29 protein-coding genes and 4 pseudogenes are annotated in these 46,184 nt (G+C 59.2%); 13 read left to right on the top strand and 20 right to left on the bottom strand.

The features are described from left to right. Positions 1–246: pseudogene (locus IVB50_RS08140) on the top strand (transposase); the annotation flags it as partial. Positions 247–951: 705 nt separating this feature from the next. Here IVB50_RS08140 and IVB50_RS08135 read toward each other — a convergent pair. Beyond that, the gene (locus IVB50_RS08135) at positions 952–1,353 is read right to left on the bottom strand and encodes a hypothetical protein (RefSeq protein WP_247295317.1); all 402 of its coding nucleotides are present in this window, start codon (positions 1,351–1,353) and stop codon (positions 952–954) included. 173 nt (positions 1,354–1,526) lie between these two features. On the opposite strand from IVB50_RS08135, the pseudogene IVB50_RS08130 reads away from it, so the two are divergent. Then, positions 1,527–1,656 (top strand): annotated as a pseudogene (locus IVB50_RS08130) (IS256 family transposase); the annotation flags it as partial. A 457-nt stretch (positions 1,657–2,113) separates the two neighbouring features. Here IVB50_RS08130 and IVB50_RS08125 read toward each other — a convergent pair. Beyond that, positions 2,114–2,533, bottom strand: a complete 420-nt coding sequence (locus tag IVB50_RS08125; protein WP_247295315.1) for a hypothetical protein — start codon at positions 2,531–2,533, stop codon at positions 2,114–2,116. Between the two features lie 1,797 nt (positions 2,534–4,330). Between IVB50_RS08125 and IVB50_RS08120 the strand changes: the two genes are divergently transcribed. Both IVB50_RS08120 and IVB50_RS08115 read left to right on the top strand, forming a co-directional pair. Next, positions 4,331–5,695 (top strand): MFS transporter, encoded by a 1,365-nt coding sequence (locus IVB50_RS08120; RefSeq protein ID WP_247295313.1) that lies wholly within the window; start codon positions 4,331–4,333, stop codon positions 5,693–5,695. A gap of 859 nt (positions 5,696–6,554) precedes the next feature. Beyond that, a complete protein-coding gene (locus IVB50_RS08115) occupies positions 6,555–6,710 on the top strand; it encodes a hypothetical protein (protein WP_247295310.1) in 156 nt (51 codons plus the stop codon). Between the two features lie 828 nt (positions 6,711–7,538). On the opposite strand, the gene IVB50_RS08110 is transcribed toward IVB50_RS08115, so the two are convergent. The 5 genes from IVB50_RS08110 to IVB50_RS42145 form a co-directional block, all read right to left on the bottom strand. After that, a complete protein-coding gene (locus IVB50_RS08110; protein WP_247295307.1) occupies positions 7,539–7,910 on the bottom strand; it encodes a hypothetical protein in 372 nt (123 codons plus the stop codon). Between the two features lie 1,329 nt (positions 7,911–9,239). After that, positions 9,240–9,785 carry a carboxymuconolactone decarboxylase family protein gene (locus IVB50_RS08105; RefSeq protein ID WP_247295304.1) on the bottom strand — a complete coding sequence of 182 codons (546 nt, stop codon included), beginning with the start codon at positions 9,783–9,785 and terminating at the stop codon, positions 9,240–9,242. A gap of 34 nt (positions 9,786–9,819) precedes the next feature. Further along, the gene (locus IVB50_RS08100; protein WP_094183747.1) at positions 9,820–10,437 is read right to left on the bottom strand and encodes a nitroreductase family protein; all 618 of its coding nucleotides are present in this window, start codon (positions 10,435–10,437) and stop codon (positions 9,820–9,822) included. A gap of 185 nt (positions 10,438–10,622) precedes the next feature. Further along, the gene (locus IVB50_RS08095) at positions 10,623–11,540 is read right to left on the bottom strand and encodes an NADP-dependent oxidoreductase (RefSeq protein WP_247295302.1); all 918 of its coding nucleotides are present in this window, start codon (positions 11,538–11,540) and stop codon (positions 10,623–10,625) included. 240 nt (positions 11,541–11,780) lie between these two features. Next, positions 11,781–12,272 carry an OsmC family protein gene (locus IVB50_RS42145; protein ID WP_247295300.1) on the bottom strand — a complete coding sequence of 164 codons (492 nt, stop codon included), beginning with the start codon at positions 12,270–12,272 and terminating at the stop codon, positions 11,781–11,783. 749 nt (positions 12,273–13,021) lie between these two features. On the opposite strand from IVB50_RS42145, the gene IVB50_RS08085 reads away from it, so the two are divergent. From IVB50_RS08085 to IVB50_RS08070, 4 genes are all read left to right on the top strand, one after another. Next, on the top strand, positions 13,022–14,263 hold the full coding sequence (locus tag IVB50_RS08085; protein WP_247295297.1) for an efflux RND transporter periplasmic adaptor subunit: 1,242 nt from the start codon (positions 13,022–13,024) through the stop codon (positions 14,261–14,263). Continuing rightward, positions 14,260–17,433 (top strand): multidrug efflux RND transporter permease subunit, encoded by a 3,174-nt coding sequence (locus IVB50_RS08080; protein ID WP_247295295.1) that lies wholly within the window; start codon positions 14,260–14,262, stop codon positions 17,431–17,433. The genes IVB50_RS08085 and IVB50_RS08080 overlap by 4 nt, the downstream gene beginning before the upstream one ends. A 296-nt stretch (positions 17,434–17,729) precedes the next feature. Further along, positions 17,730–18,131: a hypothetical protein gene (locus tag IVB50_RS08075; RefSeq protein ID WP_247295293.1), complete on the top strand. Its 402-nt coding sequence runs from the start codon at positions 17,730–17,732 to the stop codon at positions 18,129–18,131. 235 nt (positions 18,132–18,366) lie between these two features. Further along, the gene (locus IVB50_RS08070; RefSeq protein ID WP_247295291.1) at positions 18,367–19,389 is read left to right on the top strand and encodes a hypothetical protein; all 1,023 of its coding nucleotides are present in this window, start codon (positions 18,367–18,369) and stop codon (positions 19,387–19,389) included. Between the two features lie 244 nt (positions 19,390–19,633). On the opposite strand, the gene IVB50_RS08065 is transcribed toward IVB50_RS08070, so the two are convergent. The 3 genes from IVB50_RS08065 to IVB50_RS08055 all read right to left on the bottom strand — a co-directional run bounded on the left by IVB50_RS08065 (position 19,634) and on the right by IVB50_RS08055 (position 23,411). Then, positions 19,634–21,796, bottom strand: a complete 2,163-nt coding sequence (locus IVB50_RS08065; RefSeq protein WP_247295289.1) for a xanthine dehydrogenase family protein molybdopterin-binding subunit — start codon at positions 21,794–21,796, stop codon at positions 19,634–19,636. Between the two features lie 48 nt (positions 21,797–21,844). Next, complete coding sequence (locus IVB50_RS08060) at positions 21,845–22,300, bottom strand: (2Fe-2S)-binding protein (protein WP_247295286.1); 456 nt, start codon at positions 22,298–22,300, stop codon at positions 21,845–21,847. A 655-nt stretch (positions 22,301–22,955) separates the two neighbouring features. Further along, positions 22,956–23,411, bottom strand: a complete 456-nt coding sequence (locus tag IVB50_RS08055; protein WP_247295283.1) for a DUF3788 domain-containing protein — start codon at positions 23,409–23,411, stop codon at positions 22,956–22,958. A gap of 1,286 nt (positions 23,412–24,697) precedes the next feature. On the opposite strand from IVB50_RS08055, the gene IVB50_RS08050 reads away from it, so the two are divergent. Continuing rightward, positions 24,698–25,753 (top strand): class I SAM-dependent methyltransferase, encoded by a 1,056-nt coding sequence (locus tag IVB50_RS08050; RefSeq protein ID WP_247295281.1) that lies wholly within the window; start codon positions 24,698–24,700, stop codon positions 25,751–25,753. Positions 25,754–25,783: 30 nt separating this feature from the next. Here the strand turns inward: IVB50_RS08050 and IVB50_RS08045 are convergent. The 6 genes and pseudogenes from IVB50_RS08045 to IVB50_RS08020 all read right to left on the bottom strand — a co-directional run. Further along, positions 25,784–26,206 (bottom strand): annotated as a pseudogene (locus IVB50_RS08045) (NADP-dependent oxidoreductase); the annotation flags it as partial. A 34-nt stretch (positions 26,207–26,240) separates the two neighbouring features. Further along, a complete protein-coding gene (locus IVB50_RS08040; protein WP_247295320.1) occupies positions 26,241–27,158 on the bottom strand; it encodes an NADP-dependent oxidoreductase in 918 nt (305 codons plus the stop codon). A gap of 318 nt (positions 27,159–27,476) precedes the next feature. Then, positions 27,477–27,841 (bottom strand): annotated as a pseudogene (locus tag IVB50_RS08035) (HAD family hydrolase); the annotation flags it as partial. Further along, positions 27,832–28,719: an oxygen-dependent coproporphyrinogen oxidase gene (hemF, locus tag IVB50_RS08030; protein ID WP_247295278.1), complete on the bottom strand. Its 888-nt coding sequence runs from the start codon at positions 28,717–28,719 to the stop codon at positions 27,832–27,834. The gene hemF and the pseudogene IVB50_RS08035, both read right to left, overlap by 10 nt. 452 nt (positions 28,720–29,171) lie before the next feature. Then, on the bottom strand, positions 29,172–30,104 hold the full coding sequence (locus IVB50_RS08025) for a LysR family transcriptional regulator (RefSeq protein WP_247295276.1): 933 nt from the start codon (positions 30,102–30,104) through the stop codon (positions 29,172–29,174). A gap of 1,656 nt (positions 30,105–31,760) precedes the next feature. Then, positions 31,761–36,446, bottom strand: a complete 4,686-nt coding sequence (locus tag IVB50_RS08020; protein ID WP_247295274.1) for an AAA family ATPase — start codon at positions 36,444–36,446, stop codon at positions 31,761–31,763. A 773-nt stretch (positions 36,447–37,219) separates the two neighbouring features. Between IVB50_RS08020 and IVB50_RS08015 the strand changes: the two genes are divergently transcribed. After that, entirely contained in the window at positions 37,220–37,771 is a 552-nt protein-coding gene (locus IVB50_RS08015; RefSeq protein ID WP_247295272.1) for a PAS domain-containing protein, read from the top strand. 176 nt (positions 37,772–37,947) lie between these two features. Beyond that, a complete protein-coding gene (locus tag IVB50_RS08010; RefSeq protein WP_085385807.1) occupies positions 37,948–38,550 on the top strand; it encodes a sulfite oxidase-like oxidoreductase in 603 nt (200 codons plus the stop codon). 53 nt (positions 38,551–38,603) lie between these two features. Here the strand turns inward: IVB50_RS08010 and IVB50_RS08005 are convergent, their stop codons facing one another. The 3 genes from IVB50_RS08005 to IVB50_RS07995 all read right to left on the bottom strand — a co-directional run bounded on the left by IVB50_RS08005 (position 38,604) and on the right by IVB50_RS07995 (position 41,410). Next, positions 38,604–38,978, bottom strand: a complete 375-nt coding sequence (locus IVB50_RS08005; protein ID WP_247295270.1) for a response regulator — start codon at positions 38,976–38,978, stop codon at positions 38,604–38,606. 356 nt (positions 38,979–39,334) lie between these two features. Continuing rightward, positions 39,335–39,991, bottom strand: coding sequence for a response regulator transcription factor (locus IVB50_RS08000; RefSeq protein ID WP_247295268.1), 657 nt, complete (start codon positions 39,989–39,991; stop codon positions 39,335–39,337). Between the two features lie 432 nt (positions 39,992–40,423). Beyond that, positions 40,424–41,410, bottom strand: a complete 987-nt coding sequence (locus tag IVB50_RS07995; protein ID WP_247295266.1) for an AraC family transcriptional regulator — start codon at positions 41,408–41,410, stop codon at positions 40,424–40,426. A gap of 1,051 nt (positions 41,411–42,461) precedes the next feature. Between IVB50_RS07995 and IVB50_RS07990 the strand changes: the two genes are divergently transcribed. Then, positions 42,462–43,136, top strand: a complete 675-nt coding sequence (locus IVB50_RS07990) for a redoxin domain-containing protein (RefSeq protein ID WP_247295264.1) — start codon at positions 42,462–42,464, stop codon at positions 43,134–43,136. A gap of 116 nt (positions 43,137–43,252) precedes the next feature. Here the strand turns inward: IVB50_RS07990 and IVB50_RS07985 are convergent, their stop codons facing one another. Continuing rightward, positions 43,253–44,293, bottom strand: a complete 1,041-nt coding sequence (locus tag IVB50_RS07985; protein WP_247295262.1) for a LysR family transcriptional regulator — start codon at positions 44,291–44,293, stop codon at positions 43,253–43,255. A 489-nt stretch (positions 44,294–44,782) separates the two neighbouring features. On the opposite strand from IVB50_RS07985, the gene IVB50_RS07980 reads away from it, so the two are divergent. Then, positions 44,783–45,739, top strand: coding sequence for an AraC family transcriptional regulator (locus IVB50_RS07980; protein ID WP_247295259.1), 957 nt, complete (start codon positions 44,783–44,785; stop codon positions 45,737–45,739). The last annotated feature ends 445 nt before the right edge of the window (positions 45,740–46,184 follow it).

Below are 46,184 nucleotides of genomic sequence, written 5' to 3'. Positions count from 1 at the left end.
GATGGCGACGGCTTTCGCGCCGAAATCGTCAATCGCGGCGCGAAACCCGTCATTCCAAACAAATCCAACCGGGTAACCCTCCACAGCTTCAGCAAGCGCGCCTCTATAAAGGGCGCAATGTTATCGAGCGCTGTTTCTGCCGGCTCAAGGATTTCAGGCGTGTTGCTACTCGCTACGACAAAACTTGCCAGAAACTTCTTGGCCGCCGTCCACCTCGCCGCTCTCGTCGCTTATTGGATCAATTGAGTCTGAACCCTAAATCGGCTTCGAATTGTAAGGGCAGGGCTGTTGTCTAGGGTCCTGGACGCTCGGTCAGAGCTCAGCGCTGGCGCGCATAACAGGCCGTCGTCCAGGCGCTTCGATCGGGTACGGCACATTTTTTGAGCCAGACCCGACAGCAGAGTCAACGTGATCTTCAATCGCGATCTGGTGATCGAACCCTAGCAGTGACGGAGAGCAAAATGAACATCGGCGCCGAAGAGAGCTGAGCCGGTGACAATGAGGGTAAAACGCTTCGGCTGCCGTTTACTGTCGTCTAGAAAAAGTGCCGAACTGCCAAAGTGCGAGGGCCCTCATACCTTGATCTGAAACTCGCTCGTTGCTCCGATGCCGGCCCGATTTACGGCGGTTCATCGGTCGCTTTGACGAGCGCGAAGGCAGACTCGAAACGGAGACGCATAGCCTCCGACGTGAGGAAAATTCACAAAGAGCCGCAATCTGAACTCCTGGAACATCTACTGGGCGGGACGGCCGCGACCCACCACGACGATCGGCCACGCTTGAGCCGGCCGCCTTTGCGGAGGAGGCGCTCGGGCGACGGGGTTGTGGTCGATGCATGCCTTCGCGTGGCTGAATAGCTCGACGCTTAGCAAGCCGGCGCTGATGCAGCATCCCGGGACTTGCATTCAAACGCGGCGCAAGGTTTGCTATACGGCGCGGGGGGCCTCATGCCTAACCCGCTGTGCGCGTGTGCAATCCTGGACGCCTCACGACCGGCTCTTCAGGCGCGTCAAAGATTGACGTCGTGAGCAGGACAGCGGCAGCGAGGATCCAGTAATACGACGCGTCGAGCCAACCGAATTTGAGGGCAAAGGGTAGGATCACAAACACCACCCCAAGGGCGCGGTCGAGCCGAAGGTGCAGCCAGTAGGGGATGATACGGACGAGACCGGTGGGATGGTCGGTTGCAGCGGCCAAGAGCAGCGCGGCAACACCTACGACAACGGAAAGCCACATCGCGAGTGGTTCGGTCTGGCCCAGGTTCAGCACGAATGGCGCTGCGATCAGGACGATCGCGGCGGGATAGTCGATCAGGTAAGCGTGGACAGATTTGGTTATGAAGCGGAACGACATCAGTGACTCCTACGTGCTTTGCTGCTCGTGCCGCCGTATGCCAGCAAGCACTCTGCACAATTGTCAAGGGTCAGCCCGTTAGACACACAGGAACCCTATGATGGTACGCCAAGCATTAGTAGTGCCTGGTCGTTATGGTTTCCATTCCACTCGCTCGGGGCACGCCGTCGTTTCGCCTCATGGGCGCGATCCTGCTCGAACAAAACGAAGAATGGGCGGTTCACTGTGCCCGTTATGACAATGGAAGCAGTCGCGCCGTTGCGCGATGATTCGAGCGTCAGCCTCACGGCTCTCGCCAGCTGACCTGCCCGGCTCTCGACGGAAACGCGGTGATCCGCCGCCAGCTAAACACACCACGGGACGCAATGGGCACATTGCGGTGCGCGGCATCGTAGCGGATCGTATTTCCACTTCGAAGGGCTCGCGTGCTCAATCGGGATGCCGGGACCGAACCAATCGATTTGCAGCATGGGTTTCGATCAACATTAAAGAAGTGTGTGGGCCCCCAACGGGGGTTATTTGCTTCCAATCTGCTGCGCATCGCCGAATAACCTCTCAAATAGCGGCCACAGTGCCGGATGTTGAGCAGCGAATCATTGACCTCGAACGCAAGCATCTACGGCACCACAGCGACACTCTTGCTATCTTGAGCGCCTGCTGGTGTAGCCCGCGTGACAGGCTGTCATCCCGCCGATCGCGGCAGTTCTGAGCTCCGGAAGTAGCTTGCCCCCCAGCACAGAACATCGAGCATCGTCGGTCATTACCCGCTAAGACGAACCGATCCCCGCCTGCGGGTCCGCATGTTGAGGTTCGCTCTCCGGGCGGCGCTCACCTCGGGCGCGTTGAGAGCTGAGGTCGTCAGCAAGACTGCTGCGGCGAAAAGCCAGGAATAGCCGGCGTCTGGCCCAGTGACATGAAAAGCGGAGGGGGCAGTGATGGAGATCACACCCAATGCGCGGTCCACCCATTGTAGCGAGGCACGGATGAATCCGACGAGCGCCGTCGAGTGGTCCGTGAATGCCGACAGCAGCAGTGAGACGCGGGTCACCACCGAAAGCCACAGCGCGACGGGACTGCTTTTGCCTAGCTTGAGCAGGAATGGCGCAACAATTAAAACGACGGCGACAGGACGGTCGATTAGGTACGTGCGGATAGATTTTGTGACGAAGCGGAATGACATGGCGGAACTCCTGCATGCTTGGGCTGCTAGATCGAGTTGTCGGGACATCGAAAATAGGGGCTTGTGATCTGGGCGACCCGTGCTGCCACCAAATATCGATAAGGCGTATAAAGAACCTATTCCCGTCCACGCGAGGTTAGAAATGTCGGATCGTTATCGTTTTCATTATCTCCAGCCGCTCGGTCTAAAGCTTTCAGACGCCAAGGCCCCCCGCGCGGGCGGTTAGACCAGCGCTCGAGTAGAAATCTCTTCCACTCGAACGCTCCCGGTTTGCCACGCTAAGTCGTGCGAACCTAGCACCGGCGGGGCAAGGGCCATCCCATCGATTTTGAGCAAATCTCGTTCTGAACGCGTGTTCACAGTTGATCCAAAGTCGCACTCTTTTTGTCACCGGCCAACTCCGGGCGCCGCCATGGTCGATCTGAAAATGCCGCGTGAACTGCAACTTGCTCGAGGCAACCAGCAGGTCAGCCGCATGCCACACGGGCCACCGCGGGCGCAACGCCGCTAGCGACAGCCGTGGCGCCGGACCAGATGCTTACCGCACGGACTCTCTTGTCAGTGGGCAATCGCTTCTCGTGCACCGAAAGGCCGTCAGGCAGGACCAAGCCTTCGCCCAAACTTTGCAGTGACCGGCCGACGATGAGCCGGCGCGGAGCCAACCACGGTGGCGCCGAGGCATGGACATCGGCCCCGCAAGGAAGGTCCGCAGTTCGGCGTTCATCAGCCAGTGCAGTTGGAACGGCGACAGGGCCATGTCCGCCAATCGCCGCGAGGGGACCATGATGACGGCGCTGCTGAGGAACATAAGATAGTTGCCCACGCTGCATACGGAGAGCACGTTTGTGCTGTGCCCGACGGCCTAGGCTTTTTGAGCCGCGGGCGGTGGTCGGCCGGCATCAGGGACGCGCTGCTCACGACGTAATCCTTCAGGCTTAAGTCGAGCGCTTCGCGGGCGCGAGTTCATTGGCCAATAGCTTGAAGCCGGGCCGCCGCATCCGTTGACAAATCACTCTCTCGGCATCAATGCAACCTCAAGCTGACTCTTCCTAAGCCGCTATCGCTTGCGGCCCGCGCTGCAATGCTAACGAACGAACATTGCCAATTGCAGATGCGTATAGCATGGAAACTGGGAATGGCACGGTGCCGTTCCTCAATCCCTTCTAGGTCGAGGCGAGTTGCGCAGTCCGCTACTGCAGCACGCTGCCCTCAGAACCGCAATAACCATGGTCTATCAACTCTATGCCGCGAGATGATTTCCATCACCGCTGGGCGACTGCCATCGTGTGAGACCGCATTTGTGGCAGAGGCGGTGGAGGATCATCCGGCGCATTGATCGCCAGATACCGGAGTGAGGGAGTGCAATATTGAGGCTGCAGACCAGCGACGTCTCTCATGGTCTTGCATGCGCCTGTGGCGGCGGAATCCATTCCTTAGCGGTCAGGCGGGCGGGTCGGCGCCATCCTGTGTAACCGCCTGCAGCTTTTTGCGACGGTGGACAATGCGGCCGAGGGTAAATCGAAGCAGTATCGGTAAATCGCCAATGACGATCCGTCTATCTCCAGGCAACCAGCTTTGTTCTCAATCCCCAGAGCCGGATCGTGACTCCGTCTATTCGGCCGTCTGGGTCTGGCCCGCGACCTCAACCCGTTGGCAAAACTAGTGAGGAGCAGTGGCAAACTATGGGGAAGGCGGATGAATGGCGCAAAAAATGTAGAGTGCCGCAGCTGCGGCGTTATCGATCCAGACCCCTGCCCTCGAGAGCTCGGGCGGAAAGCGCCGGCTCGGTGCCGACTCATGGTGCTCACGGCCTGTGTGCTCGCATCGTCGATGGCGTTCATCGATGGGACAGCGCTGCCCGTCGTCCTGCCGATATTGCGCGCCGATTTCGGTGCTGACCTCGCCTCGGTCCAATGGGTTCTCAACGGGTATATGCTGGCGCTCGCCTCCCTGATATTGATCGGCGGAGCGCTCGCTGATGTTTATGGCAAGGCGCGCATGCTCGTCGTCGGTTGCGTCCTGTTCGGTCTGGCGTCCGCGGCTTGCGCGTTGGCGCCTTCGCCCGCCTGGCTCATCACTGCCCGGGTGGTGCAGGGAGCGGCCGCAGCGATTGTTACACCTGCAAGTCTCGCCCTGGTTGGGGCAACCTATCCGCGCGCGGAGCGGAACCGGGCGATCGGCGTCTGGGCAGCGGCATCTGCTCTCACCACCGCCGGGGGCCCTGTCCTGGGCGGCTGGCTGACCGAGACTTTTGGCTGGCCATCCGTGTTCTGGATCAACCCGCCGCTCGCGCTCGTAGCAGTGGGAGTTCTGCTGGTCTTTGCAGGCAGAGATGACCTCATCCAGCGCCGGTTCGACGGGATTGGCGCCGCGATCCTTGCTTTAGCGCTCGGGACGCTCACCTGGGCGCTGAGCCAGATCGGACCGAGTCAAACTCGGGCCGCTGCGAACGCACCAGCCCAATCGGTGACGGAGCTCACGATGGTCGCCGGGTTCGGCATTCTCGGGTTCGCCGCCTACGCCTTCTGGGAGCGCAGAAGCGAACATCCGATGATGCCACCCCGCCTGGTGGAGAACCGCACCTTTCTCGGGCTGAACGTTGCGACCCTGATGATCTATACGGGCATTTCGATCGTGTTCTTCCTTCTACCTTTTGACCTCGTCGACCGCCGCGCCCTTTCGTCGACCGATGCCGGGTTGGCATTCCTGCCTTTCACGCTCGGCGTGGGGCTCTTGTCGAGTGTCTTCGGCGGGTTGGCCGACAAGATTGGCACGCGGACCATGCTTATCGCAGGACCGGCAGGTGCCGCGCTCGCCTATGTCTGGTTGGCGCTCGGTCATAAAGAATCTTTGACGCTCGGCGTGATCGTACCCATGACGCTGCTTGGCCTTTCCTTCGCGGTGCTCGTGACACCGCTCACCGCATCCGTCATGTCGAGCGTTGACCAGACGGATGAAGGGCTCGCCTCCGGCATCAACAATGCCGCAAGCCGGGTTGCGCAGCTTGCCGGTGCAGCACTAGCCGCCGGTGCCGCGTCTTTCGAGTCCGGCTACGAGGTCGGTCTCGCCGTAGCCGCCGCGACCTCGATCTGCGGAGCTTTTACAGCCGCAATAATCGCCATGCCGGCCGACATGAAAGCGGGCGGCTCGGGAGGCGTCTAGACCCATGGAATTCAACTCGATTCGATATTGGCTTGCCAGATGCGCTCAAGTTCACCGAAGCAGCCATTCGGAGCGGAGTGTCTCGATCCAGGCTCAGACGCACCAGGCGCTGGAACACAAGTTGCCCGGAAGCTGGACTATCGCGATGTTCGCGACGCGCGAGCCTCTCACGCTGGCGCTGTGAACGCCATCCTCGGACCTGATTACCGGATTCGTTAGCCGCAGGCCTCGGCCGGAAGGTCTTGCTGATTTCATGAAGATCGGTCCGCTGACGGGCGGATGCACTCACGCCATCGCATCCTCAGGGGGAATGCTGAACGATAATAGAGGGGTGGTAGTCGCCTTCTTAGTTAGTCATCTGGAACGCAACGCCGTACATTATGGCGCGCGTTGTTTGCTGCGCTCGATAATCACCGCAGAGTTCGTTACCGCATGCCGCCAACGCACCTGGCAGTCGAGTTCTTGGAGTTATTGAAAGCGATTGATGCTCACGTGAAGGTCTCGCCCATATCATTATGGACAACTAAGCCACTCACCCGGCTAACCAACAAACCCGGCTCATCCGCCGACCCGTCATCATGTCCACTCTACGCAAGCGCCGATCGGCAGTAGCGATTAAAGCGATCAGCACCAAGACGACCAGAACTCAAGGAACAGAATGAAGCAGGGAGATGAGCCGACTGGAAGTGCTTGATGCGCGTAGCCGCGACACGCTGAACGGATCAACAGCTATAGCCGGTGCCCGTTCGATGGCCACCCGTGGACGCGGATGGTGTCATCGGTTACAAGGTCCAGGCCACGGTGGAAACCGCACAGCTTCAGCTTGCTCGATGTCGAGCAGCCAAAGAAGGTACTCGAAATGGACAAACTCGAGGCGGTCGCCGACCGTGGCTACTTCGACGGGAGAGATATTAGCCCGGAAGGGGCTGGCGTTGCAGTCACCTCGCCCAAGCCCATGACGTCGAACGGAACGCGGAGGCCCGTCGGCAAACAGGACTTTGCCTACCTGCCCTGATGAGGACTTCTACCGCAGCCCATCCCGCCAGCAGCTGCCTATCACTACGTAGTTCGAGCACGAGACGACGCTGCACCGGTACTGGCCGGCAGCAGCGTGCTAAGGTTGCGCAATCAAGGGACAAGATACTTCGTCAAAGGAGCGCCTCATCACGCGCTGAAAGCAAGAGCATGTGGTCGAGCTGATCCAGACGTAGCTCGATCCCAATCCCGACGCCATGCGGACATGACGCGAGGGGTGGAGCATCCCTTCGGCACTGTCAAAGATTGTATGGGTGCGACCCAATTCCTGACGAAGGGCCTTGAAGGTCGCCGCTGAGATGGGGTTGGATGTCCTCGCCTATAACTTCGCAGGGGTGATTGAACATCCTCGGCACCTGAGGCTGATTGAAGCCAGATCCGCGCCGCTCAAAGCCGGAAGTGCGTCAAAAGCGCAATCTCGCGTCACCCAGATTTGTTGATAGATGATCTCACGCGAGAGCATCGGTTGGCCCGGAAGAATTGACGACCCCGGCCGCGCGTCGACTGACCGGTTTGACACCACCAACATCCAGAAGTGCCGTACGCATCACCGAGGGACGCTAAACTCTTTCAAATACATGTTGGCCAGCGGCGGCGTGAGGAGCCGCACGCCGCCAAGCTTTGGGTCACGTCGAGCGTGGCCAGCCGGACCCTAAGAGAAGCTCGGACAATAATCGTCGGATAGCTCCAATATCATCGTCAATCCTTGGGGTGTCATCGACGGCGGTGATCTGATCGTGGATCGTCCGGAGGTCGGCGCCGACTTCCTACATGCAGGCGCAAACCCTCGGGAGCGCAGAGGACTTTGTCAATACGGCGGACAGGTGGGCAAGTTGGCCCAGGGGGCTGTCGCAAAGGCGCCGACGCGCGGTCCGGGCGCACAACCTGACCTGTAATATCCGTAGCCGTAGGCTCGATAGTATGAGTTATAGATCGGATCGCCCCAATACGAACTATAGGCGGGATAACCCCAGTTGGTATCATCGGTGGGATAGCTCGAGTACGAAGGATCAGGATGACCCCGCCGCGCCTGATAGCGCACGTCCATCGTCAGGGCCGGTCCCGCCGCTCCAATCGACGTACCATTAATCGGCGCAGCAGACGACTGGGCGGTGGCTGTCACTGCAAGAGGTACAGCAATCGCGAGGGCAATCGCGAGGCTGCGGACTTGAATCTTCATGAGTAGCTCCTGTTCGTTCTACCCCCCAGCAAGAATGACGTTGCTAGGCCGGCGAGGGAAATCACCTCTGGCCATAGAGTCGATAGACGATCATTATTGCCGCCGCGCCGCATGATGCCCGAACGAGGACTCTCAACGACTGCGTCTGCAAATACTTCCATTGCCGCGATCGGGCCCCCATTTTAACTCTGCACATTGCGGTGACGCGGTTAACAATGAAGCTGTTCTTTCATACCCAAGTCTAGCGGTAGCACGGAGCTAAGTCCCCGACCCACCACTCGATCCGAGCAGACCCGGACGTTGCGTCGCACTCGGCCCTTCGGCCATCTCCAGCGTTTTCCGCTTTTGTGCCGCTGTTGAGGGTTACGCCGAAGGCTTGGCATTTCGCTACGACGAGGCGGCCGTCGTAACGGGGTAGGTTACAGGAACTGCCGGGATGAGGATTGTGGAGCGGCCCGAGCCGCAGGCATAGGGCCCGCGCCGCGGACTGGTCGGAACCGCTGGGCGCTGCCCGTTCGATCAGCCGGAACGCGGCAAGACACACTCGGCAACGCTGCTGTCACCGTCCTTGATACCCATCGCGAGCTCGCTGACGACGTTCGTCAAACAAGCTCCTCGCTGCGCCAACCAAGACTCTAGTGGGATGACAGGGGCCGCAAGTTTATCACGACCTCCGTAGGCCTTCTCACCGAAAGCGACAAACAGGCTTCGCGCCAAACAAGAGCATCAACCCTGTCGAAACGGGCGCTCGCCCGAGACGTTGTCGCCGAGCTATCCGGTGATGTGAAGAGATTGCCGAGCCCTTGGTTACACGCGGAGCGTAGATTTGCTGTATTTGAGGAAGGACAGTGAGTGCTATCTGCTGCGAGGCGAAACGTTGTCATCGAGGACTACCGACTAGTACGTTGCTCCATGGGTCGGCTAGTCATCTTGCTCGGCCTAAGATACTGCCTATGAGGGAGGCGGACGCGACGTACTGTTTCACATCAACGGTCTTCTCCGATTCCGCTATCGTTGCTCAGCTTCATGTCGCGAGTGCCAGTTTGCCGTTTTGCTATGACTTCGCGCTGATAACAATTCCGTTCCTATGAGCGAGCCCGGCCTCTTCTCGGCATCGCGCCGATCCTGTGTTCCTTCGCACTTGCCAAGCTGTCCCTCACAGTGACAATCGCCGTTCTGGGTTTTCGTAAACTCCTCGTCGGCACGTACCAAAACGCCCGGAGGCGCTCCCACCATTTTTTCCTGGGCGCATCCGGGCAGTGGTGTTGCGCTCGCATCACATGAACGCTCCGAGCACTCGCGGAGGTGTTCGATACGATCGGATGGAGTTTAGACCGAGCCAGCCGGCGCAACGGTGGGAAAGTCCTTCTCGGGATCGAACACATTGTTGAAAAAGTTCGTCAGGGAGTACATGGCCACGAGCGCGACGATCTCAATGACATTCGCATCCGTGTAGCCGGCAGTGCGGACGGTCTTTAGATCGGCGTCGCTGATCTTGCCGCGGGTCTCGGCGACTTTGCGCGCGAACTGGATCCCGGCGTCCCGCTTCGGGTCGCTGGCGTGGCCCATCCGAGCGAGAATTATTTCATTGGCCGGCAGCTTGGCCATATGATCGGCCGTAAAACTATGAACCGTCAGGCAATAGTCGCACCCATTCACTTCGGAGACAGCGAGACCGATGCTATCACGCGTCTTCACGTCGAGCGACTTGCTCAAGGAGCCGAGCAGGGCGGCCCATGCGTTGAACGCGATCGGGCTTGCCGCGAAAGTCGCCATCATGTTCGGCGTAAACCCGATGTTCTTGGTGAACATGTCGAGGGTCGCTTTCGATTCGGGTGGCACTTGTTCCGGCTTTAGAGCTGCAATCCTGGGCATCATGTTCTCTGTATTTTGATGGCTTCACTAATAATCAGACCAGATTCAACACTTCAGCCACCGGCCGCCGCGGCTTCTGTGGCCAGTTTCCCGGACGCTCGGCCCCTACGGACAACAGCATAACCGGTACTTCATCCTTCGTAAGCGCGAACTCGCGGTGCACTGCTTCAGCATCGAAACCGATCATCGGGGTCGAACCCAGGCCTAGCGAGCGGGCCGCATAAATCATCGCCGCCGCGCCGAAGGTGCCGGTGCGTACGGCCTCGTCGCGCTGGCGCTGCGGGTATTCCATGTACAGGTCCCGTGCGGGGATCTCCCATTCCGGCACCATCTTTGCCGGCATGATACCCTCTTTTACCAGTGGTGCCAGACGGTCGGGTACCACGCTAGAGTCGGCCAACTGGCCGCAGATGATGAAAGTAACAGCCGCCTCGGTGATCGCGGGCTGGCTCCAAGCGATCGGACTGAGGCGAGCCTTGGCTTCCGGCGTGCGCACCGCGATGAAGCGCCAGTTCTGCAAGTGGAAGGATGTCGGCGCGGTGGTCCCGATTCGAACCAACTCGCGGATTTGGTCGTCGCTCAACGTGGCGGCGGGGTCGTAGTACTTCGTGGCCCGGCGGCTCAGGATGCATTCGATGACCTCATTGGTCATAGTTCTTCTGCTGGTCATAGTGATTCCGTTGGTCAAGTTGTTGTTCTGCGTGAGGGAATAGGCTGCGAAATGAGGGCTTTTGCTCCTTTTACTGGAAATGCTAACGAGCCCGCTCGGTAGTTTCCCACGTTGCTCCGGCTCTTCCGATAGGACGCGCCCGGCCACGTGCATCGAAGGCGCGTCGTTCAGGGACGAGTGCGGATGATCGTCTTCCCGTCGATGCGCTCGGTCGGATTGAAAGCGGCGACGGCGTCACCGAGGATCGAGACGGTGCCGATGTTCGTCCGCAGCCGCCCGTCCCGCACCCGCTGGACGATTTCAGTCAATTGGGCACGATCGGATTCGACGACGAAGTCGACCGCTAAGGCGTCGGCAGCGCGCGCCTCGCTCGGCCCGACGATGGACACCAGCGTTCCTCCGGCTCGGATGAGGCGGGCGGAACGCTTCCCGATGTCGCCGCCGATTACGTCGAACACCAGATCGACTCCGCCGACGTCTTCCAGGACGTCGTTGTCAAGGCTAACGAACTCGTTCGCGCCGAAGTCGAGCGCCTTCTGACGATGAGCGCCACGCCCGGTGCCTATGACGTAAGCGCCGGCCTCTCGTGCGAGCTGTGTCACGATTGATCCGACTGCGCCGGCCGCGCCGTGCACGAGAACGCTCTGCCCTGCCTGAAGGCGGCCGTGCACAAATAGCCCCTGCCAGGCCGTGAGGCCCGAAATTGGCAGACTCGCGCCCACTATGAAGTCGACGTCACCCGGGAGCGGGGCGAGGTTGCGCGCCTCCATTGCTACATACTCCGCCAGGGTGCCGTCGCGATACCAGTCGGCGAGGCCGAACACCCGCTGCCCAACCGACAACCCCGTTGTGCCATAGCCGAGGGCGGCGACCACTCCGGCCAACTCGTGTCCGGGAATCGACGGTGTTCGGTCACGATCGAGGCGGTCGGTCCATGTAGAGGGCCACTCCAGCTCAGTCGAGACGAATCCCGACGCATGAACTTGAACGACGACGTCGTTGATCGCCGCTTGCGGCTGGGGCCGATCCACGAGCCTCATACCCGCAGTTCCCGCCGCCTGGTCCGTTACGACAATTGCCTTCATCATCGGCCTCCCTGTGTGTGGTGTGTCGTTTCAAGTTCCCTTGCAGACGAGCAAAAATACGGTCGTGAAAATTGATGGTCTAATGACGGGTGGCTATGTAATCGATGCCAGGGACGCGAAAGCACAGAGCGCGTCGGCCGAGCGAATACCCCGCCGGGCATCGCGCGTCGCGAATTGAAGACCCTGCGGCTATGATAGACTGCGATGCCCCGGTGCTGTGATCGACGGCACGACAGACGGTCAATCCGGAGTAATATTCGGAATGGGGAGCAGAGCCAGGTCATCCTCGTAGCTGGCCTGAGGGCTTTCTTGGTGGCCGGAGGTTGTAACGTCCAGACGTGTGGTGATATCCGCACCAGTACCGAGAATTTGGCCTACGGGACACAGGTTTGCGGCTTCCATCAAGAATGTGCGCTGCTGGGCGTCGAGGTCTCCTTCAAGCACCACGGTGCGCTCGAACGAATCCTTTTCGCCTCGGGAGCCGTGATGGAAGCTGACGCCCACTTTCACGCGCTCCAGCGGTAGTTTCTGGCGCTGAGCCTGGAAACGAACGCTCATAGCACTGCATGCGGCAAGAGACGCGCTGAGAAGGTCGTAAGGATTGGGTCCAGAAGAATTGTGGCCGATGCCATCTGGGCCGCCGACAGCAAACCGAGATTCGCCGACATGGCAAATCAGCGCGCCATGATTGGTGGGGTCGGTTGCGACAACAACTTCGCGAATCTTGGTCACGATTAGGTCCCGATCCTTCGAATGATTGATCCATCGACTTCGACGAGCTTGTCCGCCAGTGACAGCAGGAAATAGATGTTAGCAGTGGCGGGAGATCCCAGCCTTGCGTCCACGCAAGCGAGCACGTTCAGCAGGTAAGTCCAAAGGCCCTTCAGGTAAAGTTATCATTTCCATAATCGCCAGGAATGCTCCGTAGAGCGTATCGTCGTCCGGGTGAACAACTCCATCAATGCGTGTGGCGGGCCTACGGTCCGTCCCGTCACGAAGAATGCATTAAGATCCAGTCAGCCGAAGTCCCAGAGCGTGGACGAGCACACCGCTTTCCACACTCGGTCCTCAACCGGTGCGTGACCTTCTTCAGTGATCGTTGCGCCAGTTAAGTCCCAGGAGGACGCAACGAAGCCCGTCGTACGAGCTTTGCTCGGAGCCCTTGACGCGACTTCGCGGCGGCATCGATAGCCGGTGACTGCACGCGGCCTAGAAGCCTCTGCAGAGTAACGCGGCGCCCTCGAGTGCGGTGCGGCTTCTGAGGTCCCTCCCTAGGCGTCGTGCTCGCGGGTCGAACGGCGATAACGACCGTTTATCGACTCCATAGCAAGAGGTGATTTCAGTCACAGACACTGCAAGGTCACTCTCCAAAGTATCGTCGAGGGATATTTGCGGTTTCGCGGTCGGCACGCGGACCAACATGGGACTCTTTGAGAGTGGATGGACATGCTAAACAACGATGTATTCGAAATCCTCGCTCCATGGGCGCGCTGACACTGCGACCTCCGTCCTTAGGGGCGGCGGAACCTCCCGCGTGTAGTTCGTTTCGTCGCCTTCGGTGCAGCGGCGCGCCGATCGTTCTGCTGCTTGCGTTGGCGCTCGTTGGCTGCCAAGACAAGGCGCAATCGCAGGCGGCCGCGCCTCCGCCACCGTCGGTGACAGTTGCGCAACCGGTGAAACGAACAGTCACCGACTGGGATGAGTTCACCGGCCGGTTCGAGGCGATCGAGGAGGTTCAGGTCCGCGCTCGCGTCGGCGGCTTCATCGACAGGGTCGCGTTCACGGATGGTGCGATCGTTCATGCAGGCGATCTGCTTTACATCATCGATCCACGCCCGTTTGAGGCGGTCGCGTTGCAAGCCCAGGGTCAACTCGACGACGCGCGGGCCAAGGAAGAGCTTGCGAAGCGTGAACTCGACCGTGGCCTGACCCTGGTTCAAACTAGCGCGGTCTCGCAGCAGGTCGTCGACCAGCGTCGTCAGGCGTTGCAGGCGGCTCATGCGGCTGAGACGCAGGCCGAGGGTACATTGAAGGCCGCCCAGCTCAACGTCGAATTCACCCATGTGCTGGCGCCGATCACCGGCCGCGTCAGCCGTCATCTAGTGACCCCGGGCAATCTGGTGCAGGGGAGCGAAAGCGGCGCGACCCTGCTGACCTCGATCGTGTCGCTCGATCCGATCTACATCTATTTCGATGTCGACGAGCCGACCTATCAACGCAACAGCAAGCTCTGGTTTCAAGGCAGGCGGCCGAGTTCGCGCGACACCGCGAACCCGGTGCAGGTGTCGTTGACCGGCGAAACGAAACCCTCACATGAGGGCAAGATGGACTTCCTGGACAACCGGCTCGACGTCTCCACCGCAACGCTGCGCAGCCGCGCCATCATCCCCAACAAAGATCTCTCGATCCTACCCGGCCAGTTCGGCCGCGTTCGCCTGATCGGCAGCGCGCCCTATGAGGCGCTGCTGATTCCGGACGTCGCGGTCGCAACCGACCAGTCGCGGAAGATCGTGTTCGTGGTCAAGGACGACAATAGGGTGGAGGCAAGGCCGGTGGTGCTCGGGCCTCTAGATGACGGCCTGCGGGTGATTCGCGAGGGCCTGAACCCGGAGGACCACGTCATCATCAACGGCATTCAGCGCGCCCGCGTCGCGGCCAAGGTGACGCCAATCATGTCGCAACCGCTGGGGGTCGACAAGACTCCGCCAGGTGCCACGCCATGAATCTCGGAAGACTTTCCATCAATCAGCCTGTCCTCGCGATGGTGCTGTCGATCGTGCTTCTGATCGTCGGCACGATCGCCTATCAGACGCTGCCGGTGTCGGAATATCCGCAAGCAGTGCCACCGACCGTCACTGTGACCACGCAATATCCTGGCGCCTCGGCGCAGACCGTTTCCGGCACCGTTGCTGCTCCAATCGAGCAGGAGATCAACGGGGTCGAGGACATGCTCTATCTCTACAGCCAGGCGACCTCCAATGGTCAGCTCACGATTACCGTCACTTTCAAGCTCGGCACCGATCTCGACAAGGCCCAGGTGCTGGTGCAGAACCGGGTCGCAATCGCGCAGCCCCGTTTGCCCGAGGAAGTCCAGCGCAACGGCGTCGTCACCCGCAAGAACTCGCCCGACATCCTGATGGTCGTGTTCATGCTGTCCCCCGACGAGAGTTTCGACCAACTCTACATCTCGAATTACACGCTGCTGCAGGTCCGCGACCAGCTGTTGCGGCTCGACGGCGTCGGTGACATTCAGATGTTCGGTGCACGCGACTACTCGATGCGGCTGTGGCTCGACTCGGAGAGGATCGCCAATCTCGGCCTGACCTCGACCGAAGTAATGGCGGCGATTCGGGCGCAGAACCTGCAGATCGCTGGCGGCCAGATCGCGGAGCCGCCGATCGCCGATCGCGCGTTCCAGCCGAATCTCGTCTTCACCGGCCGCCTCAAGGACATCAGGCAGTTCGACGAGATCGTGGTGAAGGCCGGGTCGGACGGCCGCACGGTGCGGCTGCGCGACGTTGCCCGCGTCGAACTCGGTGCGCTCTCCTATGCCACCAGCAGCCGCATCCTGCGCAAGCCGGCGGTTGCAATGGTAGTGACCCAACGGCCCGGATCGAACGCGCTTGCCACAGCGAAGGCAATCTCTACGACTATGGTAAAGCTGAAGGACAGATTCCCGAAGGGGCTCGACTACAATATCGGCTACAACCCCACCGAATTCATCGCCCAGTCGGTCCACGAGCTGATCAAGACGGTCTACGAGGCGATGGCGCTCGTCGTCATCGTGGTGCTGGTGTTCCTGCAGGGCTGGCGACCTGCGATCATCCCGATCATCGCGATCCCGGTGTCGCTGGTAGGTACCTTCGCGGTAATGGCCGCGCTCGGATTCTCAATCAACAATCTGACGCTGTTCGGGCTTGTACTCGCCGTTGGCATCGTGGTCGATGACGCGATCGTGGTGGTCGAGAATGTCGAGCGACATCTCCGGAATGGTATGAGCCGGCGCGAGGCCGCACTTAAGACCATGGGGGAGGTCGGCGGCGCACTGGTTTCGATCGCACTGGTGCTCTGCGCGGTGTTCGTGCCGACAGCTTTCCTCGGTGGCATCTCCGGGCAGTTCTTCCAGCAGTTCGCTGTCACCATCGCGGTCGCAACCGCGATCTCCTGCTTCTGCTCCCTGACGCTCTCACCCGCGCTAGCCTCGCAGATCCTGCTCCCGCATGAGGAGAAGCGGCCGGCTGCGCGTTGGAACCTAATCGCGCGCGGCTGGTCGGCCTTCACTGGTGTCTTCAACCGTGTGTTCGATTGGCTGTCAAATGGCTATGCGGCTGTGGCATTCCTGGGGATCCGGCATTCCGCGCCGATGCTGTTGCTCTATGTCGGGTTGATCGGCAGCGCCGGCTGGCTGCTCGCGACCACCTCTCAGGGCTTTATCCCTGCGCAGGATCGCGGTTACCTCATCATCTCGGTGCAGCTGCCGGGCGCCGCGTCGCTTGCGCGAACCGCTGCGATCGTGCGCGAGATCGAGCGGATTGCACTGGATACGCCGGGTGTCGTCCGGGTCGCGGCGTTCAGCGGCTTTTCCGGCGCAACTCGCACGCAGGCCGGCAACGCCGCGGCGTTGTTCCCGGTGTTCGACGAGCCGGAGGCACGGCAGAAGAAGGGGTTGACGGCGATTGCAATCACGGCCGATCTGCGCAAGCGGCTGTCGACGCTCCAGGGCGCTTTCATCATCGTCATTCCACCGCCCGCGGTGCCGGGCATTGGCACCGGCGGCGGCTTCGCTATCCGCATCCAGGATCGACAAGGGCGCGGTCCCGAACTGCTCGCGGCTGCGACCAACGAACTCGTCAGAGCCGCGCAGAAGTCCCCAAAGCTGACCTCCGTGTTCTCGCCTTATTCGGCGAACACACCGCAGCTGTTCGTCGATGTCGATCGCGTAAAGGCGCAGAAGCTCGGCGTGCCCATCGCCAGCATCACCGACACGATTGAAACGTACTTTGGCTCGACCTATGTCAACGACTTTAACCTGTTCGGGCGGACCTACCACGTCACGGCGCAGGCCGACCTGCCGTTCCGGAAGGAGACCAGCGATCTTGCGCGGCTGCGCACCCGCAACGCTGTCGGCGACATGGTGATGCTCGGTAGTATCGTGGACTTCAAGGACATTTCCGGGCCCGACCGTGTCGCGCGGTACAATCTATACTCAGCGTCCGAGGTACAAGGTGAGCCCGCGCCAGGTGTGAGCTCGACGACCGCGCTCGACACCATCCAGAAGGTCGCCGACGAAACCTTGCCGAGCGGTTTTTCCCTCGAATGGACCGATCTATCCTATCAACAGGTGACGGGCGGCAATGCCGGTCTCTATGTGTTCCCGATCTGCGTGCTGTTCGTCTATCTCGTGCTCGCCGCACAATATGGCAGCTGGACGTTGCCGTTTGCGGTGATCCTGATCGTGCCGATGTGCCTGTTTGCCGCGACGATCGGTGTGCGTATCCTGGGCCAGGACGTCAACATCCTGACACAGATCGGCTTTGTGGTGCTGGTGGGCCTGGCCGCCAAGAACGCGATCCTGATCGTCGAGTTCGCGCGTGATATCGAGCTCGAGGGCAGGTCGCGGCTGGAGGCAGTGATCGAGGCCTGCCGGCTCCGCCTGCGGCCGATCCTGATGACCTCGTTCGCCTTCATCCTAGGCGTGCTGCCGCTCGTGGTGTCATCCGGTTCCGGCTCGGAGATGCGCCAGGCGGTCGGGGTTGCGGTCTTTTTCGGCATGCTAGGTGTTACGCTGTTCGGCCTGATCTTCACACCCATCTTCTATGTGGTGGTCCGCAACCTCGCGGAAGGAAAGAACGAAGGCAAGCCGACTCAGATGACCGCGGCTGGGGCAGGGTGACAGGCAGTGGCGCCAATCCGCGACGAAGCTGCAACTTTTCAGCGCATGCGAGGAGCGGATGCGTTCACTTCTGCCGACTAACCCGCTTCTATTGCACCAGGCGAGTGGAATGAAAACGATAACGACCCGACATTTCTAATGGTTGGCGTGCTGGCTTACCGTTCCTCAGCTGAGCTGTCCCGTGACTGTTTTAGCCAGCGCTCACCAGCTTAGGACCGCCGAGTCGTCCGCTTGGGTCGATGCACTCTCCGCGTCGCAAGGACCCACTCTAGCAACGAAACACGTTGGAGACACCGATGTCATTCCGCTTCATCACCAAGTCTATCCACGCCTACCTCATCGATTATCCCGTCGCGATCGTCTTAATTGCAATGCCGTTCGTGCTGAACCTCGGCCAGAGCGGACCGCTCGCAATGTGGCTTTCGGCTGTCGTCGGTGTGGCCGCGCTGCTCTTGGCCGGCCTGACCGACCATCCCACCGGGTTCGTCCCCATCATTCCCTATTGGCTGCACCTTTGGGTGGATCGCGCAGTCGGGGTGGTGTTTGTCATCGCTCCCTTTGCCTGCAAATTCGATGGGATCGACGCCTGGTATTATTGGATCCTCGCTGCCGCTGTCCTGTTCACGACGTCGGTCTTGAACGCACCTGAGGATCCGGTCACGGTCCGTTCGAGATTGGGCAGGCGTACAGCGGCGTGAAGGCGGCCGCTCCGTGGTTGAGAGTCGAAATGTTGCCGGTGTTGGTCTGCGGCAGTCCGTCACGAACCCGCGTGGAGCGTGGTATTCACAGCCGCCCTAGCGATTCTCCCGAGAGCGATACGCTTGGAACCTGGGCTGGGATCATTCTTCATAACGTCGATGGTGGGGGGCTTGCACTTTGCAAGCCTTTCGGGCGGTTCGGCCGCATCGCGCGCTTGATAGCAGGAGACTCAAGATGGCGTTTGCTCAGCCGCCGGACCGAAGCGCCGCGTTCGGGTCACGCCTTGACTATTTGGCGCTGACTCCCGCAGCGGCTGCCGTTTGCTACCCTTTTCTACTCCGGGCCTTTCATGCCGTCGTCGTCACGCAGGCCGCAACGCCCTCGCCATTCGCAATTGCCGGCGCGACCTTGATTCTGGCCATGGCGTTCGTCGTGCCGTTCCTCGCGTTCGCGCTCGCTTGCCGGCCCGACGCCGATCCCGTGACGCGGCGGCTCGCCTATGCCGGCGTGGCGACCCCAACGCTCTTCGTCTTTCTTGGCGTCGTTCAGGTCCTGATTCATAGCCCATTCCCTGACGAACTCGTGTGGTGCGCGCTTTGGCTTACGATCGCGATTTGGCCGCAGACCGCCGGCAATCGCGCCGCGGCAACGGGGCCAACCGTGGGGCGCTGGCGCATTGTCCACGGAATAACGGCGGGGGTCTTGTGCCTATACGTGGCTTTCCATCTAGCCAATCATCTGTTTGGCTTGATCGGCCCCGACGCACATGCGGCCGTCATGAAGATCGGCCGCGTTGTCTACCGCTCTGGGGTGGGTGAACCGCTGTTGGTCGTGGCGATGCTTTTCCAGATTGGCACCGGGCTGTTTCTGGCATGGCATTGGAGTGCCGCCCCGCAGGGCTTCCATCGGACATTTCAGGTCGCCTCGGGGGCCTACCTCTCGGTGTATATCCTTGGGCACATGAACTCGGTTTTCATCTACGCAAGAAGGTTTCTCGGCATACCCACAGATTGGAATTTCGCGATCGGCGCCCCGAGCGGGCTGATTCACGACGCATGGAACATCCGCCTTTTGCCTCACTACGCGCTGGGCGTGTTTTTTGTCCTAAGTCACCTTGCGTCGGGATTACGGATGGTACTGATCGCGCATGGCGTCGATCAGTTCGCTGCAAATCATCTTTGGGGCGCGGGCATCGCAATAAGCGCCTTGATCTCGGCAGCGATCCTCGCGGGTATGTGCGGCATTCGAATCAGCTAGGCGACAGGGGCAGGCTAAGGAGCCGAAATATTACCCTGAATGGACCGTTCCGTACTTCCGTTGCTGGCCTACTAGGAAGCCGACGCGACGGCTTGAACGGGATCGAATTTGCAGCCCGACGCGCTCCTTCTGAGAGGTGATTTTCTCCGAGCGGAGAAGGCGGCCACTCTCATGGTCGTTACGCGCAAGAGCCTTAACCGTCACCCGTCCACGCTGCGACGCGCGCGGGATGATGGGGCAAGGACTAAGACGACGATTTCAGCAAATTTGTATCAACCGGCAGGCTGCGCAGACGCTTGCCGGTCGCGGCGAAGATCGCATTGGTCACCGCAGCACTGACAATGGCTGTCGGAGCTTCACCGACACCACCTGGAGCTTCCGCGTTTTTAACCAAGTGCGTGTCCACGATCGGCACCTCGTCGATACGCATTGGCAAATAGCTGTCGAAGTTGCTTTGCTCGACCCGACCATCCTTGAACGTGATTGACCCATGGAGAGCGGCGGTCAGACCGAAAAGCGTTCCACCTTGAATCTGTGCTTCGATCGTGTCTGGATTGACGTACATGCCGCAGTCAATCGCGCAGACGATCCGCTTGACTTTGACGGAGCCATTCGCGGCCACTTCGACTTCGGCGACCTGCGACGTATAACTTCCGTATGCGAATTGCACCGAAATCCCGCGGCCATGCCGCGCGGGGAGGGGTGCCCCCCATCCCGCTTTTTCCGCAGCAAGCGACAGAACAGCAAGTGCTCGCGGATTGTGGCCAAGCAATCCCTTGCGATAAGCGACCGGATCCTGCTTCGCGGCATGCGCAAGTTCATCTATGAAGCTTTCGACCACAAAGACGTTGTGAGTTGGTCCGACTCCGCGCCACCAAGACGTCCGGACACCTGTTGGCTCGACCCGGACAAAGTCGACGTGGACATTTGGCAGCGCATAGGGCGGCTCGGCGGCGGCTTCTATCGCATCGGGATCCAATCCGTCCTTGAAGTACGGAGGATAGTAGCGAGCCATGACTGAGGATCCGGCGATCCGATGCATCCAGGCAACCGGCTTGCCGGCGGCATCAAGTCCAGCCGACAACCGATCGAGATAATACGGCCGATACATATCGTGCTGGATGTCTTCCTCGCGGCTCCAGAGCACCTTAACCGGCCCGTCGACGTGCTTGGCGATCTTGACGGCGAGGATCGTCCCATCGGCCTCCAGCCTTCGGCCGAACCCACCGCCAATCAGATGATTGTGAATTTTGATCGCATCCATCGGCAGGCGGGTGAGCTCGGCCACCTGAGCCTGGGTGATCGTAGGCGCCTGTGTACCGACCCAAATATCGCAACGATCCTTCTGCAGATGAACAGTACAGTTCATCGGCTCCATCGCCGCATGCGCCAGGAAAGGTACCTGATAGATGGCGTCAACCCGTTGCGCTGCCTCCGCAATTGCCTTCCCTACATCACCCACCTTACGAGCAACCGCGCCCGGATTTTTGGATTCCTCCTCCAATTGCTTGACGATATCGGCGCTGCTGACCTTGCCGTTCGGCCCGTCGTCCCAGGCGATGGCGGCGGCCTCGAGCCCCTTCTTCGCCGCACCCATGTGATCCGCCAGCACGGCAACGGCTTCATCTATATTGACCACCTGCCGGACGCCCTTTACCGCCAGCGCGGCCTTCTCATCCAATGCTTTCGCCTTGCCGCCGAGCACAGGCGCAATAGCAACCGCCGCAACCCACATACCCGGCAGTCGCGCATCGATACCGTAGAGCGCGCGCCCATCGACTTTTATTGCTGAATCCAGACGCTTGGCACGCGTGCCGATCAAGGTGAACTCATTCGGATCCTTCAATTTCACTTTTGCTGCAGGCGGCACAGTCAATTTCGCCGCGGCGTTCGCAAGTTCGCCGTAGCTCAATTCCTTCGAGCCTGGTGCATCGAACACCACGCCCTCCTTAGCGCGGCAAGTTGCCGGATCGACATTCCAGCGCTTTGCCGCTGCCGCGATCAGCAGACCACGGCCCACTGCCCCTGCCTGGCGAAGCGGTGTCCAGAAGGCACGGACAGACGCGGAGCCACCGGTATTTTGGATGCCTATGATCGAGTTGACGTAAAGAGCATCATTCGGCGGTGCATGCTGAACCTGAATCTGGTCAAGCTTCACTTCCAGTTCCTCAGCGAGAAGCATCGAGAGCGACGTGTAAACCCCCTGTCCCATTTCGATCATCGGAATAATCAGGGTGACGACGCCGGTTGGACTAATCCGTATAAATCCGTTCGGCGCGAAAGTGCCCATAACCTCATTTTCCGTTACCTGCGAAGCACGCGCTGCGAACACGGGCTCTGTGCGTGCACCGGTCATAGCAAAACCGAGCAGCAAACCTGCCCCCTGAAAAAAGGTGCGCCGGGACATGGCGCTTTCACCCTCGGTGTGGTTCGTTCGAATTGGGCTAACCATGCTTCACACTCCCGCTGCTAGGTGTATCGCGGCGCGGATGCGCTGGTAGGTACCGCAACGGCAGACATTTCCCGACATCGCCGAGTCGATATCCGCATCGCTAGGTTTAGGAGTCTCTTTTAGCAATGCCGCCGCCGACATGATCTGCCCGGATTGGCAGTAGCCGCACTGCACTACCTCCAGATCCAGCCAGGCCTTCTGCAAGGCGGCGCCTTGCGGCGTGCGCCCAACCGCCTCGATGGTGGTAACCGCGCTTTCGCCGATACTATCGACCGACGTCTGACAGGAGCGGGCCGGTCGGCCGTCGATATGCACCGTGCAGGCGCCACACAATGCTTGGCCGCAGCCAAACTTGGTCCCGGTCATGCCGAGCACATCGCGCAGCACCCATAGCAAGGGGATGTCGCCGTCGACATCGATCTCATGGGGTGAGCCGTTGATCTTTAATGAGAAAGCCATGAATGCCTCTTGATCCGCCTAGGGGGTCAGCCATGAGTCAATCAACCGCACTCATGAAATCCGCGAAAGCTCACACATTGATCGCAACAAGGGACGACGCTTTCCAATAGCCGGCATGTATAGTTTTCATACCAGCGGGGAATGCCGCCAACCGGATAGCTAAGAAGACGATTAACGCAGCCAGTGTTCGCTTCGGTGTCGCCACGCGCCTAGACCTCTTGCCGGATGACAGCCTAAGGGAGAACGAGCGCTTCTCGCGTTCGCTCAGCGTGATGTCGTTTGGAGTCAGCATCTACTTGGTCGATCAACCTACGGAAGGCCTGATGCCAAGGGCTGCGGATGTGATCGGGGAACACTGACTAGCCCCGCCGCCGGCGGCGCATGCGTCGCTCTGGTCGAGCAGAACCTACATCTTGTTCATAGAAACCGTGCGTTAGCGCTGACAGCACTGGTCATGTAGGGCAGATCGTAACCACACCCCTAGCCGAGCATATTGACGGTAGTTGGTGTGCCCGAGCAACTCTTCACACGATAACGCATCTGCAACGACGTCGCGAGGTTCGTCGGCCGAATGGTCAATATCCGAGACTTGCTAGCGAGTTTCTTTACACCTATCCAGCGTCTTTCCTCGTTTGACTTAACACTTCCGCGACATTCAAGCGCGCGAGCGTGGAGGGCGCTTCATAGTCAAAAGCTCCGTCACATCATGCCGATCATCTGCGGATGAAATGGCAATTGTCAGGAATTTACCGTCCGAGTATGTCTTGGCTTTATCGTAAAGCTTGATCAACTGCGAGCGCCAGGCATTACGGCGCTCCTCAAACCTATCTCGTTCTACTCCCCCCAAGACCACCACGGCGGAAAACCGCCTGTATTCCGGCAGCAAGGTACAAAATGCCCTTGTTTTCTTGTAGCGTAGGGACCAGCCGCGCTTCTTGCCGCCATAGAGCCATTCCGGCGCGAAGACCCCGGGGTAAATTTTCTCAATCCGATTCTGCAGCGAGGCCCAATGCTTGAACGTGCCCGGTCCAATCCAGTCCCGAGCGGTGCTATCGTCGGGCGATGCTGATTTGTCAATAATCCTGTCGCCGATTTGGGGGGACTTTTCCATGCCGGTGTCCTTCAATTTTTCACGACCGATTCGAAGCTTGGCGGCCGACCTTGACCTTGTACGAAGGAATGTGTGGGCCTTCTTTCCAGATTTCGCAACTTCTGTCGCGGACCTCTCCACCAATTGGGGCTAGGCGAGTTGCCCGTCAAAGCTGATATCGGACGTGTGGACTTGCGGACACGGAAAACGGACGTCCGGTCCGTTCTTCGGGGACAGGATTGTACTGACATTTGGGGCCAGTCCGTTGCAGTGACGATCTTTCGCCGCAGAACAGGAATAAGCATGCGACCACGCTAACATCCGCACGCTTCCGGGCCAGCACGGTCACCAGCCCGCACGATTAGTGTGTGCGCACATCGCTGGCCTCAGCCTTTCGAGGGCGAACGTTGGGTTCCGATATCGGGCGCCATCGCTGCGCACTGGGTTGCACACCGGTCTTTGGGTTGAAGTCGTAATCCTTTGCTAGCGCGCGCCTGCGTTCCTCGATGGCGCGCCCGGAGCACCTCGTAAAGCGATTCGTGGGACGGCTCGTCCTGCGCGTGTTCGTACCAGAGCAGCCGAGCTTGCAAGGACCTCGCGATGTAAGGCAGTTCATAGTTCGTCATCGCATGGGCTTGCTCGAGCCCACGTGCCAGCGGTCGCGGAACGATAGCGCCACTACCACTTGAGCGGTTTACTTTGATGCATTGCGGAACTGGTCGGCTTTAAGGGCGAACGCAATGAACCTTCGTATCGTTCCATGGCGACTTTGGCTGCCCGACGATTTCCTAGGTCTAATTGAATCGCTGACCGCGACTATCTAGACTGCATGCGTTAAAGGGTGCGGCGCTGAAAGCCACTCGCTCCCGCCTTCCGGTGGAATACGCCCCCTCCCGCGGAAGGTCTAAGGGCGGTGAAGTCCCCCCAACTTCACCGCCCGCTTTTCCACTCGATCGAAAGTACCAGAAGGAAGGCACAATGCCCCACCGCGCTCCGAGCCTTAGATCTGGCAGAACCGCGCGATGCGCAGTTTGTGACGGCAAGTTTGGTCTCGTCCGGCACTACTCGTGGCGAACCCCCCTTTGCTCCAAGAAATGCGTTGATCGGTTCAGAACTCGGAGTGATCGCAATTGGGTGGCCTGGCTCCAAATCGCTCTCGACCAGCTGCCGGAGAATGGCGCCAGGGGCGGCTCACGGTCAGAGTGACGCGAATGACCCACCCCCGAAATTTGCCTCTGAGATGATGCGGCACTGCTGTGATTTCCAGCCCGTTCGTAGAATTTCTGTAGCGATCACAGGAGCACACCTTGAATATAGCTCTAGTGTCTCAGTTGGTAGCGGGCGTCATCGTCGCGTCCTTTGTGGCATATAACTTGTTTCATTACCTACTGTTCCTTTTGGTGACCCGACCGAAGGACGCGAGTAAAATCGGCCACCAGCTAAATGAGTTCGAGCAGCGCCAACTGATCGAGTGGACACCAAGGCCGAACGATTTTCTGAAGCATGACGACGAGACGCGCACATACGATGACGTGTTCGGCAGGTATCGCGACGAACAATCAAACTACAGCACGTGTGTGTTCCCCCGTTTGGCATTTTCGCACCCTTACGAGGCCGAGTATGCGCTTTTGAAGCCGAGAGACGGGATGCGCTTCCTGGATCTCGGATGCGGCTCCGGAGCGGCAGCGGAATACCTCGCAAGACGGAGCAATATCGAAGTTGTGTGCGTGACCAATTCCTCTGTCCAGGCGGAGATCTGCCGGCGCAAATTTGCGAGGATTGGGGGGCGTGGACAGGTGATAGTCATCGACTTCGACAGCCTCGATCTCCCGAATGAACACTTTGACGCCATCTATGCGCTGGAATCGATTGGCTACACCAAAGATCTGGACGCGTGGCTAGCTAGGTGCTGGCGGATGCTCAAGCCGGGAGGACGGTTGCTGATCCATTCGCCGGGGTCGCTGGATCATTGTCGCCGTACCGAAGATTACCTGAGTGTCACCGCCTTCTTCGAGAATTGGCGTTACAATTTCGTCGGCGCCAATCTTCTCGTCTACAAGATGCGCCGACTTGGCTTCGGTCCAATCCACTATCGGCGCCTACCATTCTTGGCGTGGGGATTGACCTGGAACTTCATTCAACACATGCTGTTGTGGAAGTACCGGCTGAAGATGCGCACATTCGTGGAACTGGAGCGAATCATTTGGCGCACGTCGAAGGTATTTGTGTTCGGTAACCCGTACAACACGGTGCTGGCCACCAAACCCAGGCGTCCTCTTGCTCCCACACTCATGTGTTCGGAAGGAGTGGCTGGGGTTTCCGACACTGACCACGAGCTCCGCGCATCAATACCCGCTTCATGATAATCGCTGTCTCAGAGGGCCGCGCCTCGCCGGTCCGACGATGGTCACCAGCGTTCCTCCGGCTCGAATACGCCTGCGGACCGCATCTGGATGGCGCCGCCGATGACATCAAACACCGGATCGGACGTCCTCCATGCCGTCGTTCTCGAGGTCAACGAACTCCTTCGCGCCGAAGTCGAATGCTCTCTGACAGTCGGCGGCGGTCCGGTACCGACGACGCAGGCGAACTGACTGCGCCTGCCGCGCGGTAGCAGTGAGCGGTGACCACTCCGGCCAGCGCGTGCCCAGGGATGGACGGTGGTCGGCAACAATCGTGGCGATCGGTCCGGGTCAAGGGCGCATGACAGCTCAATGAATGACGACGTCGTTTATCGCCGACTACAGCTCGGACTCCTCCACCAGCTTCTTCCCGGCCGTTCCCGCAGCCCGGTCCGTCACAACGATCGCCTCAATGATAATGCATCTCGCATCGGTGGGCGCGTGTCGCTCACGAACGTACGCGGATGATGGTCTTTCCGATTCGTCGCTCGGTTCGGTTCAAGTCGGCGACGGCATCGTCAAGGGTCAAGACGGCGCCGATGTTCGTCCGAAGCCGCCCGTCCCGCACCCGCTGAACGATCTCAGTCAGTTGGGCGCGATCGGACTCGACGACGAAATCGACCGCTAAGAGGTTGGCAGGCCGTGCCTCCGGCGGGCCAGCAATGGTCACCAAAATTCCTCCGGCACGGATCAGGTCTGCGGAGCGCTTCCCGATGTCGCCACCGAAGACGTCGAAGACCAGATCGACTGTACCGACGTCTTTCAGGGCGTCGTTCTCGAGGTCAATGAACTCGTGTGCGCCGAAGTCGAGCACCGCCTGACGGTCGGAGGTCCGTCCTGTGCCGACGACGTAGGCGCCTGCCGCCCGCGCGAGTTGGGTCACCATCGAACCGACCACGCCGGCAGCCCCGAGCGCGAGGACGCTCTGCCCGGCCCGGAGACGACCGTGCTCGAACAGTCCCTGCCACGCAGTCAGCCCCGGCATGGGCAGACTTGCGCCCACCGTGAAGTCGACGTCACCCGGCAGCGGCGCGAGGTTGCGCGCCTCGACCGCCACATACTCGGCCAGGGTGCCGTCGCGCGTCCAGTCCGTGAGGCCGAACACCCGCTGGCCGACGGAAAGCCCCGTCGTACCATAGCCAAGGGCAGTGACCACTCCGGCGAGCTCGTGCCCTGGCGTTGATGGTGTTCGGTCGCGATTGAGGCGATCGGTCCAGGTCGGGGGCCACGTCAGCTCATCCCAGGTGAATCCCGACGCATGAACCTGAACGACAACGTCGTTTATAGCCGCGTGCGGCTCGGGTCTCGCCGCCAGCTTCATCCCGGCCTTTCCCGCAGCCTGTTCCGTTACCACGATCGCCTTCATCGTCCAGCTCTCGATGTGTGGGATTTCGCCATCTTTAAAGTTCCTGTGCAGATGAGCGAAAATGGAATAGCAAAAATCGATCGTCCAATGAGCATTGGCTATGGAGTCGATGCCATCGACTTGCCGTACAACAATCAGCAGTGCGGAACCGCACACGAACGAGCCGACCCTCATGATGAGGATCGACCGCTGGTCACCCTTGGCTTCGAAATGACCACCACGGCTGATGTGTCTGTTCGACTTCGCCATTCGATCTCAGGAGATGCATATTGTCTCCGGGCGCGGAGATAATCGCGGAATGCTGGTGTGGTGCTAAGACTCAAACCGCTGGAGCATAGTGCGCTGCGTGTCCGCGGCGCCCTTGGTCACCAGCGCGAGCTTGACGCCGAGCGCCTTCAGCCTGTCGATCGCATCATGCGCGCCCGGGCAGATGGACATATCCTCTTCGCGATAGCTGGTGAAGCGATCCGCCAGGCTCATGGCGAGATCGCGCGGTGGCCCGCGGCAGCGAGCGCGGCAAAGCCGCTCTTGACGGTCAGATGCCGGGCTTCGGCAAGCTTCAGTCGCCATGAGGCGTCCGCATTGGCCCAGGCGATCTCGGGCCGGCCGTGGGACGACAGGATGCCGTCGTCCATGTCGATCAGCATGGCCCGGGGGAGAAGCTTGCCCGCGCTCATGGCCACTTCACCTCCGGCGGCAGCGACGACAGGATCGAGTCGACATTGCCGCCGGTCTTGAGTCCGAAAATCGTGCCGCGGTCGTAGAGCAGGTTGAACTCGACATAGCGCCCGCGCCGGATCAATTGCTCCTCGCGGTCTTCGGCCGTCCATGCCGTCGCGAAATTGCGACGCACGATGTCAGGATAGGTCTTCAGGAAGGCGTGGCCGACGTCGTGGGTGAAGGCGAGATCGGCGCCCCAATCACCGCTGTTGTGCCAGTCGTAGAAAATGCCGCCGACGCCGCGCGCCTCTTTCCGGTGCGGCAGATAGAAATACTCGTCGCACCATTTTCTGTATTTGTCGTAATCGGCAGCGCCGTTCGCTCCGGTACAGGCGTCCTTCATCGCAGCGTGGAAGGCGATGGTGTCGGCATCGTCCTGGGTGCGCCGGCGATCCAGCACCGGAGTGAGGTCGGCGCCGCCGCCGAACCAAGTCTTGGTGGTGACCACGAAGCGGGTGTTCATGTGCACGGCCGGCACCTGCGGATTGCGTAAGTGAGCGATCAGCGAGATACCGGAGGCCCAGAACCGCGGATCTCCCGCCGCGCCAGGGATCTGCGCGCGAAACTCGGGGGCGAATTCGCCGTGAACGGTCGAGCAGTGCACGCCGACCTTCTCGAACAGGCGGCCGCACATCGTCGACATCACGCCGCCACCGCCGGGCGCGCCGGTGTGGTCGGTGCGCCGCCACGGCGTGCGTTTGAAGCGGCCAGCTTCGCCCGGATAGAGGCTTTGCGGCGCGTCATCCTCCAGCCGCTCGAAGCTCGCGCAGATATCGTCGCGCAAGGATTCGAACCAGGCGCGGGCGCCGGCTTTGCGATCTTCAATGATTGAAACGTCCATATCCAAAATCCTGAAGGAACCAGCCCGTAGGGTGGGCAAAGGCGCCCTTGCGCCGTGCCCACCATCCTTCACCGGCGTCTTGAATCGTGGGCACGCGGCGCTTTGCCAACCCTACACGATCTATCCCTGCGGACCGTAATAGGTGCAGCTCTCGTTGCAACTGTGGCGGTGAATGCTGACGCGGATTAGCTTGCTGATATGCTGTAACCCCCGCCAGACCAAGCGCAACAGGTTTTCCAGGATCAGGGTGACGGGCCGACGATGCCGTGGGCATCCATTCCCGCGCGCGACGAACTCGCGTTCTTCGCCCTGATCTGGCTCTCTCAGAACATCCGTTACCACCAACGCGCTCCCCACAGTCGTACCTGGGTGCTTCTGGGCCTTAACGTCACCTAAATCACACGGTTTCGCGGTACTCGCTCATGTGCCGCACCTCGCAGCCGGCCCCGTATTCACGCCGCGTCGGAGGACGCGACCGTCGAGCCCCGCGTTTTGTCCAGCGCACTCGTCCAGTCGCGAAAACGAGCAACCTTGATAAAGGCGTCGAGCGCCGGCGAATACTGCCTCCCGGCCACGGCCAAAAGCTGCACCTCACGCCGGACGGGGTCGCCCTCGATTGGGATAGCCGCGAGCGACGGCAGCGTAGGAGCATGGTCTGGCGCCAGGATGGCCCCTAAACCGGCGGATGCCATTTGCTGAAGGTGCCTTTCCTGATCGCTCCTGTGCACAACTGTCGGGCCGGGATGGTCGGCAAAACACGCCTGCTTAAATCGGCCTGCGACGTCGCACCCGACCCTTTCGAGAAAAACCAGCTCGTGAAGGTTTTGAAGCGGGATAACTGTTTGACTCGCCATCGGATGTTTCCGTGACAAGACGAGCACATACCGCTCCTCGAAGAGCCGCCAGCGGTTGATGCGCTCAGGTACCTCCACCGCGTCGCCGACGAGTGCGGCATTGATCTTACCATCCAAAAGCATCGCAACGAGCCCGTTGGCATCGGCCTCGCGCAGATCGACTCGAAGATCAGGGATGATCCTGGCGAGTTCCAAGAGCAATTCCGTAATGATTGCGGCGGAGATTGATGGCGCCAGCCCGATCTTCAGCGGAGCGATGGTCTTCTTTTTATAGCCTCGCGCCTGAAGTCGTACCGACTCCGTCGCGGCAACTATTTCCTCCAGCGTTGGCAAAATCATGTTGCCCAGCTCGGTGAGTTGGGTGAGGTGACGTTCACGGTGAATCAAGGCGCCACCGAGTTCTTGCTCCAGCTTGTGTATCGCCTTTGTCAACGCCGGCTGAGTCACATTGCATTGCTCCGCAGCCCGCGTAAAATTGAGCGTCCTTGCCAGGGCTAAAAAATATCGCACCTGATGAAACTGCAGCTGCATACTTATACTCGAAAGGGTTGAGGTGGTTCGGACCATCCCAGTTCGTTGCTGGGGCGGGCAGGGGTGATGATAAAGCGGTTTGTCGCGGAGCCTCCCAGGAAACAGCTATTGTGTGCCGGCTCGGCATTCTCGGCCCGCGTCTTGCGGAACGTTTCCTCACCGACACTGCTTTGAATTAACGTTGCGGACCAAGTCATCAGCTTTTGAGCGTCCCAAAGACGCGTCCAATCGTACGAACGTTGCATTGCCTCGCTCGGATCTCGACGTACTGGTACGACCTTGAATTCGCCGCCATTGGAGTCATCGCCTGTTTGGTCAGCTAAAGTGTGAATATGTCACTCGGAGCGTGCACGCACAGTCTATCCACTGCACTTTCCGGGGCCGGACAAAAGGTCGTGGGATCGCTTCTCCGCATTCCTGACACTTGTCATCACATCGACCGGGAAGCCGTTTCACAACCGGTTCGATGACCTGACAGCAGAAGAGAGTGAGTGTCGTGGAGGGGCAATGGCATCGGGGAAACGTCCATCCTTGCGATAGGGAACTACAGTTCGGCTAAGCGTATAAACATGCAGCTCCTTTCAAGGCGGATCCGATCAAATGGTCGGATCACATCGGGCACCAAAACCCCCGTCGCGCGGACCAGAGCATCGACTTTGCGCCTTGCGCGGTGCGCGTCGTGTCCATCTGCCGATCGGTTGCAAAGCGACCATCGCCGATATCCCGTCTATGGCGATGGCCCCTGCTCATGTTGTTTGAAGTTGCGGTAGCCTCGCCCGTGAGTGCGACAGCGCGCGTGGTGCACGTGACGGTCACATCGTCGCCACTAGTCGCGGTGAATATCGCCGGCATCATTGTTCTCCTTGTCGCCGCTAAGCCTGATGCTCTTGCGGACTACAGATATAGCGGGTTAATCACTGCGTGAAGCGCAGTTCTTGTTACGGCGTTCTCATTCTTGCGGTTTGTTGAGCGCGTATTTTATGGCGCCGACGTCCGTTGCGTGCCGACAACTCAGAGGTCTGGACACCAGCTCGACCCAAATGGCTCAAACAACCCGCCGTAGTATAGAGGTGAGTATCGGTCGCGCTGTTCGGGCCGCGCGACCGCCCGTTAGACGGGTTCGCTGAGGTGCGACACACGCCACTGATACTCATAATCACGGAACGTACTTTGCGCTCTTCGCTTGCCAAATCGAACTTGTTCCGGCGTTGACCGGACCTAGCGAATGCAATGACCGCGCACGAGGCCCGGAACGGCGACGGTGGTCAGGTTAGCGCGTCAATGCTTCCGATCACCGCTCCCATGCGGCGACACAATATCGGCATTTCTCTTGCAGTTCGCCTCTGCTTTGTCGATCTTTGGTATGTCACGGAGAGCGATGCTTGACGATTTCTGAGGCGCCCCCGGCGACCTCTCTCAACGCCGTGGCCAACCCGACGTCGCCGCAATACGAGTGCTCAGACTCGTCGTTTCTTAGCTGCGCTGAGCGTGGAACGAGATGGACATGAGCCGTTCCAAGGAACAAGCCACGAGTATAACGACCTGCTAAATGATGAATAGCGCGCTGGCTGCGCCGGCGGAACTCCAGTGCGTGCGAGCCCAGAGTTCTTCCGGTAGCGATCCGGTCCGTTGCAGACGCGCTACAAACTTTTCAGCTCACGCCTGATTTGACCGTGCGGGCAGCGTGAATTGAAACGTCGCGCCCCGAGGTTGAGCGGCGGTGGCCCACAGTCGTCCCCCATGCGCTTCAATGATGGTGCGGCAGATCGATAGGCCCATCCCCAAGCCGCCGGGCTTTGTCGTGTTGAAGGCATCAAAGATGCGCTCCAGACCCAGTGAACTCAGACCTGGTCCGGAATCCCGCAGTACTACCAGCACGCCGTCCGGCTCGCCCTTACCAGTGGTGATCACCAGTTCTCGCGGATCCCCGCTGATCGAGCTCAATGCTTCAACGGCATTGATGATCAGGTTCATTATCACTTGTTGCAGCTGGACCCGATCTCCTTGAATGAGCGGCAAACCGTCCCCGAGGTGTGATTGCACCGAAATGCCATTCTTCACGACTTCGCCGCGGGTCAGGGCGATCACCTCAAGGATTGCTTCGTTGATGTCCACGTCTTCTTTCCGTAGAGGTGCTTTTTTGAAAAGCGCTCGTATCCGGCCGACAACCTCGCTGACGCGATTGCCGTTAGCAAAGATCCGGTTGAGAGCGTCCCGAGCTTTATCCAGATCTGCTGGTTCTTTGCTCAGCCAGTGCAACGCCGCAGAGGCATTGTTGAGCGTCGCCCCGATCGGCTGGTTGACTTCATGGGCGATCGAAGCCGAGAGATGCCCCATTGTTGCAACTCGATTTGCGTGCACGAGCTCCATCTGCACCTCACTGAAACGCCGTTCGCTTTCGCGAATTTCCTCCTCCGCCCGCTTGCGCTCAGTTAAGTCTACCACGAAGGCCGCGCCTTGGTCGGATCGCTCTCCGAAGGTCGCTGCCCCGACCAGCACCGGCACGCGGCTGCCGTTTTTCGCGAAGTACTCCTTCTCGTAGGGTTGCGTGGTCCCGGTCGCCTCCAGCTGGGCTAGTCGTCGGTCGTCGGCATCGCTCCATTCCGTGGGTGTCAGGTCCCGCCAGCGCAGTTGGCCAGAGACGAGATCATCGCGGCTGTATCCGACGATGCGGAGAAAAGCTTCGTTGGCATCGATGATCCTGCCGTCAACATCCCAGACGAAGATTCCGATAATGTTGGCGTCCACTAACCGTCGGATTCTGGCCTCCCGCTCGGCTAGTTCGCGATACAGGCTGGCGTTCTCTATTGAGATAGCGGCCTGGGAAGCGAGCAGTGTGAGGACTACCATTCGAGCAGGAGTAAACGCGGCAGTCGTAAGGCTGTTCTCCAAGTACAGCAGGCCAATCAACTTGGTCTGCTTAAGTATCGGCAGGCAGAGCACTGAGCGCGAGCGACGGTCACGAATATAATCGTCCCCTGAAAACGGATTCTGATTGGACGCATCGTGCAGCAGAACGCTTTGTTTTGTGCGAAGCACGTAGTGAAACACCGAGTTCGGGAGATCTACGGTCGTGACGCGCGCTTGTTTCAGGACCACCGTCACGCTGTCACCGCTGGCTGTGGCCTCTGCTTCAATTTGATATTTGTCGGCTCGGGGAAGAATCAGGAGACCTCGATCTGCGCCTGCGTGTTCGATTGCCGAACTCATGAGCGTGTTCATTAACTTCTCGAAGACGATTTCGCCCGAGACCGCTTCCGAAACCTTGATTACGGTAGCCAAATCGAGTTGCTCGAAGGGTGTCACTATCGTCGCCGTGGAATTCGGGATCGACTCGTCCAGCTTGAGCTGCGGATAAAGTTTCTCGAGTTGGCAAACCTTTCCGTCGGCTCCCCAGCGCTGATAGCAGCCCTGCGCGGCGCGCAAATAGGTTGCCGCGATTTTCCCGTAATCGCGCTCTGCGTAGAAGCGCGCGGCAATCTCGTTCGCAATTGCCTGGATGTGCACGAAGCCGTATTTGCGAGCCTCGCGGATCGCTTTGTCGTACAGCTCCTGAGCGTTCAGTGTTCGGCCCTCCATGCGGGCGATCTCGGCGCCGACCAAGGCGGCGCGGTCTTCGAAGGTTTCCGGGTTGACCTCCGCCCACGCTAGGAGTTCCCGGTGGTGCTCAAGTACAGATGCGAAATGCGTCGGTCTCCGCTCCGGTGGGGCGTGATCCCACATCGCCGCATGCGCCAGCGCCGCATATAGGCGATACTCCGCCGACTCGAACGTTGCCGCCGACGTCCAAAGCAGGGGCTCCGCGTGCCGCGATGCATCGACCGCCGCCGCAAGCTCTCCGGCAAAAAAATGCGCCTGCAGCTTTCGCGTCCAGTAATAGAACTCCGAGAGCACGAGATCCGGGCTGTTGGCCAAACGGCGCTCGGTATCGACTTCGCTATATCCCTCATGATCCAGGCAGCCGAACGTTTCAGTCAGCCCGCGCAGGGTGAGGATCAAACCAAGTTGTGCTCCGCAGCGCTCGATGAGCGGACCGAAGCGCACCCGCCTCGCAAATGCCAAGCCCTTCTCGCATTCCTCTTGCACTTCCGCGAGTGGATCCCCGGCAGCGAGACCAACCGTGACGGTCAGCAGTTCGCACTCGGCTGTCAGATATTCGATCGAGAAGATAAGCCGGTAATTGCGTTCCCAAGTCTCTTCTGTAAGAAGGGCGCGGCCGGCCCTGAGATAGATGAGAGCGGAGTCGTATGCTGTCGAGAGTTTCGCGCGCCGAGCTGCGATCAAATTCAATTCTGCGACGCGCTCGCGATCCTCGACAAAGTTGATAAGGTGAGAGCCACGGTTAAGTTGATTGGCGATATCAAATATCGCCTTCTCACGTCTTTCTAAGGGCGTATGCTCAGCGAGGAGCATTCCGATGCGGAGGTGAGCCTCGGCACGCAGCTCCGCCGGGATAAGCGAGTAGGCCGCTTCCTGCACGCGGTCGTGCATGAAGCCGTAGCAATTGTCCGTGCGGAAGATCAGACCGGATCGCACCGCTTCCCAGAGATGATCGTGCATGTCCTCGACGGAGCCCTGATACCCAATCCGCAGCATCTCGAACTCTGCAGTGTTGCCCATGCAGGCGAAATGCTGGAGTATCTTCCGGGCTTCTGGCGAAAGGCGCTTTAACTTGTCCACCATCAGCTCTACGACATTGTCCGTGAAGCCTTTGGCACGAATGCGGGGCAGGTCCCATATCCAACGGCGCGCGCGGTAATCGAATGTCAGCAGGCGCTCGTCCGCCAGAGTAGAAATGAACTGGATTGCAAAGAACGGGTTGCCCGTGGTTTTTTCGTAAATCAAGTCTGCCAGTGGGGCGGCGGGCTCCAGTTGGCAGTGAAGGGAGTCCACAAGCAGTTTACCTAGATCGTCGCGACTGAGTGGTGTGAGAACGATGTCCTGCACTGCGGCTCCGGCCTGACGGATCGCTTGAAGCTTACGTACCAGCGGATGGTTGCCATTGACCTCATTGGTCCGATACGCACCAATGAGCAATAAATGCTGCAAATCGTTGCGTGTTAGCAGATCTTCGACGAGGTCGAGTGTGGCGACATCCAGCCATTGCATATCATCGAGGAAGAGCGCAAGCGGATGTTCAGGTCGTGCAAACACGCCGATGAACCGTCGAAAGACGGTCTGAAAACGTCTCTGCGCTTCCTGCGGCGGCAATTCGGGCAACGGCGGCTGGTCGCCAATGACGTGCCGCAATTCCGGGACGAGATCGACGAGGAGCAGTCCGTTCGGACCCAGCGCCTCACGAATTGCGCCCTGCCATTTGTGCAGATCTTCCTCGTTCTGGCTGAGGAGCCGCCGGATAAGGCTCTGAAACGCACCGGCCAGGGAGGCGTGCGGAATATCCCGCTTGTGCTGGTCGGATTTGCCCGACGCGAACAAGCCGCGTGGCCGCACAAGCGGTTTATGAAGCTCATTGACGATTGCGGATTTTCCGATCCCAGAGTATCCAGAGACCAGCACCAGTTCGGCTCGGCCACCGCCAACGATGCGGTCGAAGGCGGTCAGCAGAGTGTCAACTTCGCGGTGCCTCCCATACAGCTTCTCGGGGATGATGAGGCGATCCGGGGTATCGTATGCGCCAAGAGTGAAGTCATCGATCCACCCGTGGGACTCCCACTGGGATAGACAGCGCCGAAGATCGCTCTCAACTCCCACCGCTGTCTGATATCTTTCCTCCGCGGTCTTGGAGAGCAACTTCATCGTGATCGCGGAGACCGAGACTGGTACGGTTCCCACCCGCGCTCTGGGGGCGGCTGGTTGTTTCGCGATATGACAGTGCACCCATTCCATGGGGTCGGAGGCCGTGAATGGAAGAGTCCCGGTCAACATTTCGTAAAAAGTCACTCCAAGCGAATAAAGGTCGCTCCGATAATCGACCGAGCGATTCATTCGTCCCGTCTGCTCGGGTGCCATGTAGGCGAACGTTCCCGCGATGAACTCGGGAGGATCGGGCGACTGGCGCTCGCGCGGAAGTTGAGACGCAATCCCGAATCCGGTGAGCCATGCGTTACCGGTCTCGTCGACGAGGACATTCGAAGGTTTGATATCCCGATGGATCAGGCCCTGCTGATGGACTTGAGCCAATGTTCTTGTCAGCCCAACCGCGATGCTCAGGAACCGAGTCACATCTAGCGGTTGCCCATGGTCACGCTCAAGAATCCAATCCAGCGGCTGACCGCCGGGGTCCTGGAGTAGGAGGATCGTCCGCCCTTCGTGACGCGTAATGGCCAGAGGCTTGGCAGCCCAAGCGGGATCGAGTTCGGCGGCGATCGAGTATTCGTGCATAAGCCGCCTGATACTCTGAGGCGACGGCTGTTCAAAGAGTGCGATCGCTAGGACCGACGAGGGGTCATCGTATTTCCGGCCGCGGTAAAGGGTAAAATCCGCGCTTTTCCGCAGGGGCACAAGCACGTACCCCGACAGCCCCGGGATAGGTGACATTCTTGTCGCCACGGGCATCACGACCTCGGAGTATTCATTTGGACAGGACGCCAGAAGGATGTCAACTGCAACGAGATATCTGTGGCCGCGCCAGAGAACGAGTTGGTCCAATCTTTCGAACGACCTGGAACTTTCTGGGACCCTTCGTCGACAACATTCTCCGAACCGGCACTCCGCTCATCAGACAAGTGCGTTCACTTCCACCAGGCCTCTGAGCAGATGAGCTCAAGGCACACGGGTTAACCTCCAGCAGGCGTTTGCTCATAAAGCCGCGCCCTTCTTCGATTGTGGTTTCAGGCGATCTTCCGGCAGCGCCGCCTCCCGCAGCTCGTTAGGTCTGCAATCGGGAAAGTGACTGGTTCCGCGATTTTCACCGCGACCTTTCACGCTCCGCCCAAGTCAGGGGCTACCCTCGTCCTCGCCGCTCCCATTATTTCGCTCACAGTCCTGCTATCGGGGATGTGGCGGTTAGCCTTCGCGAAGCGCGTTTCTCAGGACTTGAGAGTTCCGCAAGGTAGAGTCTTCTTGCGTAGTCTCAAGTGTCCTCTTGACAAGCGGGATAAACGGGACATGAAATTCGATCGTCTTCTGACTCCATCGCGCAAAGGAAGTTGAAAATGGCAACCAGCGTGACACATAGTGGTTTGGCAACGAGCACGATGATTTTGGATGGTGACTTCGACGAGATCGACTTCCGAGGAGAACTCGTGGACGGCCACCTCGTCGCAAAAGGACTTCTTGCAGACCAAGCGGCAATGGATTCTATCCCTGTAGGGATATACGTCCTCGAGAAGGATGCCACCGTCGTTAAGTGCAACAAAGCTGCAATCGCGGGTTGGGGACGGACGCCGTCCTTGGGAACCTCGGAAAAGTTTTGCGGGTCACACCTGCTTCGTTACCCCTCAGGAGAAGTGATGCCGCACGAGCTTGCGCCACCCTCCGTGGTGGTCAACAACGGCGCCACCGTTCGGAACGCCGATGTAATTTGCGAGCAGCCAAACGGTTATCGTCTTCTGGCGCTAGTAAATGTGTTTCCAATTCGTGATGACGAGGACGAAGTGATCGGAGCGGTCAACATTTTCCGACACAACACCAGCAAGACTGTTCCTGGCTTAGTCTCCGAGCCTGCAACTGGTTCTAACTCCAAGAGCGGTGACGGGGAGCAGTGAGGCTCCCCCTTCGCCGCCTCGGGGACTAGCGTGTTGGTAGTTCGCTTCTCGGAATGTGGTGTACCAGAAACCATGTTCGGTGATGTCCGAGGCAACCCGGGTGACGCTTTTCAGGCCCCGAAAATCACCACGTGCGCCAACTAGGCCGCGCTACTCCTTTTGCAGTGGAGCTATTTGTGCAATCGAACGAGCGGCGCGAACGGGAGCGTGAGATGCGTGACGCTGGGCGGCTGCCCCCAGGACAGTCGCTGACGCTTAAGTGGCCGGTGCTCCATGTGGGCTCGGTGCCGCTCTTTGCTCCCACGACCTGGGATTTTCGCGTGTTCGGCCTGGTAGAGGAGCAGCTGCGGCTTTCCTGGGAAGAGCTCTGCAAACTGCCGCAAAGCGAAGTACTTGCGGACTTACACTCCGTCTCGCGCTGGAGCCGGTTCGACAACCGTTGGGGAGGGATTCTCGCCACAGAATTGATGAAGCGAGTGACGTTGCGGCCAGAGGCGCGGCACGTGATGATCCATGGCGAGAACAACTACACGGCGAATCTGCCAATCTCGGACTTTCTGCTCCCGACGACGGTTTTCGCCTTGCGGCATGACGGCGAACCCCTTACGGCCGAACACGGTTACCCGCTCCGGCTCGTCGTGCCAAACCTCTATGGTTATAAAAGCGTGAAATGGGTGCGCGGGATACAGTTTTTGGATCGCGAATCGCCGGGCTTGTGGGAATTCAACGGATTTCACATCTACGGGGACCCGTTCAAAGAGCAACGATCTTCGAGCTGAAGGGAACGTTTCCTGAGCGGAAGCCGATCGATTGCTGATTACGGATTTTCATCTTATTTCCCGCGCTGTAGCGCCAATTCGATGCATCCGAGTAGAACCTTTTCGTCGATGGGTTTGGTCAGGTAGCCAACGACGCCCCGATCCAGAGCCCGAGCTCGCGCGCTGTCGTCGGGGTAAGCGGTGATCAGAACCGTTGGTATGTTATAGCCGGATCCTACCAAGCGGCTATACAACTCAGTCCCAGTCATGCGCGGCATGTGAACATCAACAATCAAACAGGAGCTATCGCGCAAGTTTCCGGACGCGAGAAACTCCATTGCCGACGAGTAGGTCTCAGTCGTGAATCCGATCGCTTGCAGGAGACCCGCTAGGGCTGAGCGAGATTGGTCATCATCATCAATGATCGAAATTCGAATCTCGCTAGACATATCCCCACCTTCGTTGCTGGGGAGGTGGCCCGCCGCATCTCGCGTTCCGTGTCCATCTCATGAAGCGCACTGCGCGGACACCATTACACGTTAACGACAAAGGTCTGAACCGGCGATTAGACGATGGACGGGCGGTGCTACGCTTTGGAACAACCGATGCTATACTTAGGAATAATCGATGCAGACTATCTGAATAGTTCAACCCGGTTTGGGCCACGTCCGAACGCGTGCGCTGATCTCGGGTCGTTACGTTCGACGCGGCAGCAGGGCCTGGCGGCAAGCGATTAACGCCGTCAGTTGATTTGCGCAAACAATAGCCCTCTCGGCTGATGCACTCACGTGCAAGCAGGAAGCGATTAAGACCGGGGCGACTTTATACCGAGCGTCTCCGCCATTTTGACAAGCTCGGCCAGCGATTGCGCACCCATCTTCTGCATAACATGACCGCGGTGCGCCTTTACAGTGATCTCAGCTATCTCTAGCTTAAAAGCGATTTGCTTGTTCTTTAAGCCAGTCGTCACGAGAGCCAGCACCTCTCGCTCGCGCGCGCTTAATCGCTCGAGACGCGACTTCAATTCCATGAGCCGCCGCTCGTTCTTCCGCCGCGTCCGATCGCGCTCGAGCGCGATCGTGACTGCATCCAGCATGTCTTGATCGCGGAATGGCTTGGTTAGAAAATCCACAGCGCCTGCCTTCATGGCCCTGACCGACATCGGAATGTCGCCGTGGCCGGTCATGAAGATGATGGGAATCGAAGCGTTCACTTTCGACAGCTCGGCTTGGACATCGAGACCGCCTAGGCCCGGCAATCTGACGTCAAGTACGAGGCAGCTCACCGCGTCGGGCAACAATTCGCCCTGCAGCAGCTCCGCTGCCGAGCCAAACATCTTGACCTTGAAGCCAACCGAGTTGAACAGGTCCCCGAGTGAGGCGCGGAAGTCATTGTCGTCGTCAACGACGACGATGGTTGGCTCCTCGGCTTCCGCACGCTTTTGAATTGAATGCTGCGCCACGGGATACTCCCCCAAAACCGACAATTCCGTGTAGAAATATCATCTTCACGAAGACCATTCAACAAATGACACTCCGCGAGTTCCAGCGTGGAACGCAATCGCTTGCACGTGAAGGTGATCTGATTTTCATCGGTCAAACTAAAACAGGGGTGATGAGGGCAATCGACCTAGTCTCGCGCCCAGCCCATCATCAGTACAGATTTGCGATACGTCGCCCGCATCGCTCTAGCGGATCCATTCACGGCGCCGCTTGCTTTCGGTCGCTTTGCCGAATTCCCGCGATTGGCTTTCTGCCTCTCTTCGCCACCAGCGGCAGATGCGTGCCTTCATAAGGCCCGTGACCTGCTTTCTTGACGGGCCCCCAAAGCCCGATGTTGCACCGAGACGCCGCTACCTTCGAATGGCAAAGTTGAGCGGGACGCCCCAATTCATTCATACGGTTATCGGAGGAGCCACGCTTCGGCGGTAATCCGCGGGAGCAATTCCCGTCGCCTTCCGAAACGCCGTGGCGAACGCGTTACGACTGCTGAAGCCGACCGCCCGACCGATTTCCATCATAGAGCCTGCGCGGTTTGCCAGCAGTAATTTGGCCTGCTCAACGCGACGTTTGGTCTGGTACCGATGAGGCGGGATTCCGAGAGATTGCTTGAACACCCGGCAGAAATGATACGGGCTAAGACGAACGAGCTGCGCCAACGTGCCAATCGGTATCCGCTCATTGAGATGCTCCTGGATGTAGGCGGTGACGAGCCGCTGCTGCCACTGTGCAAGACCACCTTGGAGTTGACGCTGAATGCTGGGCGTCCCGCAAGTGAAACGCACGACTTCATGCATAAGCAGGCTACCGAGACTCTCGAAGTAGACCGGGTCTCCTGCAGAGCTATCGACGAACGTCTTCAGCTTGAGGGCGGTGTTCCATAGCGTTTCGTCTTCGAACAGTAGGCGTGGGGAGTCCGGCAGGCCGGTGATGCCACGTTTGGAAAAAGCCTTCAGCCTCTCAGGGTCGAAGTAGAAGTACATGAGCTGCATCTGCGATCCCCGCGGCTCGTGCCAATCGTAGAACTCGCAGCCAGCAGGAACGAATGTCAGCTTCCGCTCGAGGCTCCGGAGCGCTGATGGCGGCACACCTTCTACAAATGTCTCTCCATCGCGGCGCTCCCCCTTCTCGTACATGACGAGCATATGCATTGGAGCCCTATACTGATGTTGGACTTTGCCTCGACTTGTGGATCGAATAGATTCGGCCGTCATGCCGTGCCCCGTTATGATGAGGCGTTCCACAGCCTCACGAGGAGAAATTTCAACAACAGGATGGATCACGTCCGCCGGCACCTGATCATCCAATTGACGAATTGGATCGAAAATGAGCGGCTCATGGTCACCAACAATGATCGGAGATTGAGCTATCGGCAGCAACATTCGTGATCGTGAAGGATGTTGCCGCTCATCAGGGCCGTGGCGCCAATCGCGTGGCTTCCCAAGCTTCTTGCATAAAGGGACTTGCTGGAGCTCGGGTCGCGGCGTGGAGGACGAACGTGCTCGGCGGTGTTCCACCATCGCTTCCCCCGTCTGCTGGAATTTGGCTCGTGGCATCATCTGGTCATCATTGGCTGGACGCATGGAATTCAAACTCCGATTCAGGACTGCATTCATCCCTACCGTTGCGCGATCGCGGTGCTGTTTTGGGAGTAGGCCGTCGCGCGCCGGGCCGAGCGGCAGATCCCCCCGAAAGCTGATACAAGCGAATGCGAGGTAAGCCTGCCCTGCGACACGAAAGTCCCCAATTGCACTCGCGTTTGCGTGTCTGACAGAAAGGGCAAAACGGGATGAGACTTTTGGCGGAGCACGGCTGCGACTTTTGGATATCTCGGTTTCGACCTATTTGGCGCTCGGCGTCACTTCACCGACTCTGATTTTTGACGCGCCGGGCAGGCGAACCTCAATTTGGTTACATCGGTCTCCCCTCAACGCCGCGCGGGCTAGAAGGCGCTCTGCCGGTCGCGGCATACGTTATCAGCAACACATGTTCGACTGAGGAGGTTGCCTTGCTCACCGATTGTCCTGGCTTCGCGGCTGCTTCTTGCAGAAGCACTCCTGACAAAATGCCGACTAGGGCACGCGCTCCGCAAATGGAACCCAATGCGTCGTGCAGCGATCAGGTGTCGGTTCTGAGGACAATCTTGGCGTACAGCTCGTGCAGCTCGGTGCTTGGCTATTGCCTCTCCTTGATCGTGTCGCTCGGTATGCAGGAGCCTTGGCGCGCTGAAAGAGTCATGACCTCCTCAACGGAAGCTGCTCCCTACTATTTCGTCCACCCGCGCGCATCGCGATACTGGGGGCGACGACTATTCCTATCGATTATTCGTCGACGGTTACCATTCCAAAGTTGAATTTTCGTTTTCCAGAACGCTCGGTCACCATGGAAGAAACATACGCGGCCAAGTGCCGTGGGCGACCGGGGAGAACCAGAATGGGCGATGACGTTTCAAAGGGGCCCCCGGCCAGCAAGCAGGTCGACCCCTCTGCGGAGACCTTGAGCGGTTTCCCCATGCTGGACATCCGAACCGACCGCCTGCTTTCATCATGGTTGCGAGAGGCCGGTATTCCTGACGGCGCCCTGAAGGCGAACGAACTTGCCCCCGACTTTCTTCTCCCCGAGGCAGATGGAAAGCTCGTTTCATCTTTGGAGTTGCGACGAGCTGCACCGTTGATCGTCACCTTTGTTTACGGGACTTGGTCCCCATTGTGCACGGTTGGACTGCGCGCCCTTCAAAAGGCAACCTTTAGAATCCGCGCTGCCGGCGCCACAACAATTGTCATAACGCCCGAGGCTGGAGAATTGCCACGCAATTTCAAACGCGACCGCCGAGTGGATCTGGAACTCCTCTCCGACCTAGATCTTGGGGTGAGCCTTTCGTTCGGCCTGGTGTCCGTGGTGCCGGCGGACATAAAGAGCCATCTCTTGCGGCGCGGACTCGATCTCTGCGCTCCCCATGGCTTCTCCTTTTGGATGTTGCCGATGCCGGCCATCTATGTCCTCGACCAACGAGGGATCATCCGTCGAGCGTTTGTCGGCCCGGACTCCATCACGGGAGCGAAGACCGACACCTTGCTTGCTGCCCTGTCCGAAATTGGATGGGCCTAAGCCTCGCCCTTCGAGGTTGACCGGAATGAGCCAAGTCAATTCAAGAGGCTACGCATGGGCGACTGCAACTGCGTCATGGCCCGACTTGTCCTGCCCATCAACGACTTCGCGTCACCTCAGCAACGACGGTTGGATACCCGTAACAAGCTCGGGCATGAAGAGGCGGGACCGGGGCCCGTGATCTGGATCAAGGAGCCTGCACCTTGTGCATCAGCCGAGCAAACATTGTCCTTGTTCGAGTCAGGGGCAGATGCGCGGCGGAGTTTTTCCAACGCAGTCGTCCAGTCGCGAACACGAGCAACCTTGATGAAGGCGTCAAGCGCCGGCGAATATTGCCTCCCCGCCACGGCCAAAAGCTGCACCTCGCGCCGGACGGGGTCTCCATCAATTCGGATAGTGGCGAGCGACGGCAGTCTGGGAGCGTGCTCTGGCGCCAAGATGGCCCCCAAACCGGCGAATGCCATTTGCTGAAGATGCCTTTCCTGATCGCTCCTGTGCATAACCTTAGGGCCTAGTTGGTCGGCAAAACAAGCCCGCTTGAATCGGTCTGCGACGTCGCATCCGACCCTTTCGAGAAAGACCAACTCGTGCAAGTCTTGGAGCAGGATGACGGTTTGCCTGGCCATCGGATGTTTCCGAGACAAGATGACCACACAGCGTTCCTCGAACAGGCGCCACCGGTCGATACGCTCAGGCAGCTCCATGGCGTCACCGACAAGTGCAGCATTGATCTCGCCATCCAAAAGCATCGCAACCAGTCCGCTGGCATCGGCCTCGCGCAGATCGACTCGAAGATCGGGGATGATCCTGGCGAGCTCCACAAGTAATTCAGTAATGAGTGCGGCGGAGACTGACGGCACCAGTCCGATCTTAAGCGGGGCTATCGCCTTCTTTTGATAGCCTCGTGCCTGAAGCCGTACGGCCTCGGCGGCGGAGAATATTTTTTCCAGCGTGGGCAAAATCATCTTGCCCAGATCGGTGAGCTGGGTGAGATGACGTTCACGGTGAATCAGCGCGCCGCCGAGTTCTTGCTCCAACTTTTGTATCGCCTTTGTCAGCGCCGGCTGCGTCACATTGCATTGCTCCGCCGCTCGCGTAAAATTTAGCGTCTTTGCTAGGGCTAAGAAATATCGCACCTGATAAAGCTGCAGCTGCATAGTCAGACTCGAAACATTTGCCCCGGTTCGGGCCGTTCGGTTCGTTGCCATAGTAGGCAGGCGTGATGATCAAGCGGTTGCTCGCGGAGCTTCCGATTAAACAAGTATTGTGCGCCGGCTCGGAATTGCCGGCCGCGTCTTGCTGAAAGCGTTTGCATCGATGCTGTTTCCTATTGAGGTCGCGGTTGCGTAGAACATCGTACGCGAGACCAATTTAATGTCAGGTTTGCATTGGGATCGCCTCGACCACCTTTCCATTTAGTGCTTTTTGCTCATTTTGGGACATCCTAAGGCGTCAGTTCTGGACAGTGAAATGAGGGCCGCGGGAAGCGCAGCACGCTCACGCTCGTCGAAGAGGTTCCCAACTTCGCTTAGGCAGTTGGTCATGGCGAGCAGATGCGCATCATCCTAGCCATAATACAGTTCCAAGATTTGCAATTGTCCTGTCCTAAGACTAGGACATCAGCTCAATCCGAGAGTCCGAAACACATGTCCGATCGTCCAAATCTTACTTTGCTTCGATCCCATCTCGATGTGCTGATGGCAACTTTGGATGTCGACGTCATCGGGCTCATCGAGTGTTTGGTTAGCCCAGGCTGGCGCCTGTCATTCGGAAGCGCGGAGGCGCCGGCTATCCACTACAATCTTTCCGGGACCGGACGAATGGTCGTGGGTGGCTGCTCTGCATTTCCTCTAGTACCTCACACCCTTGTCATCACACCGGCCAAGAGGCCGTTTCACATCGAGGTCGATGACAGCACAGCGGCCAAGAGAGTGAATGTGTTCGAAGCGCAATGGGATCCGCGCTTCGGCGAGCGAATCCAGCGATTCGTCGCCGGGGACCTGGACCCGATGGTCATGCTGATCTGCGGGTACTTTCGCGCTACCTACGGCTCGTCGATCGACCTCTTTGCAGGCCTTTCCACGCCGATTGTCGAGCGCTTCGAACCAGCCGATGAAGTGGGGTCAAAGTTGCAGGCCGCGTTGGCAGAAATCAGCGGCGGGCGGGTTGGAATGCAGGCCATGACAACCGCTATCCTCAAGCAGGTGCTCGTCACGCTCGTCCGTCGCAGTCTCAATTCGACCAGCGTTTGGCTCGAACGCTTCTCTATTTTGAGTGACCGTCAAATCGCTCTTGCGTTCGCCGATATGCTGGCGCGGCCGGAGGCCGATCACTCCGTCATGGCCTTGGCGCAAAAGGCCGGCTTGAGCCGATCCGCATTCATGGCGCGCTTTGTGCGCACGATAGGATGTTCGCCAATGGTAGCGCTCCGGCAAATACGGATGAAGCGTGCAGCCGATATGCTCGCCGCGAGGACATTTTCAGTTGAGCAGATCGCGCGGGCGGTCGGTTATAGGAGCTACAGTAGCTTTCTCCGTGCCTTTCGCCAAGTGCATGGATACGTTCCGGACGACTCTGAGGGTGATGGACAGAACTCCGATTGAACATACGGCGAGGTTGTGAGGGCAGCCAAACGCCGCCGTGATGCGATCGCGTCTGAATTAAGCTTATGATAAATGGCTATCGGATAAATAGTCGCAGGGCATTTCCCATTATCCGGCGGCGACGGCACCTCGGCAGCTCGCCTTGCGAGTTACTACCGGAGCGACCGAAACGCTTCGCCGAGCTGTCGTGGTCACAACAACGTTAGCCACCATGCGCGGCTCATTGTGGTTGGGCGCGCGATCCTTTGTCACGAATTCGATCATGGCCTCGAAAGCGGATCGCCGATTAGCAACCGATGACACCTGCATTGCAAAACGGAACTGACTGATTTGAAGTCATGTGTGGACGTATATGGACCCCGCCCGATTGCAACGACTGGCTTGATCAGGATCGACGGCCACAACTGCTGACGTATATCCGGCTTCTTGATGCGGCTGGACAACG

It is taken from the genome of Bradyrhizobium sp. 87 (genome assembly GCF_023073015.1).
GTDB classification, from domain to species: domain Bacteria; phylum Pseudomonadota; class Alphaproteobacteria; order Rhizobiales; family Xanthobacteraceae; genus Bradyrhizobium; species Bradyrhizobium canariense_D.
This window is presented reverse-complemented; position numbering and strand designations above follow the sequence as displayed.

Bases quoted from the DNA above. Each gene is read 5' to 3' on its own strand.
- IVB50_RS08135 (WP_247295317.1), bottom strand. From the start codon at position 1,353: ATGTCGTTCCGCTTCATAACCAAATCTGTCCACGCTTACCTGATCGAC.
- IVB50_RS08125 (WP_247295315.1), bottom strand. From the start codon at position 2,533: ATGTCATTCCGCTTCGTCACAAAATCTATCCGCACGTACCTAATCGAC.
- IVB50_RS08120 (WP_247295313.1), top strand. From the start codon at position 4,331: ATGGTGCTCACGGCCTGTGTGCTCGCATCGTCGATGGCGTTCATCGAT.
- IVB50_RS08115 (WP_247295310.1), top strand. From the start codon at position 6,555: ATGGACAAACTCGAGGCGGTCGCCGACCGTGGCTACTTCGACGGGAGA.
- IVB50_RS08110 (WP_247295307.1), bottom strand. From the start codon at position 7,910: ATGAAGATTCAAGTCCGCAGCCTCGCGATTGCCCTCGCGATTGCTGTA.
- IVB50_RS08105 (WP_247295304.1), bottom strand. From the start codon at position 9,785: ATGCCCAGGATTGCAGCTCTAAAGCCGGAACAAGTGCCACCCGAATCG.
- IVB50_RS08100 (WP_094183747.1), bottom strand. From the start codon at position 10,437: ATGACCAATGAGGTCATCGAATGCATCCTGAGCCGCCGGGCCACGAAG.
- IVB50_RS08095 (WP_247295302.1), bottom strand. From the start codon at position 11,540: ATGAAGGCAATTGTCGTAACGGACCAGGCGGCGGGAACTGCGGGTATG.
- IVB50_RS08085 (WP_247295297.1), top strand. From the start codon at position 13,022: ATGGGCGCGCTGACACTGCGACCTCCGTCCTTAGGGGCGGCGGAACCT.
- IVB50_RS08080 (WP_247295295.1), top strand. From the start codon at position 14,260: ATGAATCTCGGAAGACTTTCCATCAATCAGCCTGTCCTCGCGATGGTG.
- IVB50_RS08075 (WP_247295293.1), top strand. From the start codon at position 17,730: ATGTCATTCCGCTTCATCACCAAGTCTATCCACGCCTACCTCATCGAT.
- IVB50_RS08070 (WP_247295291.1), top strand. From the start codon at position 18,367: ATGGCGTTTGCTCAGCCGCCGGACCGAAGCGCCGCGTTCGGGTCACGC.
- IVB50_RS08065 (WP_247295289.1), bottom strand. From the start codon at position 21,796: ATGTCCCGGCGCACCTTTTTTCAGGGGGCAGGTTTGCTGCTCGGTTTT.
- IVB50_RS08060 (WP_247295286.1), bottom strand. From the start codon at position 22,300: ATGGCTTTCTCATTAAAGATCAACGGCTCACCCCATGAGATCGATGTC.
- IVB50_RS08055 (WP_247295283.1), bottom strand. From the start codon at position 23,411: ATGGAAAAGTCCCCCCAAATCGGCGACAGGATTATTGACAAATCAGCA.
- IVB50_RS08040 (WP_247295320.1), bottom strand. From the start codon at position 27,158: ATGAAGGCGATCGTGGTAACGGAACAGGCTGCGGGAAAGGCCGGGATG.
- hemF (WP_247295278.1), bottom strand. From the start codon at position 28,719: ATGGACGTTTCAATCATTGAAGATCGCAAAGCCGGCGCCCGCGCCTGG.
- IVB50_RS08025 (WP_247295276.1), bottom strand. From the start codon at position 30,104: ATGCAGCTGCAGTTTCATCAGGTGCGATATTTTTTAGCCCTGGCAAGG.
- IVB50_RS08020 (WP_247295274.1), bottom strand. From the start codon at position 36,446: ATGCACGAATACTCGATCGCCGCCGAACTCGATCCCGCTTGGGCTGCC.
- IVB50_RS08015 (WP_247295272.1), top strand. From the start codon at position 37,220: ATGGCAACCAGCGTGACACATAGTGGTTTGGCAACGAGCACGATGATT.
- IVB50_RS08005 (WP_247295270.1), bottom strand. From the start codon at position 38,978: ATGTCTAGCGAGATTCGAATTTCGATCATTGATGATGATGACCAATCT.
- IVB50_RS07995 (WP_247295266.1), bottom strand. From the start codon at position 41,410: ATGTTGCTGCCGATAGCTCAATCTCCGATCATTGTTGGTGACCATGAG.
- IVB50_RS07990 (WP_247295264.1), top strand. From the start codon at position 42,462: ATGGGCGATGACGTTTCAAAGGGGCCCCCGGCCAGCAAGCAGGTCGAC.
- IVB50_RS07985 (WP_247295262.1), bottom strand. From the start codon at position 44,293: ATGCAGCTGCAGCTTTATCAGGTGCGATATTTCTTAGCCCTAGCAAAG.
- IVB50_RS07980 (WP_247295259.1), top strand. From the start codon at position 44,783: ATGTCCGATCGTCCAAATCTTACTTTGCTTCGATCCCATCTCGATGTG.